The organism is Flavobacterium sp. UM26, assembly GCF_057922445.1.
In genome coordinates this window covers 173,015-217,652 of sequence record NZ_JBVHCY010000007.1, presented here as the reverse complement: position 1 = coordinate 217,652, position 44,638 = coordinate 173,015, and the positions used below count along the sequence as shown (strand labels likewise).

At 36.4% G+C, this 44,638-nt stretch carries 45 protein-coding genes (1 of these 45 only partly in view); 21 read left to right on the top strand and 24 right to left on the bottom strand.

The genetic code is table 11. The annotated features are described in order from the left end of the window. Positions 1–407 precede the first annotated feature (407 nt). The 3 genes from ACZ1AQ_RS10365 to ACZ1AQ_RS10355 are packed head-to-tail and all read left to right on the top strand — an operon-like array spanning position 408 to position 4,002. A complete protein-coding gene (locus tag ACZ1AQ_RS10365) occupies positions 408–872 on the top strand; it encodes an RNA polymerase sigma factor (RefSeq protein WP_489632833.1) in 465 nt (154 codons plus the stop codon). Between the two features lie 2 nt (positions 873–874). Then, positions 875–1,819, top strand: a complete 945-nt coding sequence (locus ACZ1AQ_RS10360) for a hypothetical protein (RefSeq protein WP_489632828.1) — start codon at positions 875–877, stop codon at positions 1,817–1,819. Positions 1,820–1,854: 35 nt separating this feature from the next. After that, entirely contained in the window at positions 1,855–4,002 is a 2,148-nt protein-coding gene (locus ACZ1AQ_RS10355) for a vWA domain-containing protein (protein ID WP_489632827.1), read from the top strand. Positions 4,003–4,092: 90 nt separating this feature from the next. On the opposite strand, the gene mtaB is transcribed toward ACZ1AQ_RS10355, so the two are convergent. Next, positions 4,093–5,421 (bottom strand): tRNA (N(6)-L-threonylcarbamoyladenosine(37)-C(2))-methylthiotransferase MtaB, encoded by a 1,329-nt coding sequence (gene mtaB, locus ACZ1AQ_RS10350; protein WP_489632826.1) that lies wholly within the window; start codon positions 5,419–5,421, stop codon positions 4,093–4,095. Between the two features lie 353 nt (positions 5,422–5,774). Here mtaB and ACZ1AQ_RS10345 point away from each other — a divergent pair, with 353 nt between their 5' ends. Then, positions 5,775–6,293 carry a hypothetical protein gene (locus ACZ1AQ_RS10345; protein ID WP_489632825.1) on the top strand — a complete coding sequence of 173 codons (519 nt, stop codon included), beginning with the start codon at positions 5,775–5,777 and terminating at the stop codon, positions 6,291–6,293. A 74-nt stretch (positions 6,294–6,367) separates the two neighbouring features. On the opposite strand, the gene ACZ1AQ_RS10340 is transcribed toward ACZ1AQ_RS10345, so the two are convergent. The 6 genes from ACZ1AQ_RS10340 to ACZ1AQ_RS10315 all read right to left on the bottom strand — a co-directional run bounded on the left by ACZ1AQ_RS10340 (position 6,368) and on the right by ACZ1AQ_RS10315 (position 11,825). Beyond that, a complete protein-coding gene (locus ACZ1AQ_RS10340) occupies positions 6,368–7,159 on the bottom strand; it encodes a Cof-type HAD-IIB family hydrolase (RefSeq protein WP_489632824.1) in 792 nt (263 codons plus the stop codon). A 16-nt stretch (positions 7,160–7,175) separates the two neighbouring features. After that, positions 7,176–7,394: a putative signal transducing protein gene (locus tag ACZ1AQ_RS10335; protein ID WP_159682878.1), complete on the bottom strand. Its 219-nt coding sequence runs from the start codon at positions 7,392–7,394 to the stop codon at positions 7,176–7,178. 116 nt (positions 7,395–7,510) lie between these two features. Beyond that, entirely contained in the window at positions 7,511–8,158 is a 648-nt protein-coding gene (locus ACZ1AQ_RS10330) for a DEAD/DEAH box helicase (protein ID WP_489632823.1), read from the bottom strand. A gap of 113 nt (positions 8,159–8,271) precedes the next feature. After that, positions 8,272–9,435 (bottom strand): sigma-54-dependent transcriptional regulator, encoded by a 1,164-nt coding sequence (locus ACZ1AQ_RS10325; protein WP_315171681.1) that lies wholly within the window; start codon positions 9,433–9,435, stop codon positions 8,272–8,274. A 70-nt stretch (positions 9,436–9,505) separates the two neighbouring features. Further along, a complete protein-coding gene (locus tag ACZ1AQ_RS10320; RefSeq protein WP_489632822.1) occupies positions 9,506–10,822 on the bottom strand; it encodes an ABC transporter permease in 1,317 nt (438 codons plus the stop codon). Positions 10,823–10,901: 79 nt separating this feature from the next. Continuing rightward, entirely contained in the window at positions 10,902–11,825 is a 924-nt protein-coding gene (locus ACZ1AQ_RS10315; RefSeq protein ID WP_489632821.1) for an ABC transporter ATP-binding protein, read from the bottom strand. 947 nt (positions 11,826–12,772) lie between these two features. Between ACZ1AQ_RS10315 and ACZ1AQ_RS10310 the strand changes: the two genes are divergently transcribed. Next, the gene (locus ACZ1AQ_RS10310) at positions 12,773–13,198 is read left to right on the top strand and encodes a hypothetical protein (protein WP_489632820.1); all 426 of its coding nucleotides are present in this window, start codon (positions 12,773–12,775) and stop codon (positions 13,196–13,198) included. A 140-nt stretch (positions 13,199–13,338) separates the two neighbouring features. Here the strand turns inward: ACZ1AQ_RS10310 and dnaJ are convergent, their stop codons facing one another. From dnaJ to ACZ1AQ_RS10275, 7 genes are all read right to left on the bottom strand, one after another. Next, entirely contained in the window at positions 13,339–14,445 is a 1,107-nt protein-coding gene (gene dnaJ, locus ACZ1AQ_RS10305; protein ID WP_489632819.1) for a molecular chaperone DnaJ, read from the bottom strand. Positions 14,446–14,496: 51 nt separating this feature from the next. After that, the gene (locus ACZ1AQ_RS10300; protein ID WP_489632818.1) at positions 14,497–15,072 is read right to left on the bottom strand and encodes a nucleotide exchange factor GrpE; all 576 of its coding nucleotides are present in this window, start codon (positions 15,070–15,072) and stop codon (positions 14,497–14,499) included. A 316-nt stretch (positions 15,073–15,388) separates the two neighbouring features. Beyond that, entirely contained in the window at positions 15,389–16,759 is a 1,371-nt protein-coding gene (hisS, locus tag ACZ1AQ_RS10295) for a histidine--tRNA ligase (RefSeq protein WP_489632817.1), read from the bottom strand. Between the two features lie 366 nt (positions 16,760–17,125). Beyond that, on the bottom strand, positions 17,126–18,013 hold the full coding sequence (locus tag ACZ1AQ_RS10290) for a CorA family divalent cation transporter (RefSeq protein WP_489632816.1): 888 nt from the start codon (positions 18,011–18,013) through the stop codon (positions 17,126–17,128). A 110-nt stretch (positions 18,014–18,123) separates the two neighbouring features. Then, positions 18,124–18,738, bottom strand: coding sequence for a hypothetical protein (locus ACZ1AQ_RS10285; RefSeq protein ID WP_489632815.1), 615 nt, complete (start codon positions 18,736–18,738; stop codon positions 18,124–18,126). A gap of 107 nt (positions 18,739–18,845) precedes the next feature. Next, positions 18,846–19,382 (bottom strand): hypothetical protein, encoded by a 537-nt coding sequence (locus ACZ1AQ_RS10280; protein ID WP_489632814.1) that lies wholly within the window; start codon positions 19,380–19,382, stop codon positions 18,846–18,848. A 95-nt stretch (positions 19,383–19,477) separates the two neighbouring features. After that, positions 19,478–19,783 carry a helix-turn-helix domain-containing protein gene (locus ACZ1AQ_RS10275; protein ID WP_489632813.1) on the bottom strand — a complete coding sequence of 102 codons (306 nt, stop codon included), beginning with the start codon at positions 19,781–19,783 and terminating at the stop codon, positions 19,478–19,480. Positions 19,784–20,106: 323 nt separating this feature from the next. Between ACZ1AQ_RS10275 and ACZ1AQ_RS10270 the strand changes: the two genes are divergently transcribed. Then, complete coding sequence (locus ACZ1AQ_RS10270) at positions 20,107–21,351, top strand: ABC transporter permease (protein ID WP_201296272.1); 1,245 nt, start codon at positions 20,107–20,109, stop codon at positions 21,349–21,351. A 460-nt stretch (positions 21,352–21,811) separates the two neighbouring features. On the opposite strand, the gene prmC is transcribed toward ACZ1AQ_RS10270, so the two are convergent. Together prmC and ACZ1AQ_RS10260 are read right to left on the bottom strand one after the other, a co-directional pair. Then, positions 21,812–22,666 (bottom strand): peptide chain release factor N(5)-glutamine methyltransferase, encoded by an 855-nt coding sequence (prmC, locus tag ACZ1AQ_RS10265; protein WP_489632812.1) that lies wholly within the window; start codon positions 22,664–22,666, stop codon positions 21,812–21,814. Positions 22,667–22,700: 34 nt separating this feature from the next. Beyond that, positions 22,701–23,186, bottom strand: coding sequence for a GNAT family N-acetyltransferase (locus ACZ1AQ_RS10260; protein WP_489632811.1), 486 nt, complete (start codon positions 23,184–23,186; stop codon positions 22,701–22,703). 94 nt (positions 23,187–23,280) lie between these two features. Between ACZ1AQ_RS10260 and ribD the strand changes: the two genes are divergently transcribed. The 3 genes from ribD (at position 23,281) to ACZ1AQ_RS10245 (ending at position 25,806) form a co-directional block, all read left to right on the top strand. Next, entirely contained in the window at positions 23,281–24,330 is a 1,050-nt protein-coding gene (gene ribD / locus ACZ1AQ_RS10255) for a bifunctional diaminohydroxyphosphoribosylaminopyrimidine deaminase/5-amino-6-(5-phosphoribosylamino)uracil reductase RibD (protein WP_489632810.1), read from the top strand. Then, complete coding sequence (locus ACZ1AQ_RS10250) at positions 24,323–24,928, top strand: HAD family hydrolase (protein WP_489632809.1); 606 nt, start codon at positions 24,323–24,325, stop codon at positions 24,926–24,928. Before ribD ends, ACZ1AQ_RS10250 begins: the two co-directional genes overlap by 8 nt. 251 nt (positions 24,929–25,179) lie before the next feature. After that, the gene (locus ACZ1AQ_RS10245; RefSeq protein WP_489632832.1) at positions 25,180–25,806 is read left to right on the top strand and encodes an IMPACT family protein; all 627 of its coding nucleotides are present in this window, start codon (positions 25,180–25,182) and stop codon (positions 25,804–25,806) included. A 30-nt stretch (positions 25,807–25,836) separates the two neighbouring features. On the opposite strand, the gene ACZ1AQ_RS10240 is transcribed toward ACZ1AQ_RS10245, so the two are convergent. Further along, positions 25,837–26,241 carry an acyl-CoA thioesterase gene (locus ACZ1AQ_RS10240; RefSeq protein WP_064714546.1) on the bottom strand — a complete coding sequence of 135 codons (405 nt, stop codon included), beginning with the start codon at positions 26,239–26,241 and terminating at the stop codon, positions 25,837–25,839. Positions 26,242–26,426: 185 nt separating this feature from the next. Here ACZ1AQ_RS10240 and dnaA point away from each other — a divergent pair, with 185 nt between their 5' ends. From dnaA to ACZ1AQ_RS10195, 9 genes are all read left to right on the top strand, one after another. After that, positions 26,427–27,854, top strand: coding sequence for a chromosomal replication initiator protein DnaA (gene dnaA / locus ACZ1AQ_RS10235; protein ID WP_489632808.1), 1,428 nt, complete (start codon positions 26,427–26,429; stop codon positions 27,852–27,854). 9 nt (positions 27,855–27,863) lie between these two features. Next, positions 27,864–28,331 carry a low molecular weight protein-tyrosine-phosphatase gene (locus tag ACZ1AQ_RS10230; protein WP_489632807.1) on the top strand — a complete coding sequence of 156 codons (468 nt, stop codon included), beginning with the start codon at positions 27,864–27,866 and terminating at the stop codon, positions 28,329–28,331. Between the two features lie 42 nt (positions 28,332–28,373). After that, a complete protein-coding gene (locus ACZ1AQ_RS10225) occupies positions 28,374–29,096 on the top strand; it encodes an SAM-dependent methyltransferase (RefSeq protein WP_489632806.1) in 723 nt (240 codons plus the stop codon). A 49-nt stretch (positions 29,097–29,145) separates the two neighbouring features. Beyond that, a complete protein-coding gene (locus ACZ1AQ_RS10220; RefSeq protein ID WP_489632805.1) occupies positions 29,146–29,286 on the top strand; it encodes a hypothetical protein in 141 nt (46 codons plus the stop codon). Positions 29,287–29,603: 317 nt separating this feature from the next. Beyond that, positions 29,604–30,212, top strand: coding sequence for a uridine kinase (udk, locus tag ACZ1AQ_RS10215; protein WP_489632804.1), 609 nt, complete (start codon positions 29,604–29,606; stop codon positions 30,210–30,212). A 30-nt stretch (positions 30,213–30,242) separates the two neighbouring features. After that, positions 30,243–30,575 carry an FtsB family cell division protein gene (locus tag ACZ1AQ_RS10210; RefSeq protein WP_489632803.1) on the top strand — a complete coding sequence of 111 codons (333 nt, stop codon included), beginning with the start codon at positions 30,243–30,245 and terminating at the stop codon, positions 30,573–30,575. Between the two features lie 10 nt (positions 30,576–30,585). Next, complete coding sequence (locus ACZ1AQ_RS10205) at positions 30,586–31,950, top strand: methylmalonyl-CoA mutase subunit beta (RefSeq protein WP_489632802.1); 1,365 nt, start codon at positions 30,586–30,588, stop codon at positions 31,948–31,950. Positions 31,951–31,990: 40 nt separating this feature from the next. Continuing rightward, positions 31,991–34,117: a methylmalonyl-CoA mutase gene (gene scpA / locus ACZ1AQ_RS10200; RefSeq protein ID WP_489632801.1), complete on the top strand. Its 2,127-nt coding sequence runs from the start codon at positions 31,991–31,993 to the stop codon at positions 34,115–34,117. Positions 34,118–34,209: 92 nt separating this feature from the next. Further along, positions 34,210–34,785, top strand: a complete 576-nt coding sequence (locus ACZ1AQ_RS10195; protein WP_489632800.1) for a transposase — start codon at positions 34,210–34,212, stop codon at positions 34,783–34,785. Between the two features lie 56 nt (positions 34,786–34,841). Here ACZ1AQ_RS10195 and ACZ1AQ_RS10190 read toward each other — a convergent pair whose 3' ends face one another. The 6 genes from ACZ1AQ_RS10190 to dapF all read right to left on the bottom strand — a co-directional run bounded on the left by ACZ1AQ_RS10190 (position 34,842) and on the right by dapF (position 39,921). Beyond that, entirely contained in the window at positions 34,842–35,747 is a 906-nt protein-coding gene (locus tag ACZ1AQ_RS10190) for a phytanoyl-CoA dioxygenase family protein (protein ID WP_489632799.1), read from the bottom strand. Positions 35,748–35,907: 160 nt separating this feature from the next. Further along, a complete protein-coding gene (locus tag ACZ1AQ_RS10185) occupies positions 35,908–36,540 on the bottom strand; it encodes a peptidoglycan-binding protein LysM (RefSeq protein WP_489632798.1) in 633 nt (210 codons plus the stop codon). Between the two features lie 97 nt (positions 36,541–36,637). Beyond that, on the bottom strand, positions 36,638–37,516 hold the full coding sequence (locus tag ACZ1AQ_RS10180) for a DUF2279 domain-containing protein (RefSeq protein ID WP_489632797.1): 879 nt from the start codon (positions 37,514–37,516) through the stop codon (positions 36,638–36,640). A 20-nt stretch (positions 37,517–37,536) separates the two neighbouring features. Then, positions 37,537–38,577: an endolytic transglycosylase MltG gene (gene mltG, locus ACZ1AQ_RS10175; protein WP_489632796.1), complete on the bottom strand. Its 1,041-nt coding sequence runs from the start codon at positions 38,575–38,577 to the stop codon at positions 37,537–37,539. Between the two features lie 11 nt (positions 38,578–38,588). Beyond that, the gene (locus tag ACZ1AQ_RS10170) at positions 38,589–39,122 is read right to left on the bottom strand and encodes a GNAT family N-acetyltransferase (protein ID WP_489632795.1); all 534 of its coding nucleotides are present in this window, start codon (positions 39,120–39,122) and stop codon (positions 38,589–38,591) included. A 16-nt stretch (positions 39,123–39,138) separates the two neighbouring features. Continuing rightward, positions 39,139–39,921: a diaminopimelate epimerase gene (gene dapF / locus ACZ1AQ_RS10165; protein WP_489632794.1), complete on the bottom strand. Its 783-nt coding sequence runs from the start codon at positions 39,919–39,921 to the stop codon at positions 39,139–39,141. A gap of 136 nt (positions 39,922–40,057) precedes the next feature. Here dapF and ACZ1AQ_RS10160 point away from each other — a divergent pair, with 136 nt between their 5' ends. Together ACZ1AQ_RS10160 and ACZ1AQ_RS10155 are read left to right on the top strand one after the other, a co-directional pair. Further along, positions 40,058–41,458 (top strand): trypsin-like peptidase domain-containing protein, encoded by a 1,401-nt coding sequence (locus ACZ1AQ_RS10160; protein ID WP_489632793.1) that lies wholly within the window; start codon positions 40,058–40,060, stop codon positions 41,456–41,458. 157 nt (positions 41,459–41,615) lie between these two features. Continuing rightward, positions 41,616–43,064: a glyceraldehyde-3-phosphate dehydrogenase gene (locus tag ACZ1AQ_RS10155; RefSeq protein ID WP_489632792.1), complete on the top strand. Its 1,449-nt coding sequence runs from the start codon at positions 41,616–41,618 to the stop codon at positions 43,062–43,064. Between the two features lie 203 nt (positions 43,065–43,267). Here ACZ1AQ_RS10155 and ACZ1AQ_RS10150 read toward each other — a convergent pair whose 3' ends face one another. Next, on the bottom strand, positions 43,268–43,726 hold the full coding sequence (locus ACZ1AQ_RS10150) for an Lrp/AsnC family transcriptional regulator (RefSeq protein WP_159682727.1): 459 nt from the start codon (positions 43,724–43,726) through the stop codon (positions 43,268–43,270). Between the two features lie 200 nt (positions 43,727–43,926). Between ACZ1AQ_RS10150 and ald the strand changes: the two genes are divergently transcribed. Next, on the top strand, positions 43,927–44,638 hold the 5' portion of the coding sequence (ald, locus tag ACZ1AQ_RS10145; RefSeq protein ID WP_489632791.1) for an alanine dehydrogenase. It continues 419 nt past the right edge of the window; only the first 712 of its 1,131 coding nucleotides appear in the window; it begins with the start codon at positions 43,927–43,929; its stop codon lies beyond the right edge, outside the window.

The following is a 44,638-nucleotide window of genomic DNA, read 5'->3' as shown; positions in this document are numbered from 1 at the left end:
TCCTAATCGGGGCATAAGTAGCTAACTTTGATGGAAGATAAGGTTCACTTTGTCAGTTTGGTTGTTGATTAAAAGTACTCTAAATTTATTTAGCAAATCTAAAGGATGGAAGTGGCATCCTTTTTTATAGCTGGCAGGTTTTTGGACCTGACAGTTATAAAAAAGATATAACGTACAGCGGGAATCCTGCTAACCAGAAAGCCTAGTGTTGGCGCTCCTTCATTCATTTTTAAAACTAGAATTCCTGATAATTGTAGTAAAAAAAGAATATTTTTTTGATAGGCTTCCCAACCTTTTTGATTTTTAAACGCTCTTTAGTAATAAAGACATCAATTGTGATAAACGAAACCCTACTCTCTAACTGCAAAAAAAAGCACCGTGATGCTCAGCGACAAGTGTATGACTATATGGCACCCAAGCTGTATCGCACTTGCAAGCGCTATCTTAAAAAGGAGGAAGATATTGAAGAAGTTTTGGCCGACGCTTTTTATACTATTTTCACCAAAATAGACCAGTTGAAAGAGGTGCTGGCTTTTGAGGCTTGGTGCCGAAAAATAACGGTGAATCACTGTTTGGCAGCAATTAAAAAAAGTACCAATTTCAATATGTATTTGGATGATGTGAAATTGCTTTCGCAACCATTTACTGAAGAAATCACAGCGCTTGAAGAAGCCGATTTATTGGAACTTTTGAATCATATTCCAGAGGGATGCAAAACTATTTTCACTCTTTTTGTGATAGAAGGCTATGGACACAAGGAGATTGCTAGTTTGTTGCAAATCTCTGAGGGCACCTCAAAATCACAATTGAATGCCGCCAAAAGTAAACTAAAGGAACTGGTGAACAACCTCTATTATCAAAAAGCAAAATAGGTATGGACTATCAAGATAAATTATTCGAACAAATAAAAGAAGCTGAGCGAAATGCTGAAAACCAAGATTTTCCTGCAATGGAAAAAGTATGGTCGCGCTTAGAAGAAAAACTAGATAAGAAAGAAGCTAAAAAAACTATCGCTTTATGGCAAAAAATCGCCGTAGCCGCATCGCTTTTATTGGTGCTTTCGATTGGCTTTCAGTTTTTGAATTCGCCTAGTCAGAAAAGTATTCAAGAAGCTCCAGAGGTGGTTACTACAACCACAAAGAACAATCCATCGGCTATTGAAACTAACGAAAATACAACCAATACTACTCCTATCATCATACCAAAAGCTGAAGCTGCAACAATCATCAACAATAGTATTGGGCAAGAAGTTGCGGTTCATAACGCGCAATCCAATGACACGATAATGAGTAGTGCAACAAATGCTATTAGTATTCCTGAAATCGCTGCAGCAATTGCAAGTTCGGAAGTAGCGGATGAAAAGGATGCTGAATCGAATGCAATAGAGCAAAAACTAGCGGCTCCTGCTTCAGTAGCCAAAGAGAAAGCCAGTTACAAAATGGCTTTTGCTGAAAAAAGTCAAGAGCGTGCTAAAAAAAGCAGTCCATTGGTCGTGATTGACAACACAGCGCTTTCGGACAGTAATGCCTCAAAAAGAGAACGCATAATGCAAGAAGGACTTTCAAATTTTAAACCCGAGAACTTGGAATCGGTGATAGTTTTAGACAATCCGCTTTATATCATTGATGGGCATTACTTTTCGGAGGATGATTTGTTTGGTCCACAGCCCAAGAGTCCTTATGCTCCTCTCAATCATCAAGACATTAAGACCATTGTCATTCTTAAAGACACCGATGCTGTTTCCAAATATGGTGAAAAAGGGAAAAAAGGAGTCGTAATTATCACTACAAAAACAGGAAAACCCGCAGTCCAAAAATAGGAATCCCCTAACACTAATCTTAAAAAAACACGATTATGAAAAACGTAAAACTTATTTCATTAGGCCTTGCTATGCTTATATGTTTCGTAACAAAAGCACAAGAAAAAACGATTACTGGAACCGTTTCTGACGCCTCAGCCCCGCTTCCTGGAGTGACCATTGTCAACAAAAACTCAAAAGCAAACGCTAGTACAAATTTTGATGGCAAGTATACCATTCAAGCGCAAAAAAGAGACCAATTGGTGTTTAGTTACATTGGTTATAAACCGCAAACTAAAAAAGTGGGAGAACAAAATATCATTAATGTAAAACTAGTGGCAGACCAAATGTCCCTAAATGAAGTAGTCGTAGTAGGCTACGGTAGTAACGCCGAATATGAATCTGACAATACTTTCTATGAAAAAAAGAAAGCCTCGACCGCAGCTTCAGTTCAAAAGCTGGAAGGTCGTGTCGCAGGATTGACCATTTCGTCTAACGCTATTGCCAACGCTCCGCAAAGCATCATCATTAGAGGAACGAATAGTATTTCTTCTAAAAATGAACCGCTCTATATCATCGATGGTGTACCTGTAAAATCGAATGCACTAGCTAAAATCAACCCAAACGATATTCAAGATATAAAAGTGCTCAAAGACAGTGCTGCTACTTCACTATATGGAGCAAAAGCTGCAAATGGTGTTTTGATTATCACCTCAAAAAATGAAATCTATAAAAACTTAAGTGAGAAAGAAATAAACAAAAGACTACAACAACTCCATCCTTATCAACCAGAACCAATCAATGATGAAGATTACGAAAGTTTTGTAGAAAATGCATTTGAAAGTCCAAAAACAGCGCCACTTTCCACTTTTTCTATTGATGTTGATAATGCCTCGTACACCAATGTAAGACGTATGATTAACAACGGACAAAAAGTACCTAAAGATGCGGTTCGCGTTGAGGAAATGGTTAATTTTTTCAAATACAATTACGCACAACCTAATGACCAACATCCGTTTGCTATTCAAACCGAATTGAGTCACAGTCCGTGGAATACCGATACTAAAATTTTGAAAATTGGATTACAAGGAAAAAACATTCCAACCCTTGATTTGCCAGCCTCGAATTTGGTTTTCTTAATTGATGTTTCAGGGTCTATGAGTGCTGCGAATAAGTTACCCTTACTCAAACAATCTATGAAAATTTTGGTAAATGAGTTGAGAGCCAAAGACAAAGTATCGATTGTAGTGTATGCTGGAGCAGCAGGTCTAGTATTACCTCCAACCTCTGGAGATGAAAAAGAAACCATAAATAATGCATTAGAACAACTCAACGCAGGTGGAAGTACTGCAGGTGGCGAAGGCATTACGCTTGCTTATAAAATTGCGGCAGAAAACTTCATCAAAGGAGGCAACAACAGAGTAATTTTGGCCACTGATGGAGATTTTAATGTAGGAAGTTCCTCCAATGCTGATATGGAAAATCTCATCGAAGAAAAAAGAAAATCTGGTGTATTCCTAACTTGTTTAGGCTACGGAATGGGAAATTACAAAGACAGTAAAATGGAGATATTGGCTAATAAAGGTAACGGCAATTATGCCTACATTGATACCATTCAAGAAGCGAATCGTTTTTTGGGTAAAGAATTTAAAGGCTCGATGTTTGCAATTGCTAAAGATGTAAAAATTCAAATTGAATTCAATCCCAACCAAGTGAAAGCTTACCGATTGATTGGGTATGAAAACCGAAAACTAAGACCCGAAGATTTTAAAAATGATGCCATTGATGCGGGAGAATTAGGCAGTAATCATTCGGTGACGGCTTTGTATGAAATTATACCTGCAGGCAGCAAAAGTAAATTTTATACAGAAGCGGATGAACTAAAATACACCACCACTACTCCAACAGAAAATAAATACACTAACGAGTTAGCGATCATAAAATTCCGTTACAAAAAACCAGATGGTGACCAAAGCATCGAAATGGTCCAAACCATTGAAAACAAAAGTACGATGTTGCAAAACACCAGCGATGATTTTAAATTTAGTAATGCCGTAGCTTGGTTCGGTTTAAAATTGAGAGATTCAAAACTGATTGCGAATTCTTCTTCAAAAGACATTATTGCTTTGGCAAAACAAGGCTTGTCAAACGACTCTGAAGGATACAAAGCCGAATTCATCCGCTTGGTAGAGGCTGTAAATTAAGAATTGATTTTAGTTTCTAACAGAAATAAAAAAGCGAGTAAGAATACAATCTTACTCGCTTAATGCTATTATAAAGGAAGTGCTTTAGGATTACACTTCAACATTCAAAAACTCCATACGAACACTTCCGTCTTCGTCAATTCGGGTCAATTGCACCTCGTGCAACGTATTCACTAAGGCTGGGTCCCAAGGGGTTTTCACTTTTACATAATTTTCGGTAAAACCGTGAATGTATCCTTCTTTATTTTCGCCCTCAAACAAAACTGTTCTTTGGGTACCCAATTGACTTTCGTAAAAAGCACGACGTTTCTTCACCGATAAACCACGTAACATTTTGCTACGTTTGGCGCGTACATTATTGGGAACCACGCCTTCCATTACAGCTGCCTCGGTGTTATCGCGTTCTGAATAGGTAAAAACGTGTAAATAAGAAATATCCAAATCATTCAAAAAATGATAAGTTTCTAAGAAGTGCTCATCGGTTTCTCCAGGAAATCCTACGATTACATCTACACCAATACAAGCGTCTGGCATTACTCTACGAATATTGGCAACTCTATCGGTATACACTTCACGTTGGTAACGACGTTTCATTTTACCCAAAATCTCATTACTTCCAGATTGCAAAGGAATATGAAAATGTGGCACAAATGTTCGGCTTTTGGAAACAAAATCAATCGTTTCGTTTTTCAACAAATTGGGCTCGATAGAAGAAATTCGAAGGCGTTCAATACCCTCCACTTCGTCAAGCGCTTTTACCAAATCAAGGAAGGTATGTTCGTGTTTTTTGTTCCCGAACTCTCCTTTTCCGTAATCGCCAATATTTACACCCGTAAGCACTATTTCTTTGATTCCTTGTTGCGAAATTTCGGCAGCATTTTGCAATACATTTTCTAAAGCATCACTTCTAGAAATTCCTCTCGCTAGTGGAATCGTGCAATAGGTACATTTGTAATCGCAACCGTCTTGTACTTTAAGAAAAGCTCTTGTTCTATCGCCAATTGAATAACTGCCTACATAAAAATCGGCTTCGGAAATTTCGCAAGAATGTACTTGACCAAAATCGTTTTTGGATAAATCGTTAATGTAATCTGCTAATTTGAATTTTTCTGTGGCACCCAGAACCAAATCTACACCGTCAACATCGGCGAGTTCTTCTGGTTTTAATTGTGCATAACAACCAACGGCAGCCACGAAAGCTTTGTCGTTCAGCTTCATCGCTTTGCGCACGACTTGCTTGAATTGTTTGTCTGCATTTTCTGTAACAGAACACGTATTAATAACATACATATCTGCTACTTCTTCAAAATCCACTCTTTCAAAGCCTTCTTCTTGAAGATTTCTCGCTATGGTTGACGTTTCTGAAAAGTTCAGTTTACAACCCAGCGTATAGAAGGCAACTCGTTTTTTATTTTCCATAAGATAGCTCAATTAATGAAATCGTTGTCAAAAAATTGAGGTTGCAAAATTACAAACAAAAATCAGGATATCGAAAGTTATACTTTAGAATTATTGCCATCTGATGTATTTTTTTTGTTAGAAGAAAATCGATTAGTCATTATATATCAACACTTTATCTTTAATCATAGATTCAGAAGCCGAAAATCCATATTGCATACTATATTTCCTACCTCAAATTTTGCAGATGATAATTTAAATTCTATATTGCATTGCAGTAAACACAAAAACCTAATGTGTTTACAATCAATTAATTAACAAAATGGGTAAGCCGAAAACCAACTAGAGTAGGCAAAAAAATTAGTTCAACTAACATGAAAGCATTTTTCCCCACAATCTACTTCATGCTATTGGCTATTTTGAGCAGCTACGGCCAAAATACTACTAGCAAAACAAACACTTTTCCAACAGTTGCCACCCTAACCAATTGGGCCAATTACAACTCACAACAAAAATTTGATTTAGAAATCCGTACTTTAGGATTTAAATTCGAAGTAAAAGAAGCCGAAACTAGCTCCATTGCTTATACTTACATCCGAAAAGTGATGATTGACGGTGTAAACTACACCGACAGAATTGTCTATAGAATTACCAACGATAACAGTGCGAGTATCATTACTTTGGTTACCGCCTCTACCGATTTGGTTACGTTATACAACCCACAACTTACAGCTTTTAAAAATGTAAAATGTGAAACCCCAATGGCAAAAGACAAAAACACCTCTTGCAATTGTTATGAAAGCAAGACACACGCTATTGACCTTTGTGATGAACGCGTAAAATTAACTATGGGTGACGGAAACAAATATTTTGTATCGGTAGCCAAAATTTAATCAATAGCTATAAAAACTAAAAACGGGAAAGTAACACTGCTACTTTCCCGTTTTTTTTATGAGATAAAAAAGTTTTAACTCAAAATATATCGTTCGATAACCTCAGCTACGCCGTGATTATTATTCGAAGCTACAATAACATCTCCAAAACCTCTCAATTCGGGAGTTACATTATCCACCCAAACGCCTAATCCCGCATATTGAATCATTGTCAAATCGTTTCCTGCATTTCCTACTGCAATAATTTCGCTTTGGTCAATATCTAATTTCTTCGCCAAAAATGCAATACTTGCGGCTTTATCAATGCCATTAGGGGCAACTTCCAAAAAGAAAGGTTTCGACATGGACACACTTAAATCTGGCATGGCTTGTTTCAAATCACTTTCTACCGTTTTCAAATAAGAAGGGTCTTCAAGTAAAATACATTTTACTGCATTAGAAGTCACAGCCGCTTTAAAATCAGCAACTAGTTCGTGCGGCATACCCGTTATGCTTCGTTCAACCTCAATAAATTCAGAGTGGGTTTCGCTTACAATCGTATCATTAATATACGTAATGATATGCGTTTTCATTTTCAAACTATAATCATGCAGCTCATGAATTTGCTCTTTAGTCAACGATTGCTCAAAAATTACGGTATCCTTTTTTAAATCAGTAACTACAGCACCATTGAACGAAATCATGTAACTATTTTGCAAGTCTTTTGCATAATGTGTCATCGCTGGCGTAGGCCTTCCTGATGCCAAAACCACTTCGACTCCCTTTGCTTGTGCCATTGCAATCATGGCTCTATTTTCTTTAGAAATGGTATGATTGTCTGTCAACAGCGTGTCATCCATATCTAAAACTAGCATTTTGTATTTCATAACTTATGGAAACAATTTAAATACTCATTCTAAAATCCTCGATAACTGGATTCGCCTTGGCAAAATCTGTTTCTTGAATAAAAATTTCAATGGCCAAATCGGAACCACCAAATCCACCCAAACGAGCCGATTGAATATTATCTTTTTTTACGGTATCGATTCCCGCTGTTTCTAATTTTTCTTGTAAGGCTAGTGCTAATATTTCACTGCCTGAAAACACTTTCATTAATCCCATACTGTTTTATGTTTGTTGTTGAACTTAACCGCAAAGTCCGCAAGGAATTACGCAAAGAAGCGCAACGATTATAATGTTTATTATCTTTTCAAAATCTAACTTCAAAAATCTACTCTCTAAATTTCTTCATCATCGTCCTCTTCTTCTTCTTCTTCATCGAAATCAAATTCAAAAGGTTCGATTAGCATTTTCTCTGCCAACAAATCAATTCGCTCCGTAATCTGTTCCGCAAAAATGATACGCTGCGTTTTGGCAATACTGTTTGAAATACGCATAATTTTGGTTTCGTGACGTAATTTCAATATAGGGTCAGTGTCATCAATGATGAACATTTTTAAACGATTGACATTGTAACCTGCAGAAGAAAACATTTCATTCAATCGACTAGGTGTCCCAATCAAAACATCAATACCGGTTGAAATATAATTTTTGTCATAATCCAAATCACCTTTATCGTGTACACCGTATACTTCTAATTTGGTATATCGATTGTATTTATCAAAAAGCTCCTCCATTGCCAATACCTTAGCTTTGTCTTCTACTACGATAAGTGCTCTTGGAGATTCTTCACTGGAACCCGCCAAACGCTGAATTACATTGATTACAATAGTCGTTGTTTTTCCGCTTCCTTTCGGCGCAACAATCAAACAATCTGCTCCGCTTTTTAGCGTAGAAAAAGTCTCCTGTTGCATAGCGTTGGCTTCTACCAAACCATTTTCAATCAATGCCTTTTGAAGATTCTCGTTTATCTTTTTTAATTTCATTTGCCTATTTAAATTTTAGGTTTTAGGCTTTTTAATTTAAAAACCCATTAAATCAAAACTATATATTTTGATTTATGCCAATTTATAATTCACCCTTCGGGCGGTTAGATTCGCTATTTACTAGCAAATAACTTCACATCCGTTTCAGAGATTTCGCTTCCACCCAGAATTATCAAGCGTTCCACTACATTGCGCAACTCTCGAATATTTCCTGTCCAATCGTATTCTTGCAGTAAGCTAATGGCAGCTTCCGAGAATTTTTTCACAGCATTTCCTTGTTCTGAAGCAATTTTCTCTGCAAAATGTGTAACCAACATCGGAATATCGGTGCGACGTTCATTCAATGCAGGAACTTTAATCAAAATAACCGCCAAACGATGGTACAAATCTTCTCTAAAACGACCTTCGGCTATCTCTTGCTTCAAATCTTTGTTAGTTGCAGCTACCACGCGAACATCGACTTTAATATCTTTGTCAGCTCCTACTCTCGTAATCATACTTTCTTGCAACGCACGTAATACTTTGGCTTGAGCCGAAAGACTCATATCGCCAATCTCGTCCAAGAAAATAGTGCCTTTATCTGCTGCTTCAAACTTGCCTGCACGGTCTTTTACAGCCGAGGTGAAGGCGCCTTTGACGTGTCCAAACAACTCACTTTCTATCAATTCTGACGGAATAGCAGCACAGTTCACTTCGATTAAAGGAAAACTTGCACGTTCGCTTTTCTCGTGCAATTGATGGGCTACTAATTCTTTTCCAGTTCCGTTGGGTCCTGTAATTAATACCCTAGCTTCGGTAGGAGCCACTTTATCAATCATCATTTTGATATGATTAATGGCTTCGCTCTCGCCAATCATTTCGTAGTTTTTGCTGACTTTTTTCTTTAGAATTTTATTCTCAACTACTAATTTTTTTCGGTCTAAGGCATTGCGAACGGTATTCAACAAACGGTTCAAATCGGGCGGTTTCGAGATGTAATCAAAAGCGCCCAAACGCATCGTATTGATGGCCGTTTCCATATCGCCGTGGCCTGAAATCATCACCATTGGAATTTCAGGTTTGATTTTTTTGACAGCTTCCAATACTTCGACCCCGTCTAATTTTGGCATTTTGATATCACAAAGCACCAAATCATAATCGGTGTTTTTTATTTTCTCTAAACCTACAGCGCCGTCTTCTGCCTCGTCTACCTGATAGGTATCATTCTCTTCTGAAAGAATTTTGACCAAAACCCTACGAATCGCTGCTTCGTCTTCTATAATTAATATTTTACTCATCCTTAACAATTTTCAAATTTTAAAAATTCCAAATTCCAATAGTTGGATTTTGGGATTTACTTTTTGGGATTTAATACTTCAACCACTTATACAATTCTTTCCAACTTGGTTTTTTACCGTACATTAAAATACCCACGCGATAAATTTTGGAAGCAAACCAAACTACCAACAAAAACGTTCCGAATAAGAGTACTATCGAAAGCAAAATTTGCCACAAAGGTACGCCAAAAGGAATACGCATTAGCATCACGATTGGCGATGTCAAAGGCACAATCGAGAAAATGGTAGCTACCGTGCCGTGAGGGTCATTGATTACCGTAAAAAATCCGATATAAACGCCCAAAATCAAAGGCATAATAATCGGCAACAAAAACTGTTGCGAATCGGTTTCGTTATCAACCGCAGCACCGATTGCAGCATAAAAGGAACTGTACAAAAAGTACCCTCCAATGAAATAAATCACAAAACAAGTCAGTAAAGTTCCTATCGGAAGATTCCATAATTCGGCTATATACAATTGTGCTGTACTTGCTATTTCGTGTTGTGCTGCTTGCATTACTTCGGGCGGAACTTTAGAAGTAGGTCCTAAATTGACACCGAAAAACAAGGAAGCACCCAAAAACAATCCCAAACCTATAATCGCCCAAATTAAAAACTGAAGAATTCCTGCCAACGAAGTTCCAATGATTTTACCCATCATCAACTGAAAAGGTTTTACCGAGGAAATAATGATTTCTATGATACGATTGGTTTTTTCTTCGATTACGCTTCGCATCACCATATTGCCATAAATCACGATAAACATCATAATCAAATACCCAAAGGCACCACCAATGGCAATTTTAATTTCATTCAATCCTTTCAAACTTTCCTCACCCGAGGCTTTACTCAAACTGATGTTGATATTGGACTGCGCTTTATGTATCGCCACCGTATCCAATTTTGCGGATTGAAAATTGAGTTGGGTGATTTTTTTATCCAAAATATCCTGAACTTCCTCAATAAAAGTGATACTTGGACTATCATTGGATATGAATTGAATCTTCTTATCTAACTCGGCAATAGATGCCGTTTTAGGAATTTGCAACACACCCTCAAAACGCTCTTGCGTGATGCTATCTTTGAGGGCTTTCACGTCTAAAACCGACAAATCCAAATACTGGTATTCACTATCTTTTTTATTTTTAGCCATAAAATCAGCAACAAACAAACCTGTTTCGTCGTGAACCGCAATTTGCTTGGTATCGGCTTTCATAGACGCCAAATAACTAACAAAAACAGCAATTCCAACAAACAATAACGGACTCAAAAAAGTCATTACGATAAACGATTTGTTGCGCACCTTGGCTATAAATTCTCTTTTTATAATCAACGAGATCATACTCATATAGTTATTTTTTAAAAATCAAAAGATAAATTCCAAATTCCAATATTTTTGATATTTGGAATTTTAAAATTTAAAAAGATTATTTTTCAGTTACAGTTTTAATAAAGATATCGTTCACACTTGGAATTTTTTCCACAAAATGCGTCACTTGACCACGTTGCGTAAGGACTTGCAACAATTCGTTGGGTGTCCCAGTACCTAGCTGAATTTCTAATTTCAATTCTTGATTCAAAGACTTGAAATGGGCTGGACCCACGGTAAACTTCTGTGTCAAATCATACATCAAGCCTTCGACATTATTTGTCAAAATGCCGACTTCAAAACTATTAGAGCGGTATTGGCGTTTTACTTCTTCCAATTTTCCTTCTATCAACTTATTCGATTTATGAATCAAAGCGATATGGTCACACAATTCCTCTACACTTTCCATTCTATGGGTCGAGAAAATGATGGTCGTACCCTTATCCTTTAAGCCTAAAATCTCATCTTTAATAATATTGGCATTCACAGGGTCAAAACCTGAAAAAGGCTCATCAAAAATCAACAATTTGGGTTGGTGTAACACACACACCACAAACTGAATCTTTTGCGCCATTCCTTTGGACAACTCCTCGATTTTCTTGTTCCACCAGCCTTTGATGTCTAATTTCTCAAACCAATAGTCCAACTGAATCTTGGCTTCTTTTTTAGAAAGCCCTTTCAGCTGCGCCAAATACAAACACTGCTCGCCCACTTTCATCGATTTGTACAAGCCTCTTTCTTCGGGTAGATAGCCGATTTGTTGTATATGATGGGGTTGTAATTTTTCGCCATCCAAAAGCACTTCGCCACTATCGGGCAACGTAATCTGATTGATGATACGAATTAAAGAGGTTTTTCCGGCACCATTAGGTCCTAATAAACCATAAATACTGCCTTTGGGTATCGAAAGCGAAACAGAATTAAGCGCTACATAATCGCCATATTGCTTCACTACATTTTTTACCTCGAGAATACTACTCATAGCTTGATTTTTAGAATTGCAAAAATAGGTAATTAGTAGTCAACAACGCCCAATTGTTACAGAAAATGCGGCTTTTTACAGCAATAAAACCAAACGAACTTCAACTCTAAACTTGATGTCGTTTCTTGTTTTTTAGGAGCAGCACGAATCGATAATTCAATCACGAGTCGTCCCGCTTTCCGCTACACCCGAGCGAAGCGAACTGACGAAGTAATCTTTGCTGCCGAACCCCGGCATCAAAGGATTTCCACTGCAACCGGGGCTAAAAAGTACGTTTTACTATTTCAATTACCTTTTTAATACCAACAGATTTGCACCCCAAACTCTCAAATTAATACATTTAAAATTTGAATACCTACAAGGTCAAAAAAAGACCTTGCAGGAAACACTGCAAAAAACTCTATTGCGCTTCCGACCTGCAAGGTTTTCAAAACCTTGTAGGTCTTTCGCATTACTCGATATTTAAAAACTTGCGAATCTGCGATACTAAAATTTCCAGCAATATTTCTTTAATATGAATACCTACAAGGTCAAAAAAAGACCTTGCAAGAAATGAACGACAAAACTGTTTTTGAGCTTTCCGACCTGCAAGGTTTTCAAAACCTCGTAGGTCTTTCGCCTTACTCAATATTTAAAAACTTGCGAATATGCGATACTAAAATTTCCAGCAATACTTTTTTAATCTGAATACCTACAAGGTCAAAAAAAGACCTTGCAGGAAACACTGCAACAAAACTCTATTGCGCTTCCGACCTGCAAGGTTTTCAAAACCTTGTAGGTCTTTCCCCTTATTCAGCATTTAAAATTTGCGAATTTGCGGTATCACATACTTTTAACTATGTTACCCAATTTCAAAAAACCTTAATACAAACATCAAGTACACCAAAAATATTTGTAAATAAAATTGTATATATTTGAATTAAACAACACAATCATCATTACTTATAATGAAAAAAATAACTCTATTCGTTTTACTATTGCTTACCTTCGGTCTACAAGGACAAAACTTAACCGAAAAACAGTTAAATGAACTAGAAACTTTTGGAATACCAACTAAAAAATTCGACTATAACAACGAAATCATTCAAGCTAAACTTAAACTAATTCTTTTAAAAGACAAAAAAAGAAAAACGAATTTAGTTACTGGAATTGTCTTTTCCTCATTAGCAATTGCAACAACAGCTTTTGGCGCAAAAATAATAGATAACTCCAAAAATAATGAGGAGGGAGTGGGACAAGCCATAGGCAGTATGTTTGTAGTGGGCGGCATAATTGAATTAGGAATTTCTGTCCCTTTTTATATCTCCTCGCATAAAAAAAAAAAAGAGCGAGACAAGCTCATAGAAATGTACCAATCTGAAGCAAATCATTGATTTTACCAAAACATATACTATTGCACTTCAGTTCAAAAATCATAGGCAATACTAGAAATCTAAGTATTGACTTTTCACTCAAAAAAAAAATCCCTATGCTACAAAAACATAGGGATAAATATAAAATAAGATTAAAAAAATTAAGAAAACATATCTTTAACTTTCTCAAAGAATGATTTGTCTGATTTTTCAGGATGCGGTGTAAAATTATCGTCGTTCAACGCATTTTCAAAGAATTGTTTCTGTTCTTTGGTCAATGTTTTTGGAGTCCAAACATTCACGTGAACTAATAAATCCCCACTTCCATAACCATTAATACTTGGAATTCCTTTTCCTTTCAAACGTAATATTTTTCCAGATTGAATACCTTCTTCTAATTTGATTCGTACTTTTCCGTTTACTGCTTCGATATCTTTAGAAACTCCCAAAACCGCTTCAGCAAAACTGATGTACAAATCGTAGTGTAAATTCTCACCTTCACGTTTCAAGAACTCGTGCTCCAATTCTTCAATTGCTACAATCAAATCACCAGGAATACTATTCCCAGGAGCGTCGTTTCCTTTTCCAGAAACTTTCAATTGCATCCCATCAACAACACCTGCTGGAATTTTAATAGAAACCGTTTCATCTTCTAAAATCATTCCTTGTGCATCGGCATTGTTTGGTTTTTTATCCAAAATTTGACCTGAACCACCACAAGACGGACAAGTAGACGCCGATTGCATACGACCCAAAATAGTATTGGTCACACGCATCACTTGTCCTTGACCATTACAAGTTGTACACGTTTTATAAGTAACACCCGGTGCTTGAACCTTACGTTTTACTTTTACTTTTTTCTCAACACCATTGGCAATTTCTTCCAATGTCAATTTGACTTTAATTCGCATATTGCTTCCTTTGGCACGACGAGGACCTCCGCCTCCGCCTCCGAAACCGCCAAAGCCACCTCCGAAGATATCTCCAAACTGACTAAAAATATCGTCCATATTCATACCGCCATGACCGCCAAATCCGCCAGCACCTTCAAAAGCTTGGTGACCATATTGATCATATTTCGCTTTCTTTTGTGGATCGCTTAATACTTCATAGGCTTCGGCAGCCAATTTGAATTGCTCTTCGGCTGCAGGATTGTCAGGGTTTTTGTCAGGATGGAACTCTAATGCTTTTTTGCGGTATGCTTTTTTGATTTCAGCTTCCGAAGCATTTTTAGATATTCCTAATATTTCGTAAAAATCTTTTTTCATTTTATATGATGCTATTACAGGTAGCTACAACACGCTACTTTGAATTCTGATTTACTGTCCAATAACCACTTTTGGGAAACGAATGATTTTATCCCCCAATTTGTATCCTTTCTCTAATACATCTACAATTTTTCCTTTCAAATCGTCAGACGGTGCAGGAATTTGCGTAATTGCTTCTGCAAAATCCGCATTAAAATCATCTCCTGTTTTTACGTCAACCATTTCTAAACCTTTGGTTACCAAAGTACCTTTTAGCTTTTCGTGAATCAATTCCACTCCTTTAGCTAATAATTCATCCTCAGATTTGTTGATTTCAACCATAGCACGATCAAAATCGTCCAAAACAGGTAATAAAGCCAATAAAACTTCTTGATTGGCTGTTTTGAATAACTCAATACGTTCTTTTGAAGTTCGTCTTTTGTAGTTTTCAAACTCAGCGAATAAGCGCAAGAATTTATCTTTTTCTTTGGCTAAATCTTGTGCTAATTGTTCTTCAACACTTAATTCTTCAATGATTAGTTGCTCTCCATTTGCATTATTCTCTAACGTTGCATCATCTATTTCTTGATCGAACTCTGTATTTTCAGTAGTCATATTGCTTTTATTTTTAAAAAATTTTTTAAACATCCTTTTTGATTCTCTACATTCTTTCTCAAAAGTATTGCCAAAACTGGTAAAATGTCAAATTGTCATACGTATTATTACTCCAAGCTCTACCCAAGATGATTACAACTTCTCTCCGTTTTTACGAACTTCATAAAAATTTAATATAATTTTAAGACTATCACGAAATAGTTTACCTAAATTTGTCAATCTATTATTTCAATATATAATTTATACACAGAGAATTATTCCCGTTTTTAGTTAATTATTAATTCAGCATTGTTTATAATAAAAAAAGCTTCGTTTATCAAAACGAAGCTTTTTTTGTTATGTCAATTTACTACTGTAATTGTCGTTTAAGTCCGTCATAATCAAGAACAACTTGTTCTCCTGACACCAAGTTTTTTAAAGCAAAAGTTCCCGATTCTAATTCTTGTGTCCCGATAATCACTGCAAACGGAATGCCTCTTTTGTCAGCATATTGCAATTGTTTACCCATTTTGACAGCATCAGGATACAATTCTACTTTAATACCCTCGGCTCTAAGTTTTTGAATGGTTTGCATCGCAGCAAAAGCTTCGGTTTCACCGTAATTCACAAACAACGCTTTTGAAGTAGCAGCAACCGTATCTGGGAACAATCCCAACTCTTCAATTACCAAATAAATACGGTCCAAACCAAAAGAAATCCCCACACCACTCATATTTTTCAAACCAAAAATACCAGTTAAGTCGTCATATCTTCCGCCACCGCCAATCGAGCCCATAGCAACAGTTTTAGGTGGGGCAATTTCAAAAATAGCTCCTGTATAATAATTCAATCCTCTTGCCAAAGTCACGTCCAAATCCAGCTGTGCAGTAGCTAGTCCGAGTTGGGTCACTTTTTCGCAAATGAATTGCAATTCTTCAACACCTTTCATCCCTTCTACTGAAACAGAAAGCAATTGTGACAATTGGTTGATTTTCTCTGTAATCGTTCCTGTAAAACTAAACAACGGTTGTACTTTGGCAATGGCTACTTCAGAAATGCCTTTTTCAATCATTTCTTTCTTAACGCCGTCTTCACCAATTTTATCCAGTTTATCCAATGCAACTGTAAAATCAATCAGCTTATCCGAAGCACCAATCACCTCAGCAATTCCAGATAAAATTTTACGATTATTGATTTTGATGGTCACGCCTGCTAATCCCAAAGCTGTAAAAACCGTGTCATACAATTGTACCAACTCCACTTCTTGCCACAATGATTTGGAACCTACCACATCCGCATCGCACTGAAAAAATTCTCTAAAACGCCCTTTTTGTGGACGGTCGGCACGCCAAACCGGCTGAATTTGATATCTTTTGAACGGAAACTCAATTTCACTTTGATGTTGTACCACGTAACGCGCAAAGGGTACGGTCAAATCATAACGCAAAGCTTTCTCAGAAATACTCGCAGTCAATTTTAGACTGTCTTTGTTCTCTAAATGCGTTGCATTGGCTTTTGACAAATAATCGCCCGAATTCAAGATTTTAAAAATCAAGCGGTCGCCTTCTTCACCATATTTTCCCATCAAAGTATCTGAGTTCTCAAAGGATGGAGTTTCTATAGGTTGAAAGCCAAATTTTTCAAAATTGCTTTTTATCGTTTGAATAATGTATTGTCTTTTGGCCACTTCGGCTGGCGAAAAATCGCGCGTTCCTTTGGGTATACTGGGTTTTGAAGCCATTGTAAAATGAATTTTCAATTAGGTTTGCAAATATCTTACTTTTTAAAAGAAATCCTATCCAAAAAAAGTGGGTTTTATATTTCTTCAACAAACCAATCTTATTTTTGAACCATTTAAGGCAGTTAAGGTCATATAAGTTTTTAAATATGCAAAAGTTATTGTGGTAGATTTTGGCTAAAGCCCAATACAAAACTCCTTTTTCAGAATGGGCTAAAGCCCATTCCTATTGATTTAAAAAATAAAAATGAGGTTTTAACCAAATAGGGAACGGTAAATTTTACTCTAATCTTTTATGACCTTACATTCCTTATATGGTTATTTTATTGCTTCTGTAATTACCCACTCAGTTGAAGTCAGCATCCAAAATCAAAGTATACGTTTTCTTTTGAACCAAAAATAGATGACCAACGCAATGACCACCATCACGCCCAAGGTCATAAAATAGCCGAGAGGCCATTGCAGTTCGGGCATATTTTCAAAGTTCATTCCGTAAATACCCGCAATAAATGTCAAGGGCAAAAAGAAAGCCGAAAAGATGGTCAACAATTTCATCACATCATTACTTTTTTGTGCGTTGACCGAAAGATAGGTATTCAGTAAGTTATTCGCATTTTCGAGCACTTCGTCATAATTGAGTAGCAAACTCAGCAGCTTGTCTTTGATGTCTTGCAAAGCAGTTTTGGAGGATTCGCTCACTTCGAGTTGGTGAATGACATTTTGAAAAATCTGCAATAGCTTTTTGGTGATACGGGTTTGTGCTTTCAAGAAATACAGCTCTTCCAGAGATATTTTGGAATAATCTTGCAGGAAAATAGTCTTTTCGATTTGAATGATTTTTTCATCTAAGTCGTTCAAAGGAACTTGATAAGTTTCTACCATTTTATGGATAAGATAAATCAAAATCTCTTCGGGCGTTTTGTGGTCTTTTTTTACCGTTTCCAAAAAAGCAAACGGACTGCGATGAATCGTGATGATTTTGTGTCCGTTGTAAAAAAAGGCGATTTTATGCGACAATTCATTGATAGTAGTCGCTTTACTGGCCATTCTTGGCGTAAAAGCCCTCAGAATTAAAAAATTATAATTGGGCTGTTTTTCAAATTTGGGCAAATGGCCTCGCTCCAAACTATCTTTAATTTGAAAATAATCCAATTGGTATTCTTGGGCAATTTTATCTAGATTTTCTTTGTTGGGTTGGCAAATATCTATCCAAACAAAGTTGTCGAATTGTGTTTTTGTGAGGGTTGGTGGTGTCATTTTTTTTTGTGTGTATTCAATCCATTAAATTTGAGAACCCTAGATTTCAAGACTCATATACTATAGAATTTTCAAATCTATTATTTTTTTGGTGTATGTATTGTTCAAAATTAAAAAATCAAATGACCATAATTTCCAATTTGTTTCCAAATACCATTCGCATCTTTGCTAAAGATAATTTTCAAAACACCGAAATATTCATCTGTCTTTTCACCTAAAAAAACACCTTTACTCTTAATATCTACTTCAACAAAAGCAAATTGGTTATTTGATGAATAGACTGGTTCGCTCACCAAAAAATAAAATCCATCAACATTATTAGTAGTTTCTACTGTGAAATATTTCTTCTCAGCAATTTTTATTTTCTTAGACTTAAATTTTTGACAGGCTTGACTTAAATATTTTTTTTCATCATCGCTAATTAAAACATCATACTCTTTTTGAGAAAATATATAGACATTATTAAATGGATGATGTTCATCTTCTTCAATTTCTTTGATAACTTTTTCATCTTTCAGATCTATATTATCGAGCCAAAAACTTTTAGGATAAAACAAAACTGTTGAATCAACTAATATGAATTTTTTTGGAATTCTTCCCCCTAAAATTTTGACTATATCAAAATTTTTTTTGTTTTCAAATATGATTTTGTAGAAGTTATCTGCTTGAGAAAAGCAAAAATTACAGATAAACAAAAACATCAAACAAATTAGTTTATTTTTCACGATTGTATTTTTTTTTAAATTAATAAAAAAACAACTCCATATAAATTTTAAGATACATTTGAAAACTTTGTTAATCAAGATAAAAGTTTATAAAACAAAAAAGTATATTATTTGCTAATTTCTTTTAATACCTTATCAATTAGATCAGCACAGTTCAAAACAAAATTATCATCTACTTCTATTAATGTTTCAATTTCAGAGACATCTTCTTCGTCAAAAAAGCTTTCTCCTTTCAATTTTATTCTGAATGGGAGAAATTCAGATTTTAACAACAAAGTATCATAACTTCTCCCTTTACCGTGTTTTAACACATTAATCGCACATATAAAATCATCAAAACGGTCGTGGAGTTTTAAGTTTTGATTAACCAAAAGCCTTTTTTTGGCTTCTTTAAATCCGTTTTCACAAGATAGGTTATCCTGCAATATTGCATCAAACATAGAAAACATACCAATAGCAAATATTACCTTTTGGAATTGAATCATTTGAAGATTTTTTACAAGAATTGTTGATCCACTTGTTTGAAGCGCATCTATTATTTTCGAATTAGTCTCTTCTAATACCTCCAATGTGAATGATGTACTACGGTATATTAATTCTTCAAACCTATGCATATTCTTTTTTTCCATTAATAAAATTCCCATTATCTAAAACTTTAAGGAATTAAAAACAAAACTAATTATCATTAAGCCAATTACTTATTTGCGCTAAAATACAAATAATGGTTTCTTTTGAACACCTACAATTTTATTGATAGTTCCAAATGCCCTCCTAAACCTAGCTCAACAATTTTTTGAAGTGTTGAAAATCTAACTTCTTTAACATTGTTTTCAATCTTAGAGATATAGGATTTTGTAGTTCCTGCTTTTTCAGCAAGTTCTTCCTGCGTCAGACCTTTTTGAACCCTAGCTTCATAAATCATTGCACCAATTTTAAAATTCTCATATCCAGCATCCAATTCGTCTCTTTTTACCGTTCCAATTTTTCCGTAATGTTTGTCTTTGAACTGGTCAAGTGTTTTTAGATTATTATTTTTCGTTTTCATATTCGCTTATCCATAATATACAAACATACTAAAGTTGCACTAAAGTGAAACTTTTTGTTAATGAAATTTAACCGCAAGGTTCGCAAAGTTTTACGCAAGGTTCGCAAAACTGCTAAAAATATAAGTCATAGAAGTTTTTATTGAAGCTGTGAAATTCAACTGCAAAAGACACAAAGATGTCAGCCAAGTTCGGAAAGAAACACTTAAATGTCCTTATATGCCTTATATGGTTTTAAAAAAAACAGAAGGTTTGTGGATTTGAAATTTAGTGTTTTTTGAAAACCAAACTTGTAACAAAAATTGTATTTTCGTGACAAACTTGTATGATGCTAAAATTATTCAAAGAAAATATTAAAATTGCGTTGGGTTCAATCAAAACGCAATTGCTGCGTACCATTCTTACGGTACTGATTATTGCTATTGGAATCACGGCTTTGGTGGGAATTTTGACCGTAGTGGCGGCTTTAGAAAATCAAATTTCGTCGGATTTTGCCTCGATGGGTGCCAATACTTTCAACATCAATCAATACGAAAATACGACGCGAAACCGTGGCGGTGGCGAACGAGAAATCATCAACCCGATTATCTCCTACCCAGATGCCGTGGCGTTTAGAAACAAATACAAATATCCTTTTACCGAAACTTCGATTTCGTTTACCGCAAGCTCGGCCGCCGAAGTGAAATACCTGAACACCAAAACAGACCCAGAAAACAAAATCGTGGGCGTGGACGAAATGTATGCGGTGAATTCGGGATTGGATTTTAGTGCGGGACGAAATTTCACGAGTTTTGACATTGCCAACAATGCCTTTGTGTGTATCGTAGGCTCGGATTTTGAAAAAGGACTTTTGAAAGACGTCAATCCTATCGACAAAGTCATTTCGATTCGCGGAGCCAAATTCAGAGTCATTGGAGTACTTAAAGAAAAAGGTTCCACTTTTGGCAACAGTCAAGATTTGCGCGTGTTGATTCCGATTCAAGTAGCGCGTTCGCTCTTTAGTGCCCCGAACATCAATTACAGTTTGAGCGTAATGGTGGGCAAAAAAGAATTGTTGGACCAAGCCGTAGACAACGCCACTAGCGTAATGCGTCGCGTACGAAAATTAAGCCCCGTAAAAGACAACAACTTTGGTGTAGTGCGCAGCGATGATTTAATCAACCGTATTCTAGGCATCACTCAATATTTAGGTTTAGCTGCTTGGCTCATTGGAGTGATTACCATTTTTGGTTCATCCATCGCTTTGATGAATATTATGATAGTTTCGGTAACCGAAAGAACCCGAGAAATTGGCGTTCGAAAAGCCTTAGGCGCCAAGAAATCGACCGTGGCGATTCAGTTTTTTATCGAAACCTTACTCATTGGTCAAATCGGCGGACTCGTCGGAATCTTTTTCGGAATCTTAATCGGTTTTGGTATCGCGAGCGCAATGGATTTTGCCTTCGTCATCCCGTGGGGCGCCATCTTAGCTGCTTTTGCTACTAGTTTTATGGTGGCCATTGTTTCTGGATTATATCCCGCGATAAAAGCTTCGAAACTCGACCCAATTGAAGCATTGCGGTACGAATAAATATTTGGGCGTGACCCCATAAAAAAAAGGGACCTACTCAGCAATCGTGCTAGTCGGTCCCCTTTTTTTATGCGGTCGGGCTATACGCACTACTTCGGTAGTTAGCTGCTATCCCTCACGCGGAACAACGAGTAAAGATTTCAAATTTGACATCAAAAATCATCAATCAACAATCAAATCCGTATTTCTTTTTGTAAAAAAACTAGATTAAAATACTCTAGAAGTACTGTCAAATCGAGCGCAGTCGAGATTCACAAGCTGTTCTCGACTGCGCTCGAACTGACAAAAAATCTATTTTACATTAAAACTCAACAATCAAATCTTTTTTTCTTGAATAAAAAACCAATTTAAATTGTCAAACCCTTCCTGTCAAATCGAGCGCAGTCGAGATTCACGAACTGTTCTCGACTGCGCTCGAACTGACAAAAAATGAATTAAATATTTTACAGCAAGTCCTCAGCTACAAAGAAGCCAAAATCATCCTGTCATTCCCGTAAATGTCTTTTCGTAATTCAACGTTTTGAAAACCTAAATCTTTTAACAAATCAACCGTTTCTTTGCCCAAATACTGATTGATTTCAAAAAACAACTTTCCGTTGGGACGCAAACTTTTCAATGCTAACGTTCCAATTTTTCTGTAAAAAATCAAAGCATCATCATCGGCTACAAACAATGCCAAATGCGGCTCATATTCCAATACATTATTCTTGATTTCTTGCTTTTCTAAATTGCGAACATAGGGCGGATTCGAAACAATGACATCATAGCTTTCCAATAAATCGGTTGTTTCCAAAATGTTTTGAAGTATAAAGTGCACTTCTACTCCATTTAACTTCGCATTACCTTTTGCTACTTCCAAAGCCTTTTCCGAAACATCAATAGCCGAAACTTTGGCCTCTGCCAACTGCTTTTTCAAACTAATCGGAATGCAGCCACTTCCCGTTCCAATATCAAGAATAGAGAAGTTATTTGTCATTTCTCTTTTGGAACAATCTTGCAGCACCCATTCGACCAACTCTTCGGTTTCGGGTCTTGGAATCAACACGTTTTCATTAACTTCAAAATCCAATCCATAAAAATTGGTTTTTCCTAATAGGTACTGTATCGGGATTTCTTTTTTTAAATCTTCTAAAATGCTATTCCAAACCACGAGTTCGGCCTCAGAAAAAGTCAAATCGGGTTGCAACGCCAAATCGATTCTTTTAAGTTGGCGCTTGGCTTCCAAAATCAAATAGAAAAAACTTTCGGCCTCGCCTTCCTCATAAATAGAAGAAAGTTCCTGAATAAAATGAGTTCTGTAGGCTCTTATTGTCATAATTAGCGGTTAAATATTGATTTAAAAGTAGTGCTTACAAATCTTTCAGCATCCAAACCGGACAACTGCTATGACCTGTATTTCCCATAGCACTGCACAAATACTCAAAACCTGTTTTCTTATACAACTTTTGAGCGGAATGCATAAACGGCATCGTTTCGAGGTAACATTGCTCAAACCCAAATTCTTTGGCAGCTTGCAAACAAATAGCCATCATTTCGCTACCAATTCCTTTTCCTCGAGTGGCAGGCAAAAAGTACATTTTTTGCAATTCGCAAATGGTTTCTTTTTCATTGGCCAAAGGCGCAATTCCTGCACAACCTACTACTTCACCCTCTTGCTCAACCACAAAATAAACAGAACGTGGCTTGCTGTATTCCTCAAACATCAAATCCAAATAGGGGTCTTCGTAAGCGGTGCCTACTTTTGGAATTTCCAATTCATCAAAAACAGCTCTAATTAACTTTGCCACGGCAGGATTGTCCTTCTTTTCAATTTTTCTAATAGTCCAAGATGTCATTGTACTTTATCTTCTTTGGTTAGTCTGACAAAAATAGCATTGTTAATTGACAAATTAGCGAAATCTAACGCCCAAAAAATAGTACTTTTGCATAGTGAGCACAAATGAAACTTATATAAAACGTTGCATCGAACTAGCCAAAAATGGCTTAGGCACTACGTACCCTAACCCGATGGTAGGAAGCGTAATTGTAGCCAACGGAAAAATAATTGGCGAAGGTTGGCACAAAAAAGCCGGAGAACCTCACGCAGAAGTGCACGCCATCAATTCAGTAAAAGACAAATCGCAATTAAAAGACGCTACTATTTATGTAAGTCTTGAACCTTGCAGTCATTTTGGGAAAACACCACCTTGTGCAGACTTGATTGTTCGAAGTGAAATTCCAAGAGTAGTTATTGGAACGGTAGACCCTAACCATCAAGTGGCAGGTAAAGGCATAGAACGTTTGAAAAATGCGAGCATTGAAGTGACAGTTGGTGTACTCGAAAAAGAATGCCAAGAACTCAACAAACGCTTTTTTACGTTTCATAACCAAAAACGCCCCTACATTATCTTAAAATGGGCCGAAAGCCAAGATGGTTTTATCGCTCCATCCCCAAAACCGAATCACGAACGCGCTCCGATTTGGATTACCAATCCCTACTCTCGACAGTTGGTACACAAATGGCGTAGCGAAGAACAGGCAATTTTGGTGGGAACACAAACGGTACTTGCCGACAATCCAAAATTAGACACTAGAGATTGGCACGGACAACATCCAACTCGAATACTAATTGACCGAGAAGGACGCCTACCTGAGGAAAGTTTTGTTTTGGACCAAAGTGTTCCGACACTGATTTTTACATCAAAAAAAGATAATGAAAACAAGGAGAATTGTACTTTTGAAATCCTAGATTTCAATCAAAACATTGTACCACAACTCCTGCAAAGGTTATATGAGCACCGTCTTCAATCTGTTATAATTGAAGGTGGCACCACTACCATTCAGCATTTTATTGACTCGAATATGTGGGATGAAGCACGGATTTTTATTGGAGCAATTTCTTTTCATTCAGGAACAAAAGCACCGATACTCCAAAAAAAGAATCCAAATAAGTCAACTATTGCAACTGACGAACTTTTAATACTTAGCAATTATGATTAATGCCATCATTTTTGATTTTGGAGATGTATTTATCAATCTAGACAAGCAAGCCACACAAGACCAGTTACAAGCATTGGGTCTCAAGGCTTGGAATGAAGAATTGGACGCTCTAAACATAGCTTTTGAAAAAGGCGATTGTACAAGAGAAGCTTTTTTAAACGGTTTTCAAAAACAAATCCCCAATGCGAGTCAAGAAGAAATTCTTGCAGCTTGGAATTCGGTTTTACTTGATTTTCCCTTGTATCGCTTAGAATTTTTACAATTATTATCGCAAAAATACCGCTTGTTTTTGTTGAGCAATACCGATGCAATTCATATTGACACTTTTGAGCAAAAAACAGGAAGTTCATTTTATGGCGCTTTTTACCAATGTTTTGAAAAAGTGTATTTTTCTTTTGAAGTAGGCATGCGAAAACCCGATGCCGAAATTTATTTGCACGTTTTGCAACAAAATGATTTGTCACCCAAAAGAACCTTGTTTGTAGACGATAAAAAAGAAAACACTGATGCAGCTCAAGCGCTCGGACTTCAAGTTTGGAATCTGCAAGTCGGCAAAGAAGATGTAGTCGATTTATTCGAAAAGAACAACTTGGGATAAAACTTTAAAATGTATCCAAAAAAGCCAACTGCTCCTCCTTTAGCCCCGATTGCTTCGCCAGTTCGCTTCGCTCGTGTGCAGCGGCATCCTTTTTTTTATTTTACCCTGTCAGGGTTTTGAACCCTGACAGGGTAAAATAAAAAAGATATAGCGGATAGCGGGAACCCTTGCCAACTAAAAATGCCTTGGGTGGGGCTCCAAAAAAAACTACTTTTGCATCAAAAAATATCCCTTTTGGAGAAGTACACCTAATGAAAGACACCTACCAAACCATTGCTGCACCCAACGAACCCATACTGTTTAAGGAGAAGAACAGTAAGTTTTTTGGCTACACTTTTCCGATTAGCAGCGAGGAGGAAGTAAAACCCATTATTGAAATACTCAAAAAAGAACATCCGCATGCGGTGCATTATTGCTATGCGTATCAAATTGGGACTGAATCGGTAGCTTTTAGGGCTAATGACGATGGAGAACCGAGTAATACGGCGGGCACGCCAATATATGGGCAAATTCAATCGTTTGGTCTAACGAATATTTTGATTGTAGTGGTTCGCATCTTTGGCGGAACCAAATTGGGAGTGGGCGGATTAATTGCAGCCTACAAAACCACAGCTCAATTAGCGATAGAATCCAGCGAAATTGTAGAGAAAACTATTGATGTCTTATTCGAAATCACTTTCGATTATAAGAACATGAACAAAGTCATGCGCGTTATTAAAGAAAAGCAACTTCAAATTGTAAATCAAGAAATGGAAATTGATGCGGAAACGAATTTACCAATTGGCAAAATTGAGTGTAGTATTCGAAAAAAAAATGCCGAAATGGTGTTCGACATTTTTCATTCTATGTTTGAAATACAAATCGCAAAAAAAAGATAAAATAATGCTTTTCGTCGATGATTTTTGTTGTTAATCGATAGTTTTTAATAATTCCAAAATATAATCTGGAGGAGCGACTGGACGACCCGTTTTTAAGGACACAAAAACAAGCACAAATTCGGCAGTTGTTAATAACTCTTGTGCTTCGTTATAAATGGCACAGTCAAATTCTATCTTCACAGACGTCTGACTTTTGAAACGCGTGTGTACTGTCAGTAAATCATCATAGCGCGCCGATTTTTTATAGTTAATATTCATGGAAACAATGGGGAGTGCAATTCCGTTTTCTTCCATCACTTTATACGAAACCCCTTTATTTCTAAGCCATTCCACGCGTCCTATCTCAAAATAAGGAATATAATTGCCGTGATAAACGACTCCCATTTGGTCGGTTTCTGAATAACGAACACGTACTTCTACTTGGTGATCTTTCATTAGTTATGCTTTAAAAAATTTAATTTTTGAAATGTCCCTTACGACATTTTTTTCTAAAATTATTGCTCAATTTATTTTTTTATACAAAAAATTATTCACACTTTTGTTAACCTGAAAGACGCAAAAAACAGACACGTTTTTTTGCTTAAAACATCAACTAAAGTTAAAATAATTTCGCCAAATCTATGAATAAAACTGCACAATCGGTATGGGAAAACTGTTTATCTTTTATAAAGGACAATATCCAAGAGCAAGCATACAAAACTTGGTTTGAGCCTATTAAATCAGTTGAGCTAACCGACAATGCTTTATACATTCAGGTACCTAGTAAATTTTTTTACGAATGGCTAGAAGAACACTACGTGAAATTGTTAAAAGTTGCCCTTACCAAAGAACTAGGTAAGAATGCTAAATTGCTTTACAAAATCAAAATGGAGAACACCTATGGCAACAAACAACCGTTTACAGAACAGTTGCCAAGTGCCAATCGTGTGGTTATGAAACCACAGGAAGTAGACGCTCCTATAAAAAACTTAAATCCAGAATTAAAAAATCCTTTTGTAATTCCTGGTATTCGTAATTTGAAAATCGAATCTCAATTAAATCCTAACTACAGCTTTGACAATTTCTTAGAAGGAGATTCTAATAGATTGGCTCGTTCTGCGGGTATGGCTGTTGCCAACAAACCAGGAGGAACTTCTTTCAATCCGTTATTAATTTTTGGTGGGGTTGGATTAGGAAAAACACATTTAGCACACGCTATTGGTGTAGAGATTAAAGACAAATATCCTGAAAAAACGGTTTTATATATTTCTGCCGAAATTTTCACCCAACAATACATCGACTCGGTTAAGAAAAACAACCGTAACGATTTCATTCACTTCTATCAATTAATCGATGTGTTAATTATAGATGACGTTCAGTTTTTATCTGGAAAATCAGGAACTCAAGATGTGTTTTTCCACATTTTCAATTATTTGCACCAAAACGGTAAGCAAGTAATCTTGACTTCGGACAAAGCTCCTGTAGACATGCAAGATATTGAGCAACGTTTGTTGTCTCGTTTCAAGTGGGGATTATCTGCAGAGTTACACCAACCTGATTACGAAACTAGAATTTCGATTCTTAAAAACATTTTGTATCGTGACGGTGTTGACATTCCAGATGAAATCATTGAGTATGTTGCTCGTAATATCAAGTCTAACGTTCGTGAATTAGAGGGCGCTATCATTTCGTTAATCGCACAATCTTCTTTCAACAAAAAAGAAGTAACCATTGAGTTAGCTAAAAGTGTGGTTGAGAAATTTGTCAAAAACGTCAAAAGAGAAATCTCCATCGATTACATACAAAAAATCGTTTCGGATTATTTCCAACTGGATATAGAAACGCTACAATCTAAAACCAGAAAAAGACATGTGGTTCAAGCGCGCCAATTAGCAATGTTTTTTGCCAAAAAATTCACTAAAGCCTCATTAGCGAACATTGGTTCACAAATAGGCGACCGCGACCACGCTACAGTTTTACACGCTTGCAAAACAGTAGACAACTTAGTAGCCACAGACAAACAATTCAAAAAATTTGTTGACGATATCAACTCAAAATTAACGCTATAAACGCGGATTATGCCTGTAAAGATTTTAATGGTATGTTTAGGCAATATTTGCCGTTCTCCCTTGGCAGAAGGAATATTAGCCTCAAAACTACCAGAGGATCAATTCTTTGTTGATTCTGCCGGAACAGGCTCTTGGCACATAGGTCATTCGCCAGACAAACGCTCCATTGCCGTAGCAGAGCACCATAACCTTTCGATTGCTCACCAAAAAGGGAGACAATTTAACACAACAGATTTCGATACCTTCGATTATATCTACGTAATGGATGCCTCCAATTATGATACTGTGATTGAAATGGCAAAAAACGACACCCAGAAAAACAAAGTTCAAATGATTTTGAACGAATTATTTCCAGGAGAAAATGTCGATGTACCCGATCCTTACTACGGCTTAGCCAATGGTTTTGAAAATGTATATCAAATGCTAGACGAAGTTTGCGATGTGATTGCTGCTAAATTAATCGCCAAACACGGGTAACACTTTATCAAATTTCCTTTTATCACCATTAGCACAAAGGCTATGACTACAACTTCTTCTTTCGGTAAACTGTATTTAATTCCAACTACTATGGGCGATTGCGACCCTATGGATGTTTTGCCGCAAACCATCAAAAGAAGCATCGATTTTATTGACCATTACATCGTAGAAAACGAAAAAACGGCCAGAAAATCAATCAAAATAGTGCAGCCAGAAAAAAAGCAATCCGAGTTGGTGCTTTTTACTCTAAACAAGCATACCGAAAACAAAGAGCATTTGGCTATGATCCAACCCTTGCTTGAGGGAAAAAACATGGGATTAATGAGCGAAGCCGGTTGCCCTGGCGTAGCCGATCCGGGAGCAGTCATTGTAAAAATTGCGCACGACAAAGGCATACAAGTCGTTCCGTTGGTTGGCCCGTCCTCTATCCTACTAGCCCTTATGGCTTCTGGAATGAACGGACAAAGCTTCACCTTCAACGGCTATTTACCTATTGAAAAAGAAGAGAAAAAATCGGCATTAAAGTTTTTAGAAAAATTATCTTTCGACAAAAACCAATCGCAAATTTTTATCGAAACCCCATATCGCAACAACAAACTACTCGAAGATTTGACTCAAATCCTTCATCCCGAAACCCATCTTTGCGTAGCCACCGATATCACCTTACCCACCGAATACATCAAAACCAAAAAAATAGCGGCTTGGAAAAAAGAAAAAGTAGACTTACACAAACGCCCTACTATTTTTATTGTACACAAAATGTAATTTTATAGGTTTTTTATTATATTAGCTACATTAACTAATACAATAACTAATGAAAATCACCAAACGCGACGTGTTCGTATTTATTTTAGGTATGCTCACATGGATGACACTTGAAATCATTTATGACTGGGAAGGCACAAAAAAAAGTTTTAATGAAGGCTATCAACAAGGTGAAAAAGCCCTCAAATAATTCCAGTAACCTGTAACTAAAGCTTACAGTTTTTTTTATTCCCAAAAAATAGGAGCAGAAAAAATACGCTTGTCAGGAAACATCGTCCCGTGATCCGTTCTATCTTTGCTGCCAAACCATGTCAGCAAAGGATGCCACTCCTCCCGGGGCTAAAAGGCAAAAATCGAAACCTTGCCATCATTTAAAAAACCTTCGCTATTTACATCACCTAACGGCTAATCTTTTCAGCAACAAGACTTTCAAAAATAGTCCGCAAAAACAAATAGGTATCTCTTTTAATTCTTATTTTTGTAACAAAATTTAAAAGTAAAGTTAGTATGCTAATCATAGGAATTGCGGGAGGAACCGGAAGTGGAAAAACAACAGTAGTACATCAAATCATGAACGAACTACCTGATGCTGAAGTAGGTATCATCTCTCAAGATTCTTATTACAAAGAAAACAAAAACATGAGTTATGAGGAGCGCTCCAACATAAACTTTGATCATCCTAGAGCCATCGACTTTGAACTTTTAGTTGCTCATTTAAAAGAACTAAAACAAGGCAACATCATCAATCAGCCTGTTTACTCATTCATCAAACACAACCGAACCGACGATGTAGTCATTACTCATCCAAGAAAAGTAATGATTGTTGAAGGCATTCTAATATTTACCAATCCAGAATTACGTGATTTATTCGACATCAAAGTATATGTACACGCAGATTCCGACGAACGACTAATTCGTAGATTGCGCAGAGATATTTCTGAAAGAGGTCGTGATATGGAAGAAGTTTTGACTCGTTATCAACACACGCTCAAACCCATGCACGAACAATTTATCGAACCAACCAAAGCCTATGCCGACATCATTATCCCTAATGACAAGTTCAATACCGTAGCCATTGATGTAGTTCGAGCGGTTATTAACCAACGCATATTATAAACCAACAACTTCTTATCACAAACGCTAGCAATGAACAATCCCTATAAAGATAAAAAATGGTTCAAATTACTCAGTAACAAATACATCTGGGTTTCCTTATCTTTTATAGTTTGGATGACTTTTCTAGATAATTATTCCTATTTTGATCACCGAATTTTAGACGAAGACATTCAGCAATTAAAAGAAAATAAAAAATACTACCAAGAGGAAATAAAAAAGGATAAACAACACATCCAACAATTACACAATTCTGAACAAGTAGAAAAATATGCTCGCGAAAAATACTATATGAAAAAAGATAGTGAAGATATCTATATCATAGAATTTGAAGGCGATAGCATCACAAAAAACGACCCCAACTAATACAATTACAATGGCGAACAATCTATTTGAAGATTTCAATCCCGTTTCGGCAAAGCAATGGAAACAAAAAATCCAATTTGAACTTAAGGGTGCCGACTATAACGAAACGGTGATTTGGAATTCCCCAGAGGAAATAAAAGTAAAACCATTTTACGACAAAGAAGATTTAAAAGGCAATGTAGGTAGCAACACCCAAGCAACAGCATTTACCATTTGTCAAAACATTTTTGTACACGACCTAGATAAATCTATAGAAAGAGCATTAGATACCATTCAACGTGGCGCAACAAGCCTCCGATTTACGATTCCAAATGAAAACATCGCTATAGAAAAATTACTTACAGCACTTCCTTTAGCAACAACAACTCTTTATTTTCATTTCCAATTTCTTTCAATCGATTTCGTTAAAAAAATCGACCAAATTGCCAAAGAAAAAGAGGCCACTATTTTTTGCTTATTGGATCCTATCGGACAATTAGCCCAAGATGGTAATTGGTTCTCTACACAAGAAAAAGACAATTTCGAAACCCTTAAATCGCTTTTTAACAGTACCCAAAATTGCTCATTATTGAGTGTCAATATGGCCTTGTATCAAAATGCAGGAGCCAATATGGTTCAGGAAATAGCCTATGGTTTAGCACATGCCAATGAGTATTTCAACCATATTCCAAACTGTAAAAAAAGCGTAGTGTTTCAAGTGGCTGTAGGAAGCAACTACTTTTTTGAAATTGGAAAATTAAGAGCTTTACGTCAACTTTTTGAAATTGTATCCAATGCCTATGAATTGGATATCGATTGTCATATTCTAGCCACTCCAACTAAAAGAAACAAAACGATTTACGACTACAATGTCAATATGCTAAGAACCACAACAGAATGCATGAGTGCCATTTTGGGAGGAGCCAATGCAGTGGCTAATTTGCCTTATGACGCCTTGTACCACAAAGACAACGAATTTGGAGATCGTATTGCTAGAAATCAATTGTTGATTTTGAAAAACGAGTCGTATTTCGACAAAGTCAACAATCCAGCGGACGGGAGTTATTACATAGAAAGTATTACACAACAATTGGCAGAAAAAGCGCTTCAATTGTTTAAAGACATTGAAATGAACGGTGGTTTCTTAAAGCAACTGAAAGAAGGAACGGTCAAAAGAAAAATCCAAGAAAGCGCCGACAAGGAACAAGCTTTATTTGATACTGGTAAAAAAATATTATTGGGAACCAACAAACACCCCAACCCAACCGATCGGATGAAACACGATTTGGAATTGTTCCCTTTTGTAAAAATCAATCCTCGAAAAACACTGATTACCCCAATAATTGAAAAACGTTTGGCCGAAAAAATCGAACAAGAACGACTCGCCACAGAGTAAGCTTATTCCATTCAAAACGTTTCACCATTACTATTCAGCCATGAAAAGAAAAGACCTTCAACATATTACCTTAAACCATTCCGCAAAAAGGACTAGTATTGCTAATCAAGAGCCTTTCCTAACAGCGGAAGGTATTACAATCCCGCCTACCTATTCTGAAAAAGATATTGAAACCTTAGAGCATTTGGACTTTGGAGCTGGTTTTGCACCTAACTTACGCGGTCCTTATGCTACAATGTATGTGCGCAGACCGTGGACCATTCGTCAATATGCGGGCTTTTCGACTGCCGAAGAGAGTAATGCTTTCTACCGACGCAATTTAGCCGCGGGACAAAAAGGATTATCTATTGCTTTTGATCTTCCAACGCATAGAGGCTATGATTCCGATCACGAACGTGTAGTTGGAGACGTTGGAAAAGCGGGTGTAGCCATTGACACCGTGGAAGACATGAAGGTGTTATTTGACCAAATTCCACTACAAGAAATGTCGGTATCCATGACTATGAATGGTGCTGTTTTGCCTATCATGGCTTTTTATATTGTGGCAGCAGAAGAACAAGGCGTAGCTCCGGAACAACTTTCAGGAACGATACAAAATGATATTTTAAAGGAGTTCATGGTGCGAAATACCTACATCTATCCTCCTACTCCTTCTATGAAAATTATTGCTGATATTTTTGAATTTACCAGCAAAAAAATGCCAAAGTTTAACTCCATTTCTATCTCTGGCTATCATATGCAAGAGGCGGGAGCTACCGCAGATATTGAGTTAGCTTACACCCTAGCCGATGGGTTAGAGTACATTCGAACGGGTTTAGCAACTGGAATGAAAATTGATGAATTTGCGCCAAGATTATCTTTTTTCTGGGCCATTGGAATGAATCATTTTATGGAAATTGCTAAAATGCGTGCGGGAAGAATGCTCTGGGCTAAACTACTCAAAGAATTCAACCCTGCAGATGAAAAATCATTGGCTTTGAGAACGCATTGTCAAACTTCTGGCTGGAGTTTAACCGAACAAGACCCTTTTAACAACGTAGCACGAACCGTAGTAGAAGCGGCTGCAGCTGCTTTTGGAGGAACTCAATCATTACATACTAACGCACTAGACGAAGCCATTGCGTTACCAACTGATTTCTCCGCAAGAATTGCAAGAAATACCCAAATCTATTTACAAGAAGAAACCCAGATTACCAAGACCGTAGACCCTTGGGGAGGCAGCTATTATGTAGAAAGTCTTACGAATGAAATTGCCGAAAAAGCTTGGCAATTGATTCAAGAAGTCGAGGCCTTGGGCGGAATGACCAAAGCCATTGAAGCCGGTATTCCAAAGTTGAGAATTGAAGAAGCTGCCGCTAGAAAACAAGCGCGAATCGACAGTGGACAAGATATTATTGTAGGAGTCAATCAATACCGATTGGAGAAAGAAGATCCTTTGCAGATTTTGGATGTAGACAACCAAATGGTTCGCAAACAACAGTTAGCGCAATTGGAAAAAATCAAAGCCAGTAGAAACTCCGAAAAAGTAAAAAGTAGTCTCGAAAAATTGATTCATTGTGCCAAAACCAATGAAGGCAATTTGTTAGAAATAGCCGTAGAAGCCGCAAGAAACCGAGCAACACTTGGCGAAATAAGCGATGCCTTAGAAACGGTTTTTGGACGTTACAAAGCACAAATTAAATCCTTTAGTGGCGTGTATAGCAAAGAAATTAAAGACGACAAAAGTTTTGAAAAAGCCAAGCAACTAGCCGATGCTTTTGCAAAACAAGACGGAAGAAGACCCCGAATCATGATTGCCAAAATGGGGCAAGATGGACACGACCGTGGAGCCAAAGTAGTAGCCACCGGCTATGCCGATGTAGGTTTTGACGTAGACATTGGCCCATTGTTTCAAACACCAGAAGAAGCGGCCAAACAAGCTGTAGAAAACGATGTACATGTGCTTGGAGTCTCGTCCTTGGCAGCAGGTCACAAAACCCTAGTTCCACAAGTTATTGAAGAGCTCAAAAAATACGGTCGCGAAGATATAATGGTAGTAGTAGGTGGCGTCATCCCTGTGCAAGACTACCAATTCCTGTTTGATGCTGGAGCCGTTGCCATTTTTGGTCCTGGTACCAAAATTAGCGAGGCTGCTATTAGTATTTTGCAGATATTGATGGAGGAATAATTCAAACCTGACAGGTTTTAAAAACCTGTCAGGTTTATTTTGGCTAAACAAATCTTTTTATACATTTGTAAGTACATACAAGCCAAATAATTATGATTCAAGCCTTAGAACATGGAAAATTCTACCATATTTATAATCGTGGAATAAATAGCACAACACTGTTTAAAGAAAAAGAAAACTACGAACATTTCCTTAGACTATTCGAAACTCACATAGAACCAATTGCAGAGATCTTTGCTTGGTGCTTAATGAAAAATCACTTTCATTTTTTAGTTCGAATAAAAGAACTTTCTGAAAAAAATACAGAGAAAAATATTTTACCTTCTCAATCCTTTTCAAATTTATTTAATGCTTACACCAAAGCTTATAACAAGAGATATAATCGACACGGTGCTTTATTTGAAAGACCATTTAGAAGAAAACAAATTAAATTTGATTCCTATTTACAAAATGTAATTGCTTACATCCATAATAATCCTGTACATCATAGAATCTGTAAACATCCAATTGAATATTCATGGAGTTCATATCTAAGTTGCCTATCAGAAAAGCCTACAAAAATTAAAAGAAAAGAAGTAATTGAAATTTTTAATGATGTAGATAATTTTAAGAATGTTCACCAAGAAAAAGGCGAATATTTTGCAATTGAAAATTCATTAGGGATTTAAATTTAGTTACCAATTAAACCTGACAGGTTTTAAAAACCTGTCAGCTATAAACAATTCTAAACCCACTCTTTAGCTTCTACATAACCTTCACTAATATAACTTAGGTATTGCACCATTCTTGGTGAAGTGCCATAATTTGGAGTTGCGCAATGTGGCAGAGCTTGATGCCAAATCACCATATCGCCTGCAGTAGCAGAAATCGCCTGAGGTTGTAGCGTTGCTAAAGCGTGCGCTCTCGGGTGAACACCTTCGGGAATCTGATCCATCCAAGAAGCAATCTGATGATGAAAACCAGGGACACAATGAAAAGCGCCATCTTTTGGTCCACAATCAGATAAATAAATCAAACCTTGCAATCGGAACGGAATGGGCAATTGCAAACTCACATCCCAATGCAAACCATCTCCTTTGAAAACATAATTTGGTGTAACCGGTGGATTAAAACTTATTTTATCTATGGTCTTATAAATAGCTTCAGACTGATACAGCTGTTCGAAAGCTTTCTTGATTCTAGCTGAAGCTCTGTTTTTTTCTAACAACGGATGGTCAAAAAAATTAACCATCAATCCGCGCTGTTCGGGATGGCTTTGGTACCAAGTTTCGGGTTGTTCTGGATGCATTCCCAAAAACTCCCAAATCACCTGTTGAGTCGCAGCACAATCCGCTTTTGAAATCGCATTTGGCAAAATAACATACCCATTGATTTCAAAAAAGGCAAGTTCCTCATCATTTAAAACGTTACCTACTTCTGCAACTGATGGAACAAGTTTAGCTTCTTTTTCATTGACCCAATGCTCAAATTCTTCAATAGATGGTTTTTCAAAGTACAAATAATGCAAGGCTTCATCAATTCCTACTCCTCTTTTGTACAAATATTCTATTTCATTTGTCCAGTTTGAGGTGGTTTCTTTGACTCCTAAAGCTCTATTTCTGAAAGCAACAAGTAAGTGATTGGTGTTCATGAGTAAATCATTAATGCTATATCAAATATAACAAATGCAAAATGCATCATAATCTAAGATGCTCTAAAGTCCCAGTTTTTAGTTATGAAATCTGATTTTACTGTGTGAATCATAAAAAAAACCAGCTCTAAAGCTGGTTCTCTTGTTTTTTCTTTTAAACTTAAATCGAATGTACCGTTGCGTTACTGTTAGCCACAATAACTGAGGTGTCGTAACCTCCAAAAGCTTTTAAATAACTTCGTAATGAAGTTCCATAAGCATCTCGGAAATACCTTTTGCCGTTGTGTCTGAAAAATTTCTTTACTGTTCCGGCTCCTGCCAAATGTGCGGCAGCCAAAATACCAGACTCGGTAATCAAAATTCCATCAATTACGGTTCCTTCGTGTTTCTCGATAACCGATTGCAACAAGGATTTGTTTTTGGACAAAAGCGCAATAAAGGCTTTTTCTTGTAATGCTGGATTGTTTAAAAAATGATGATGATTTTGTACACCAATCGCTCGAAGTGTTTGCACACCAAATTGATATTTCCCTAAGTAACCAAAAGAATTTACTTTTTGATATTTACCTCTAGATTCTTTGTGAGCTATGGCTTCTTTGAAGCCTACAAATAAATTCTTGGTAAAGGGAATGTCTGAAATAGACGTTTCGTTGGAAGGAAAAGCTGAAATTGTAGTTTCCTTTTCTACAGGTTGAACCACCGGACTGAGGCTCTTTTTTTCGTTTTTAAAACCTAAGCTTAAAAAGGTAACAATACCTATTAAACTCAAGAAAAAATACCATTTCTTTATCATAAAATGTTTTTCTTCACGCACTGTCACCTTGTGAAATTTCTACATGCAAAGATACCACTTAAAAAAAAGAGACTGAAAAACAGTAAGTTAAAAATTGTTAAAAGAAGAACGAATGTGCTCTAAAACCAGTGTGAGTGCTGTATGACAAAGTTGGGGCCGGTACTTTTATGGTGTTAAAAACCGAAAAAAGGGTCTTTAAGAAAGAATTTTTAGTAGTAATTTTCGTTAAATCAACATCAAAACTGACATAAAACTGTCTGTATCGTTGATCTGTTGGGTCAATTCCAGAGAGCATCCCATCGGCACCATATCCAAATGCTAAATTGAGCCATTTTGGAATTTTAGAACCTTTGAAAAAAGAATGCATATTGACCGATAACCAATAGGTTTGCCCATTATAATCTTTCAGTAGTTGTTCCGAAAAAGTGCTGCCTAATTTATTGGGATTTTGTGCAGCAAATGAAGTCGTATGAAAAGAAAATTTGGGAGTAATTCGTTGTTCTTTCCAAAGCAACTCTTGCGAAACGTAAAGCCCTGTTCCAAGGGCATTGGCCAAAATATCACCAGATGACGCTCCCCATTCTTTAGAATAACCGTCCATCACTTCGACAATAGACAAAAAGGCAAAACCTAAAGTAGCGCCATAAATCAATTGGTCTTGTTTTCGAACGCCGCTCCATTGCAAAGCTTCGGCACCAAAACGTCCCAAATGATAAGCAGAATACAAATGTCCTATTTTGTCCATCTGCAACCACTCGGCATTGTCATTAATAAAATGAAAATTTGATTTGGGATAATCCGCGTACCAGAGTTGATTCAATCCAACCAAAGTAGCACCTCCCAACACCGTTTCCGTAATGATAACAGCGTTTCGTCTTTGAATATTTAAAGAATCGGATGGGGCAAAAAAAGAGTTTGGAGCCTCTTGTGCAAAAAGCCCAAAAGTGCTCCAAAAAAAAAGTAGCAATCGAAACATGATATTTCGAAAGGCGATAATTATCGTTTTACACCTTGATTGTTGATCCAATCTGAATACTTTTTGGCATTAATATTATGTTCTGGCAAAGTAGCAGCAAACTCATGGTAACCAAAACGATCTACACTAGCGCAAAAATAAAGGTAATTGTGTTTTTCAGGTGCCAAAACCGCTTCGAGTGCAGTGATATCAGGCATAGCAATTGGGCCTGGAGGCAAACCAATATTCTTATAGGTGTTGTAAGGCGAATTCAAAAACAAATCGTTGTATAACACACGCTTTATTACTTGGTTAAAATCATTGCTTTTCTTTTTTAAAGCGAAAATTACAGTTGGATCTGCTTGCAACGGCATACCTTGTTTCATTCGGTTCAAATAGACTCCTGCGATACGAGGTCTTTCGTCTTTTTTTACCGATTCTTTATGAACAATAGAAGCTAAAATCGTAGCAGTAACAGGAGTTAAACCTTGTTGAGCCGCTTGTTGCGTTCTTTTTTCATTCCAAAAAGTGCGGTATTCTTTGATCATTTTATCACGGAACTTTTCGGCTGTAATGTTCCAATATACTTCATAAGTATTGGCAATAAACATTACGAAAACATTATCCTCTGTAAAACCGTTTTCTTTAAGAAAGGTAGAATCTTTGAAAGCTGTCAACAACTGCAAACTATCAGGTTCAATTTGAGACCCCACACGACCTGCTAAGTTTTCTAAGCGTTCTTGATTATTGAAAGCTAATCTAACAGGATCATTGATTCGCATGGTTTTTACCAAATCGTAACTACTCATACCTTTCTTTAGCAAAAATCGACCTGATTTCACATTTTCTGGATAACTCGTTTTTCCAGCTACCAATTCAAATCGTTGCATATCTTCAACATAGGGTGAAATGAGTTTTTTGACAGCTTCATAATCAGAACCCGTAGGAACATAAACATATACTTTTTCCTCACTAAATTTAGTATTGGCACTAAAGATTTGACGAATCAAAACGAAACCGTAAATTAATAATACAGCAGCAATGACTACAGCTCCAATTGAAATGATTTTTTTTACGTTCAAAATATAAAATTTTAAAATTTATGATTAATTAACTGAAAGATAGCCTCGTCTTTATACGTACCATGTACTAAAATCCAATCTTTTTTTGTTCCAATTTTTTCGAAGCCAAATTTAGTAAAAAGAGCAATACTAGCCGTGTTTTCAACGCTGATATTTGCATAAAGCTGATGTAAATTCAAGTCATAAAAAGAATACCGAATCAAAAGTTCTAAAGCTTCAGAACCTATTTGCTGATTTCTATTCTCTTCCGCCTGAATTACAATTCCAATTCCTGCTCTATTATTTTTAGGATCAAATTCAAACAAATCAATGAGTCCAACAGCTGGAAAATCTTGATTCTTACATATCGCCAACCGTAATTGTTTGGATTCGTAAATATCTTGATGGGCATTTTCTAAATACTGCTTAACCAAAAAGCGACTGTAGGGTGTTTGAGTATTACTCACTTCCCAGATACTTTGGTCGTTTTCCATAGTATACACAAACTCCAAGTCATTAGGCTCTAGAGCTCGCAAATAAATCGTGTTTCCTTTTAATGTATTCATCAAGATAGTAGAATAATTAAATTTCGATTTGACCTTTAAAGACGAATTTAGCAGGTCCTTTTAAGAATACATTGGTATACTGACTTCCTTTTTGATCAAAGGAAACTTCTAGCTTCCCTCCTTCTACATTCAAATGAATGGCATTTGAAGAGGTAACTCCCGTAGCGTTCATCGCAATTGCAACTGCTGTAACCCCCGTACCACAAGCCAATGTTTCGTCTTCTACACCACGCTCGTAGGTACGAACTGCAAACGTATCTTCGTTTATTTGAGAAACAAAATTGATGTTGCTACCCGCCTTGCCATACAAATCACTATAACGAATAGCTGCGCCATTCTCTTTTACATTATAGTTTTTAAGATTCTCTACAATTTGCACATGATGTGGTGAACCAGTATTCAAAAAAGAATATTCTGGAGTGATTTTTAATTCATTAACATCTATCATTTGCAAAGAAACCAAACCATCTGGAGCTACCGTAGCATGGTGCAGTCCATCTGTAGCAATAAAAGTTGTGGCATTCTCAATTACATTCAATTGTTTGGCAAAAGCCACCAAACAACGTCCTCCATTACCACACATCGAACTTTCATTCCCATCAGAATTATAGTAAACCATTCGGAAATCTGTATCCTTATCATTTTCGAGTAAAATCAAACCGTCTGCTCCGATACCAAATCGTCTATCGCATAAACGTTCAATAAGTGCTACATCTTCTTTTGGAAAAAAAAGTGAACGATTATCTATCATTACAAAATCATTTCCTGTTCCTTGGTATTTATAAAAATCTACTAGCATTTTTCTTAATTTTAAGGCACAAAAGTACGATTAATAATGAAAAGTTAAACACTGTTAAAGTGCGTTAAACTACTTTTTGGAAAATCTAATATCTCTTAAATTTGTGACTAAATAACTAATAAAACTAAATTGTATTATGAAAAAATTTTCATCCTTATTTTTGGTATCGTTACTTAGTGGTGCTACCACTTTGGGAGCTTACAAGCTTTTATTTGAGGGCAATGGGTATTTTTCTAATGACAAAAAAGGCATTGTAACAGTCGCATCAGAAAATTACGGAAGAAATGTAGGTCTCTCAGCAGAAGCAGTAGATTTTACTGAAGCCGCTGATAAAGCCGTTCACTCAGTAGTTCACGTAAAAAATGTATCTCGTAGAACCGTAAGCAATCCAATTATGGAATTCTTTTATGGGTACGGAGGCGGACAACTACAAGAACAAGTAGGAACAGGATCGGGTGTAATCATCTCTGAGGATGGCTATATCGTAACAAATAACCATGTAATTAAAGACGCTTCAGAAATTGAAATCACACTCAATAACAAAAAAACGTATCCTGCCAAATTAATTGGAACCGATTCAAAAATGGATATCGCTCTGTTGAAAATCACTGCCGATGAAAAATTGCCTTACACGGTTTTTGCTAATTCAGATAATGTAAAAGTTGGTGAATGGGTTTTGGCAGTGGGTAATCCTTACAACTTAAACTCAACGGTAACCGCAGGAATCGTTTCAGCAAAAGCTAGAAATTTAGATGCCAGAGGTATTCAATCGTTTATTCAAACAGATGCCGCTGTAAACCCAGGAAACTCTGGTGGAGCGTTGGTAAATGCTAGAGGAGAATTAATCGGAATCAATACGATGATTTCTTCACCAACGGGAAGTTATACAGGTTATTCGTTTGCTGTACCTTCTAATAATGCTAGAAAAATCATTGAAGATTTAATGGAATTTGGAAACGTACAACGAGGCATTCTTGGTGTAGAAGGTGGCGAATTAAACAGTAAAACTTCAAAAGATTTGGGTGTAACTGAAACGCAAGGATTTTATATCAATAAAGTGAGTAAAAATTCTGGAGCTGAAAAAGCTGGTTTGCAAAAAGGAGACATCATCGTAAAAATTGACAACCAAAACATAGCCACTTTTGCAGACTTGTCAGGATACATTAATACCAAACGCCCAAATGACAAAGTGTTAGTAAACTATATTCGTGAAGGCAAAAACAAATCAACTACAGTAACGTTGAGCAAAAACGAATATTTTAGTTCTGAATTCAAAGGAATCGAGGTAGAAAATATTGATGCTGCCGACAAAAAGAAATTCAAAATTGATTATGGTGTAAAAATCAAAGCCATAACTAATGAACGCTACTTACAATATGCCGATGAATTACAAGGTAATATCATTTTGACTATCGACAATGTAAAAGCTACGAATGTAGAAACGGTTTCAAAAATCATGAAAAACAAGGAAGAGCAACAAAGCATCCGAATTGAAATGATTAACCGAAATGGAGAAATTTTCAGAATAATTATTTAACACTACATAACAGAAATCCAATAGCCATCACGCTCCAAAGCATGATGGCTTTTTTTTATGAAAAAAAATTGCAAAACAGTTTACGAAATCGATTGAAATAGGGTACTTTTGCAAAAAATTTAAAAAACACAACTTTATTTTTTTACAAAAAACCCATATGAGTACAACACAATTATACGAAAAAGAAGTTACGTTACAAGCCGACAGAAGACGGTCTGGAGTAGAATTAATCAAAATTATTAGCGACTTATGGTATGACAAATCCATCGAATTGGTTTTATTCAGAAACCATTTGATTGACAGAAATGTGAGCGAAATTTTAAACTTGCATGAGTATGCAGGTGAATTTGTTGGAAAACCTATTTCAATTTCTGACTCTGTAGAAATCGCTAGGGTAATTCTTTCTTTAGACTTACCACCTTCCAAATTAGACATCGGAAAATTGACATACGAATACGGTCTTTTGGACGAAAAATATCCAGATGCAAGACATTTTGTAATTGACAAATTAAAAGAAGCTAAATTCACTGATGAAATTCAACCTAAAGATGTAGTCTTGTATGGGTTTGGTAGAATTGGTCGCTTACTGGCTCGTGAGTTGATGTCGAAAACTGGAAAAGGTAATCAAATGCGTCTGAGAGCTATTGTAACTAGAGATAAAAACGATGCTACTAGCTTAGAAAAAAGAGCTTCTTTATTGCGTTACGATTCCATTCATGGCGATTTTAACGGTTCTGTTATTGCCGATCCAGCCAACAATGCTTTGATCATCAACGGGACTACCGTTCATATGATTACTGCCAACACACCAGAAGAAATTGATTACACTGCTTACAATATTGACAATGCCTTAGTAATCGACAACACGGGAGCATTCACTACTCAAGAAGCTTTGAGTCGTCACTTGACTTCAAAAGGAACCGATAAAGTATTGCTTACAGCGCCAGGAAAAGGAGTACCAAATATTGTGCACGGGGTAAACCAAAACGAATACAATCCAGACGAAGTGTCTATTTTCTCAGCGGCTTCTTGTACAACAAACGCTATTACACCAATTCTAAAAGCAATTGAAGATACTTTGGGTGTTGTAAAAGGACATTTAGAAACTATCCACGCTTACACCAACGATCAGAATTTGGTTGACAATATGCATAAAAAATACCGTCGTGGTAGAGCTGCTGCCTTAAATATGGTAATTACAGAAACAGGTGCTGGTAGTGCGGTTGCCAAAGCCTTACCATCATTAGAAGGAAAATTAACTTCAAATGCGATTCGTGTTCCTGTTCCAAATGGCTCCTTAGTGGTTTTGAATCTTGAAGTTAACAAAGCAACTACTGTCGAAGGCATTAACAACATTATGAAAAAATACGCTTTAGAAGGCGAATTGGTAGAGCAAATCAAATACTCGTTGAACAACGAATTGGTTTCTTCAGATATTGTAGGAACTACAGCGCCTTCTATCTATGATAGCAATGCTACTATTGTTTCTAAAGACGGAAAAAACATAGTATTGTACATTTGGTACGACAACGAATACGGCTACAGCCATCAAGTTATTCGTTTGGCCAAATACATTTCAAAAGTAAGACGTTATACTTACTATTAGTAGATAAAACCAACGTTAATTATAATTCAGCAAACCATCAAGAGGCAACTTTTGATGGTTTTTTTTTAAAATCATATTTTGAGAAAGTAACACTTTTACCACATGCAGCACATTTAACCGCAAGGCTCGCAAAGATTACGCAAAATTCTCAAAGACTTAAACAATAAACAACAAACAATAAACAATAAACAACAAACTTTTTTTTAAATCGGTAACACCGTTGTGCTTTTCACTTCAGAAATAATAAAGAAACTATTGATCAAACTAACCTCTGGCAACACCGATAACTTCTTTTGATGAAAATGGTGGTAACTTTCCATATCAGGCAATACCACTTTTAGCAAATAATCAAAACTCCCCGAAACAAAATCACATTCCACTACCTCAGGCAAATTCAGAATCGCTTCATTAAAAGCTTCCGAGATGTCAAATGTCTGTTTTACAAGAGTAACTTGACAAAAAACCGTCAAATTCTTACCCAACTTTTTCTTATTGAGCACCGTAACATATTTATCAATAACTCCCTCTTTTTCAAGACGTTTCACTCGGTCATGAACAGGTGTCAAAGATAAATTTATTTGATTCGCAATGTCTTTTAACGTCAAATGCGCGTTAGCTTGCAAAAGGCGTAAGATTTTTTTGTCGGTTTCATCTATATTCATAATGAAGAATTTTTTTTAGGGCGGTAATCTTTAGATAATTTTTCTTTTTCAATTCAAAAAAACGATTTCGTAAAGAAATATTTAAGGCTAATTTACATAAATAAATTAATTTTTTCCTATTTAATGGTACTATATAAAAACTTTTTCTTTTTAAATTACTTTTATGCTTTCAAACAAGTAGTAACTTAAAACTCTCTCATATGATTATTGGTGTTCCAAAAGAAATCAAAAATAACGAAAACCGAGTAGCTCTTACACCAGCTGGTGTAGCCGAATTCAAAAAACAAGGGCATACCGTATATGTACAAACCAATGCTGGAATCAACAGCGGTTTTGCTGATCAATCTTATGTAGATGCAGGAGCATCCATTCTTCCAACTATAGAAGCAGTGTATGACATTGCAGAAATGATTATTAAAGTAAAAGAGCCTATCGCTTCTGAATATCCTTTGATTAAAAAAGACCAATTATTATTCACCTATTTCCACTTTGCTTCTTCTGAGCCTTTAACACACGCAATGTTAGAGCGTGGTGCAGTTTGTTTGGCTTACGAAACGGTAGAAAAAGCAGATCGTAGCTTGCCTTTGTTGGTACCAATGTCTGAAGTAGCGGGACGTATGTCTATCCAAGAAGGAGCTAAATATTTAGAAAAACCAATGAAAGGAAAAGGAATCCTTTTAGGTGGTGTACCAGGTGTTCCTCCAGCAAACGTAGTAGTTTTAGGTGGTGGAATCGTAGGAACTCAAGCTGCTAGAATGGCCGCTGGTTTCGGCGCTAAAGTAACCATTATGGATGTAAGCTTACCACGTTTGAGATATTTATCTGATGTAATGCCAGCTAACGTAGTAACTCAAATGTCAAATCATTACAACATTTGCGAAGCAATCAAAACTGCCGATTTAGTAATTGGTG

Bases quoted from the DNA above. Each gene is read 5' to 3' on its own strand.
- ACZ1AQ_RS10345 (WP_489632825.1), top strand. From the start codon at position 5,775: ATGAAAGCATTTTTCCCCACAATCTACTTCATGCTATTGGCTATTTTG.
- hisS (WP_489632817.1), bottom strand. From the start codon at position 16,759: ATGGCTTCAAAACCCAGTATACCCAAAGGAACGCGCGATTTTTCGCCA.
- ACZ1AQ_RS10290 (WP_489632816.1), bottom strand. From the start codon at position 18,013: ATGACACCACCAACCCTCACAAAAACACAATTCGACAACTTTGTTTGG.
- ACZ1AQ_RS10270 (WP_201296272.1), top strand. From the start codon at position 20,107: ATGATGCTAAAATTATTCAAAGAAAATATTAAAATTGCGTTGGGTTCA.
- ACZ1AQ_RS10365 (WP_489632833.1), top strand. From the start codon at position 408: ATGGCACCCAAGCTGTATCGCACTTGCAAGCGCTATCTTAAAAAGGAG.
- ACZ1AQ_RS10320 (WP_489632822.1), bottom strand. From the start codon at position 10,822: ATGAGTATGATCTCGTTGATTATAAAAAGAGAATTTATAGCCAAGGTG.
- ACZ1AQ_RS10250 (WP_489632809.1), top strand. From the start codon at position 24,323: ATGATTAATGCCATCATTTTTGATTTTGGAGATGTATTTATCAATCTA.
- ACZ1AQ_RS10155 (WP_489632792.1), top strand. From the start codon at position 41,616: ATGAGTACAACACAATTATACGAAAAAGAAGTTACGTTACAAGCCGAC.
- ACZ1AQ_RS10325 (WP_315171681.1), bottom strand. From the start codon at position 9,435: ATGAGTAAAATATTAATTATAGAAGACGAAGCAGCGATTCGTAGGGTT.
- ACZ1AQ_RS10195 (WP_489632800.1), top strand. From the start codon at position 34,210: ATGATTCAAGCCTTAGAACATGGAAAATTCTACCATATTTATAATCGT.
- mtaB (WP_489632826.1), bottom strand. From the start codon at position 5,421: ATGGAAAATAAAAAACGAGTTGCCTTCTATACGCTGGGTTGTAAACTG.
- ACZ1AQ_RS10210 (WP_489632803.1), top strand. From the start codon at position 30,243: ATGAACAATCCCTATAAAGATAAAAAATGGTTCAAATTACTCAGTAAC.
- ACZ1AQ_RS10360 (WP_489632828.1), top strand. From the start codon at position 875: ATGGACTATCAAGATAAATTATTCGAACAAATAAAAGAAGCTGAGCGA.
- ACZ1AQ_RS10185 (WP_489632798.1), bottom strand. From the start codon at position 36,540: ATGATAAAGAAATGGTATTTTTTCTTGAGTTTAATAGGTATTGTTACC.
- ACZ1AQ_RS10150 (WP_159682727.1), bottom strand. From the start codon at position 43,726: ATGAATATAGATGAAACCGACAAAAAAATCTTACGCCTTTTGCAAGCT.
- ACZ1AQ_RS10225 (WP_489632806.1), top strand. From the start codon at position 28,374: ATGACTACAACTTCTTCTTTCGGTAAACTGTATTTAATTCCAACTACT.
- dapF (WP_489632794.1), bottom strand. From the start codon at position 39,921: ATGCTAGTAGATTTTTATAAATACCAAGGAACAGGAAATGATTTTGTA.
- ACZ1AQ_RS10160 (WP_489632793.1), top strand. From the start codon at position 40,058: ATGAAAAAATTTTCATCCTTATTTTTGGTATCGTTACTTAGTGGTGCT.
- ACZ1AQ_RS10205 (WP_489632802.1), top strand. From the start codon at position 30,586: ATGGCGAACAATCTATTTGAAGATTTCAATCCCGTTTCGGCAAAGCAA.
- dnaJ (WP_489632819.1), bottom strand. From the start codon at position 14,445: ATGAAAAAAGATTTTTACGAAATATTAGGAATATCTAAAAATGCTTCG.
- ACZ1AQ_RS10245 (WP_489632832.1), top strand. From the start codon at position 25,180: ATGAAAGACACCTACCAAACCATTGCTGCACCCAACGAACCCATACTG.
- prmC (WP_489632812.1), bottom strand. From the start codon at position 22,666: ATGACAATAAGAGCCTACAGAACTCATTTTATTCAGGAACTTTCTTCT.
- udk (WP_489632804.1), top strand. From the start codon at position 29,604: ATGCTAATCATAGGAATTGCGGGAGGAACCGGAAGTGGAAAAACAACA.
- scpA (WP_489632801.1), top strand. From the start codon at position 31,991: ATGAAAAGAAAAGACCTTCAACATATTACCTTAAACCATTCCGCAAAA.
- ACZ1AQ_RS10190 (WP_489632799.1), bottom strand. From the start codon at position 35,747: ATGAACACCAATCACTTACTTGTTGCTTTCAGAAATAGAGCTTTAGGA.
- ACZ1AQ_RS10280 (WP_489632814.1), bottom strand. From the start codon at position 19,382: ATGGGAATTTTATTAATGGAAAAAAAGAATATGCATAGGTTTGAAGAA.
- ACZ1AQ_RS10220 (WP_489632805.1), top strand. From the start codon at position 29,146: ATGAAAATCACCAAACGCGACGTGTTCGTATTTATTTTAGGTATGCTC.
- ACZ1AQ_RS10315 (WP_489632821.1), bottom strand. From the start codon at position 11,825: ATGAGTAGTATTCTCGAGGTAAAAAATGTAGTGAAGCAATATGGCGAT.
- dnaA (WP_489632808.1), top strand. From the start codon at position 26,427: ATGAATAAAACTGCACAATCGGTATGGGAAAACTGTTTATCTTTTATA.
- ACZ1AQ_RS10335 (WP_159682878.1), bottom strand. From the start codon at position 7,394: ATGGGATTAATGAAAGTGTTTTCAGGCAGTGAAATATTAGCACTAGCC.
- ACZ1AQ_RS10310 (WP_489632820.1), top strand. From the start codon at position 12,773: ATGAAAAAAATAACTCTATTCGTTTTACTATTGCTTACCTTCGGTCTA.
- ACZ1AQ_RS10355 (WP_489632827.1), top strand. From the start codon at position 1,855: ATGAAAAACGTAAAACTTATTTCATTAGGCCTTGCTATGCTTATATGT.
- ACZ1AQ_RS10240 (WP_064714546.1), bottom strand. From the start codon at position 26,241: ATGAAAGATCACCAAGTAGAAGTACGTGTTCGTTATTCAGAAACCGAC.
- ACZ1AQ_RS10260 (WP_489632811.1), bottom strand. From the start codon at position 23,186: ATGACATCTTGGACTATTAGAAAAATTGAAAAGAAGGACAATCCTGCC.
- ACZ1AQ_RS10275 (WP_489632813.1), bottom strand. From the start codon at position 19,783: ATGAAAACGAAAAATAATAATCTAAAAACACTTGACCAGTTCAAAGAC.
- ACZ1AQ_RS10230 (WP_489632807.1), top strand. From the start codon at position 27,864: ATGCCTGTAAAGATTTTAATGGTATGTTTAGGCAATATTTGCCGTTCT.
- ACZ1AQ_RS10180 (WP_489632797.1), bottom strand. From the start codon at position 37,516: ATGTTTCGATTGCTACTTTTTTTTTGGAGCACTTTTGGGCTTTTTGCA.
- ACZ1AQ_RS10340 (WP_489632824.1), bottom strand. From the start codon at position 7,159: ATGAAATACAAAATGCTAGTTTTAGATATGGATGACACGCTGTTGACA.
- ACZ1AQ_RS10330 (WP_489632823.1), bottom strand. From the start codon at position 8,158: ATGAAATTAAAAAAGATAAACGAGAATCTTCAAAAGGCATTGATTGAA.
- ACZ1AQ_RS10300 (WP_489632818.1), bottom strand. From the start codon at position 15,072: ATGTTTAAAAAATTTTTTAAAAATAAAAGCAATATGACTACTGAAAAT.
- ACZ1AQ_RS10170 (WP_489632795.1), bottom strand. From the start codon at position 39,122: ATGAATACATTAAAAGGAAACACGATTTATTTGCGAGCTCTAGAGCCT.